Source organism: Tateyamaria sp. 7Alg 36 (genome assembly GCF_059882455.1).
The window spans coordinates 1,414,138-1,470,352 of sequence record NZ_CM187613.1 but is presented as its reverse complement, the minus strand read 5'-3'; the positions used below and the strand labels follow the sequence as shown (position 1 = coordinate 1,470,352).

Below are 56,215 nucleotides of genomic sequence, written 5' to 3'. Positions count from 1 at the left end.
CTGAAACGGGCGCTGCGCAAGACCGGACGCCGCCTGCCACGCCGCTTGCGCAAGGATGCGCGCCAACTGGTCGATGCGCAGGCCCTTGGTGGTCATCCCAAGCTGATGCGCCAGATCGACAGCAAGGCATTGGCCGCAGCAGAGGAGCGTCTGATCCTCTGGCTGGACACGGTGGACCGCGCAGATGCGCGCAAGGGCTACTGGATCTGGGTGGGGGCAATGATCGGCTTCAACCTGCTGATTGTGACCACTGCTGTCATCACATGGATGTGGTGGACCGGACGCCTTTAGAAGCCCGCGGAACAGCCCCAGTTCGCAGTCGCAGAAAAAATGTTGAAAAGCCCCCTCGCGATGGAACGAAGTGCAACAGCGCGCGTTAGACCGTGAATGCAACTTCGGAAACGAGGAGAAACACCATGAGCAAGACAGCGCTAGTTCTGCTGACATCGCACAACACCCTGGGCGACACCGGCAAGGCGACCGGCTTCCACTGGGTTGAAATGGCCACCCCATATTACGCCCTGAAAGACGCCGGTTATGACGTGACCCTGTCGAGCGTTGTGGGCGGTCGTCCCCCGTCTGACCCAAGCTCCGCCGATCCCGAAGAACGCGCCGATGATGTGACGCGTTTCCTGAAAGACACGGACGCGATGGAGGCGCTCGAGATGACGACGCCACTGGCTGACATCACTGCGACCGATTATGACATCGTCTATATCCCCGGCGGCCACGGCACCATGTGGGATCTGGCCCAGACCAAGGCAGTGGGCGAAAAGATCGCTGCCGCTTACGAGGCCGGTGCGGTTGTCGGATCGGTCTGCCACGGACCTGCGGCACTGACAGAATGCTACCTCAGCGATGGCACACCACTGGTGCAGGGCAAAAAGGTCAACAGCTTCACCGACTCTGAAGAACGCACAGTCGGTCTGGAAGATGTCGTACCGTACCTGCTTGAAAGCCGCCTGCGTGAACGCGGCGCAGTGTTTGAGAAGAACGATGAAGATTTCGGATCACATGTGGCACAGGACGGTCGCCTAATCACAGGCCAGAACCCGACCTCTGTCCCAGACCTTGCCAAGGCGCTGATTGCCGCCGCGCAAGAAGAAAAGAAAGCGGCTTAATACCTCGTGTCGCTTTCTCTAATGGAAAAGGCAGGCCTCGCGCCTGCCTTTTCTGTTTTCTATACGGGGTCTGATTACAGGTTCGGGTAAAGCGGGAACCGCGCGCACAGTTCGGCGACTTCGGCCTTCACCGCGTCCTCGACGGCACCGTTGCCGTCTTCGCCATTGGCGGCCAGACCGTCCACAACGCGGTTGATCCAGTCACCGATCTGGCGGAACTCGACCTCACCAAAGCCACGTGTCGTCCCAGCGGGCGAACCAAGGCGGATACCGGATGTGATCATCGGCTTTTCATCATCAAACGGCACACCGTTCTTGTTGCAGGTGATGTGTGCACGGCCCAGTGCCTTTTCGGTCGCGTTACCCTTCACGCCTTTGGGGCGCAGGTCGACCAGCATAACGTGTGTGTCGGTGCCATGTGTGACCGTGTCCAACCCGCCCTTGTGCAGTTGATCCGCCAGCGCTTGGGCGTTCTTGATCACCTGCTGCTGGTAGGTTTTGAACGATGGCTGCAGCGCCTCGCCAAAGGCAACCGCCTTGGCTGCGATCACATGCATCAACGGACCACCCTGAATACCGGGGAAGATGGCTGAGTTGAACTTCTTGGCCAGCGCCTCGTCATTGGTCAGGATCATGCCGCCGCGTGGACCGCGCAGCGTCTTGTGCGTGGTGGTGGTGGCCACGTGCACATGCGGGAACGGGTCAGGATATTCACCCGCCGCGATCAGGCCGGCAAAGTGCGCCACATCGGCCAGAACCCATGCGCCTACCTTGTCCGCAATCTCGCGGATGCGTGCAAAGTCGATGGCCCGCGGAATGGCAGACCCACCTGCGATGATCATCTGGGGCTTGTGCTCAAGCGCCAGCGCTTCGATCTGGTCATAGTCGACATCCAGCGTATCACGGCGCACGCCGTATTGAATGGCGTTGAACCACTTGCCCGACTGGTTGGGCTTGGCGCCGTGCGTCAGGTGGCCACCGGCATCCAACGACATACCAAGGATCGTATCACCCGGTTGCAGCAGCGCCTGAAACACACCCTGGTTCGCCTGAGAGCCCGAGTTCGGCTGCACATTGGCGAATTCACAACCGAACAGCTGCTTGGCGCGCTCGATGGCAAGGTTCTCGGCCACGTCCACATATTGGCACCCGCCGTAATAACGACGCCCTGGATAACCTTCGGCATATTTGTTGGTCATCACGCTGCCCTGCGCTTGCAGAACGGCGGCGGAAACGATGTTCTCGGACGCGATCAATTCGATCTCGTCGCGCTGGCGGCCCAGCTCGTCGGTGATCGAGCCGAACAGCTCGGGATCGCTATCTGCAAGGGATTTGGTGAAAAAGCCGTCGGTTCGGTGGGGCGCGTTCATGACACTCTCCTATCAGTCGAGTCGGGGTGGATTTGGACCGTTTCCTATCGGAAACCGGAGCGGGCGCAAAGGTTGTAAAGCGCAGAATGTGTGATTGCGGGCCGCAATGCTGGTAAGGGGCGAAAATATATGGTTCTTTCGGCGCACCCGCGCCACCATAGGAAACTTTCCATGCCGCTGAAAATTGCCTTTGCTGCCAGTCGCGCCCCCGTGGCGCAGACGGCGCGCGCTGCGCTTGTCACCCGTTACGGCGATGTGGCGCCGGAAAAGGCGGATGTGATCGTGGCCTTGGGCGGGGACGGTTTCATGCTGCAAACCCTGCACGGCGCACAGGATCTCAGCGCGCCGGTCTACGGAATGAACCGTGGCACAATCGGCTTTCTGATGAACGAATATGCCGAAAGCAATCTTGAAGAACGCCTTCAAGCCGCCGAAGAGGCGCTGTTGAACCCGCTCAGCATGACCGCCACGGACGCGCATGGCCGCGCCCACAAGGCGCTGGCGATCAACGAAGTATCGCTGCTGCGCGCCGGCCCCCAAGCGGCCAAACTGCGCATCACGGTGGATGGTCGTTTGCGCATGGCCGAACTTGTCTGCGACGGTGCGCTGGTCGCAACGCCAGCGGGATCGACCGCTTACAACTATTCCGCCCACGGCCCCGTGCTGCCGATCCGCTCGGACGTGTTGGCCCTGACGGCTGTCGCCGCCTTCCGCCCGCGCCGCTGGCGGGGCGCATTGCTGCCCAAAATGGCCCATGTGCGCTTTGACGTTCTGGAAACCGAAAAACGCCCCGTCATGGCCGAGGCGGACTCGCGCTCGTTCCGCGATGTGGTCTCTGTCGAAATCCGTTCCGAACCCGCCGTCGAACACCGCATCCTCTTTGATCCCGGCCACGGGCTCGAGGAACGCCTGATCTCTGAACAATTCAACTAGGGAAATAACGCCTCGCGTCTTTGGGTCAGAAATACCTCGGGGGAAGCCGCAGGCCGGGGGCAGCGCCCCCAAACCCCGCCGGATCCCGCACACACCACACAGAATGGCACCCGCGCAACGGCTTGGCCCCCCGCAGGTCGCGTGCTAGAATCACCGGCAAAAGCCTGCAAGGCCCGAGCAACCAACCCATTCCGACCAGCCCCGCTTAGGGGGCGCAACAGAACAGGCGCTGATTAACGGCATGACGGCACTCAGCAAATATGACCGCCTCGAAGCAACGGGCCTCTGGCGTAGCGGACCGGACGCTCAAAAGCGCGAGGTCATCGTGTCGATCGGGGATGCGACGCTGGTAATCTCGGACCTGCGCGACCGCGCGCTGACCCACTGGTCGATTGCCGCCATCGAACGCGCTGCGGATGTGGATGGGCGGGCCGTGTTCCACCCCGACGGTGATCCGGCGGAAACGCTGGAATTCCCTGCGGATGAGACGGAAATGGTGGCGGCGATTGATACGTTGCGGCTTGCCGTGGCCCGTACCCGCCCCAAACCCGGACGGTTGCGCTGGCTCGGCGCGGCGCTTTCCGCCGGCGCAGTCGCGGCAGTCGCGGTTATCTGGTTGCCCGGTGCGCTGGTCGATCACGCCTTGCGCGTCGTCCCACCGGTGAAAGAGGCTGAAATCGGCGCCGCCCTGCTGGTGCGGATCGAACGCGTCTCCGGCCCGCGCTGCCGCAGCGCCGAGGCGCGCGATGCCCTTGCTGCACTCGCCGCGCGTGCGGGTGTAGATCGCATTGTCATCGTCCCCGGCGGCGTCCGCGAGGCGCTGATCCTGCCAGGGGGGACGGTCCTGCTGAACCGCGCACTGGTCGAAGATTACGAAGAACCCGATGTCGCCGCAGGTTTTGCCCTTGTCGAACGGGTGCGCAGCCTTTCCCAACCACCGCTGCGTAGCTTGCTGGAACACGCTGGTCCGCGCGCCTCTGCCACGCTGCTGACCACGGGGGCTGTCCCTGCCTCGGCGCTGGACTCATTCACTGAGGCGCAGCTTTCCCGCTTCGCGCCAACCTTGCCTGCAGACGCGGTTCTGCCCGCTTTCGCCGACTCTTCCCTGCGCAGCACGCCCTACGCCCGTGCGCGGGATATCTCAGGTGAACAAACGCTTGAACTGATCGAGGCAGATCCGATGGCCGCACGCGGCACTGACCCGATCATGCCCGACCGCGACTGGCTGCGCTTGCAATCGATTTGCGAAAGCTGACCCGCAGCCACAAAAAAGGGCGGATCGAAATCCGCCCCGTTTCCGAATTCAATGTTGCCTGCCTAGCGGACGAAGGCGTCGCCAAACCCGGCGGCACGGCTGGTGCGCAACCCTTGGCCCAACGTGGCCGAAGAGTTGAATGGACCGGCCAGCACCACCTGATAGGACTTGCCGCCCCGCGTCAGCTTGCCGATCCGAGCAGGCAGTCCGGCGCGGATAAGACGTTGCGCTGCCGCTTGTGCATTGGACGGTTGGCCATAGGTGCCGACCTGAACATAGCGTCCCTTGGCCGAGGCTTGCGGCTGCGGCGCTTTGGCCTTCGCCTTCACGCTGTCACGCGGCGCCTGTTTGACCACGGGGGCAGGGGCCGAGCGTGTGGATACGGTCGGCGCACGCGCCTTGACCCTGTTGCGCACAATCCGCTTTTGCAATTGTCCGTCACGGCGCACCAAAGTCACAGTGCCCAGATCACGCTGCTGCGTCGCCATGTCCGTGTAGGGATAGACTAGCGCCACTTTGCTGGTGACATCGCGCCCTGTCGACTTGTCGATCAAGCGGCGCGGCACGGTCTGTGTCCAGATCAGGCGTGACTGCGCCACCCCATTGAGGGTCTGCTCGGCGCGATGGCGGTTCAGGCGGTCATCTTCCCAAACACTACGATAGCCCTCTGGCACGGTGATGTTGCCCTGCGCGCGACGCGCATCATAGACCTGACGCGGCACAACACGGGTCGAACCGTTAACCGCACCAGTGACAGGGGCGGAATAGGTCGTCACGCGCTTGTAGGTTGTCGGCGCAGGCGCTGCCGCACGCGGTGCAACCTGCGTTGCAACAGAGCGCGTTGGTGCTGGTGCGACCACACGTGGCGCGCCAGTGGCAGGATGCGTCGCCTGTGGACCGCAACGCACAGGGGCCCGCGCGCCCGAGTTGATATAGCGCGAACTGATCGGCGAGGCGCCCTGACAGGCGGGCTGGCGCGGCGTGACCGAGGCGGTCCGCACCGGTGCGGGGACCGGTTTCGGCGCAGTCACGACCCGTGGCATCGGGGCGGGCGCTGGCGCTGGTGCGAGGACTGGCGCTTGACGTCTGACCGTCACACGCGGCTCGGGCTTGGCTGCCGATGGTTTCGGCACCGTAACCGTGCGCACTGGCGCCGGTTTCGGTGCTGGCTTGGCAACGCGCACAGGGGCCGCAGGTTTCGCTGCAGGCTTGGGCGCGGGCTGTGCCGCGACTGCCGCCGTGCGCGCCGCTGGTTTCTGTGCAGGCGGTGCCACGGTGATCTGCTCGACCCGTCCGGCTGTCGCCGCCCGTGGTGCCGTGCGCGCCGACTGGGCCGCCGCAGCACTCAGGCTGGGCGTCTGCCCACAGATCAGTTTGCGCGACCGGTTGACCCGAGGCACCCATGTGACATTGCCGTCAATGCCGGCGCGGATGAACACACATCCGTTGCTGTCAATATACTGCGCGCCCCGAAAGGAAGACGGCGGATATTCGGCAGGTTCTTGCCCGCTCCGCAGGTTCTGGGCATGCAATGCCCCGACACAAACACTCGCGCCAATGACCGCCAGTGCAACAATTCTCGTTATTTTCATCATATCCCCCACAAGATATAGAGGAAACGATGCCTGAAACCCGAGTCAGAGTAAAGCGGCGCTTGCGCTATTTCGTGCCAAACATGCGATCACCCGCATCCCCGAGACCCGGAATGATGTAACCGGACTCGTTCAGACGCGCATCCTGCGACGCAGTGACAATCGGCACGTCCGGATGGGCCTCTTTCATGCGCGCAATGCCCTCGGGCGCGGCGAGCAGGCAGAGGAAGCGGATATTGGTCGCACCCGCCTTTTTCAGCAGATCAATCGCCGCCACTGAAGAGTTCCCAGTGGCCAGCATCGGATCAACCGCAATCACCAACCGGTCATCCAGCGCCTCGGGCACTTTGAAATAATACTGCACCGGCTGCAGGGTTTCCTCATCGCGGTACAGGCCGACAAACCCGACCCGCGCCGAAGGGATCAACTCCAGAACCCCGTCCATCAAACCGTTGCCTGCCCGCAGGATCGAGATCAGCGCCAGTTTCTTGCCCGCCAGCACAGGCGCGTCCATCTCCATCATGGGCGTTTCGATCCGCTTGGTGGTCATTTCCAGCCCGCGCGTCACCTCATAGGCCAACAACTGGCTGATCTCACGCAGCAACTGACGGAAAACAGCTGTGGGCGTCTCCTTGTCGCGCATGATGGTAAGTTTGTGCTGGACAAGAGGATGATCGACGACGGTCAGATGTTCGGACATGGGGCAGGCTCCTTGAATACCCCGTCTTACTGCCGCGTCAGCCCCGCCAAAACAATCCCCCTTCTTTTCGTTAAAAATACTCCGGGGGAGCCGCGCAGCGGCGGGGGCAGCGCCCCCAAAACCACGTCACCAGCACAGAAAAGGCCTATGGCACCGCCACCCCAAGATGCTTTGCAACCAGTGCCGCCACATCGGTAAATCCAATCAGCCCCAGCGGCGGGCCGGAGTAGCCATGCACCAGAACAGGCACCCGCTCACGCGTGTGATCTGTGCCGACCCAAGTGGGGTCATTGCCGTGATCAGCCGTCAGCACCAGAAGGTCGTCAGATCGCAACCGCGCACGCAGCGCGGCAATCCGGCTGTCAAACCACTCCAGATGACGGGCATAGCCTGACACATCACGCCGATGCCCGTACACACTGTCGAATTCGACAAAGTTGGCAAAGGTCAGGCTGCCATCCACGCCCGTGTCGACCAAACGATCCAGATGATCCATCAGCGCCGCATCGGTGCCTTTGTGCATCTCGTCAAATCCCTGTTGCGAGAATATGTCACCAACCTTGCCCACACCATAGACACGCGCCCCGCTGTCCTGCACCCAATTGGTCAGGATCGGCGCAGGCGGCGTAATCGCGAAATCGCGGCGGTTCGACGTGCGGGTATAGGCCCCTTCCTCGCCAATAAATGGGCGGGCGATGACGCGGCCCACGCGCATCTCGTGCAGCATCGGCGCGACAGCGGCGCAGAGGTCCAGCAGCCGGTCCAGACCAAAATGCTCTTCATGCGCGGCAATCTGGAAAACGCTGTCCGCCGACGTGTAACAGATCGGCCAGCCGGAACGCACATGCTCCGCCCCGTGGGTGCGGATAATGTCAGTGCCAGAGGCATGGCAATTGCCCAGAATGCCGTCCGTTCCTGCCGCCTCGCACACAGCCGCCACAACCGCGTCCGGAAACGCGGGGGAGGCGTCGGGGAAATAATGCCACTCCCACGGCACAGGCACACCGGCCAGTTCCCAATGCCCCGACGGCGTATCCTTGCCCTGTGACACCTCGGTCGCGGCGCCTGACAAGGTGGCACCCGCCGCGCCGCCATTGGCCAGCGCCATCACATCGAACAATCCCATCTCGGCCAGTGTCGGCACGTGCAACGGGCCACTGCGTTCAACTTCCGCCCGACCAGCGGCACAGGCTTCCTGAATATGGCCAACTGTATTCGCGCCCGTATCCGGCACATCGCCGTTGAAGTAGGCATGCGCATCCGGCGCCCCGCCGATCCCGACGGAATCCATCACCACAAGAAATGCACGCGCCATCAGCCGATCCGATCCAGTATCAGGTCCCGCTTTGCAGGGGCTTTGGCGGCGATGGTCACGGCAGCCTTCAACGCAGCCTCGGCGCGGTCTGCATCAACGGCGCGCGCGGCATGCACCACAGCCAGCGGCGTCCCGCGCCCGACCTTCTGGCCCAGCCGCACCATATCCGAAAAGCCGACAGCAAGGTTCAGCTCGTCACTCTCGACCTTGCGCCCGCCGCCCAGATCAACCACGGCAAGGCCAAGCGCCTCTCCGTCAATCGCACTGACATAGCCCGCCTGTGGGGCCGTGACCTCGCGGATCACCGTTGCTTCGGGCAGGAAGCGCGACCAGTTGTCGACAAAGCGCACAGGCCCACCCATGGCCGATACCATCGTGCCGAACCGCTCGGCCGCGCGCCCGTCGGTGATGGCATCGGTGATCGCATCCGCGCCCGCCTGCACATCCTCGGCCAGTCCGGCATTGGCCAGCAACACGCCGCCAAGGCTCGCGCAAATCTCGAACAAGGGGCCCTTGCGCAACCCTGTCAGCACGCGCATCGACTCCGCCACTTCCAGCGCGTTGCCAAGGGATGGCGCGACGGGCTGGTTCATATCTGTGATCAGGGCCGTGGTCTTGCATCCGGCGGCATTGGCCGTCTTGACCAGCGCATCCGCCAGCGCGCGCGCATCCTCGATATCCTTCATGAACGCGCCCGAGCCGACCTTGACGTCCAGCACCAGACCATCCAGCCCTGCCGCCAGTTTCTTGGACAGGATCGACGCGGTGATCAGGTCCAGACTCTCGACCGTGGCCGTCACATCCCGCACCGCGTACAGGCGTTTATCCGCAGGGGCGATATCAGCACTGGCGCTGACAATGGCACAGCCTGCCTGCACCACCACATCGCGCATCCGCTCGGGCGTCAGGCTAGTCGACACACCGGGAATGGCGCTCAACTTGTCCAGCGTACCGCCCGTATGTCCCAACCCGCGGCCCGAAATCATCGGCACAAACGCACCACACGCCGCCAGCGCCGGGGCCAGAACAAGGCTCACACAATCGCCCACACCGCCAGTCGAATGCTTGTCCAGCACCGGCCCCGCCAGATCCCATTCCAGCACGCGACCCGACTCGCGCATGGCCATGGTCAGCGCCACGCGCCCTACATCGCCCAAGCCGTTCAGACACACCGCCATGGCAAAGGCACCTGCCTGCGCGTCCGTCACATTGTGATCGGCAAGGCCCTGCGCAAACCAGTTCAACTCGTCCCGCGACGGGGTCTGGCGCTTACGCAGCTTGGCAATGATGGCGCGGGCATCTGTCATGCCGAATTGTCCATATGGGCCACACCGAACGCACCGGGCAGCAACTCTGCCATGCGCATCGTCTGCTCAACGCCGCCGGTGGTGGCCATTGTTACCGTCATGTCGCCATGCGCAAACTCCGCCAGTTTCTGACGGCACCCGCCACAGGGCGTCACGGGCATCTCGCTGCCTGCCACCACATAGGCTTCGGCAATCTCGCGCTCGCCCGCGGCCACCATCGCGGCAATCGCACCGGCCTCGGCGCAGGTGCCCTCGGGATAGGCGACATTTTCAACGTTGCAGCCCACATAGATCGCACCCGAGGTTGACCGGATCGCCGCCCCCACCAGAAAGTTCGAATAAGGGGCGTGTGCGTTCTGGCGCACCCGCAGCGCGGCATCCTTCAGTTCCGTCATGGCGTGTCCTCACCTGTCTACAGCGCGCGTTTCAAAAACACCCGGCAATGATACTTCCAGCAGTTCCAGATCCTCCGAAGGATCACCGTAGCGCACTGCCATCCCGGGTGGAATAACAAAGGCATCCCCGGGCTCAAGGGGGAAAGCGGGCTGTCCTTCCCCCTCAAGCGTCATGATGCCTTCCATCACAAAGGTGAACAATATGCCGCAATCATGCGCGCTCCACGGAGTCGGTCCATCACTACGGCGGGCAACCTGCACGCCCGCGACGCCTTCGGTGCCCTCGCTGATGCCGGTGTCGCGCGCCTCGAAACCGGCCATGCGGAACGGCCCCCAAACTGCGTCCTCGACCTTGTGATGCACAAAGCGCTGGCCCTGAAACCGGCGCAGCGGATTGGGCTGGCCATTGGGCAGGGTCATCTCGTGGTCAATGGTGGTGATATGTTCGGCAGGCACACCGATCTCGATCACCTCGATATTGTCCGAGGCAAAGAGCACCTGATGCCGGATTTCCGGCGGCTGGATCACGCAACATCCTGCATGCAGGCGGAACGGCTCCCCCTGATCCTCATAGACCAGATCGACCCAGCCCTTGTAACAAAAGATCAACTGGAACCCGACCGTGTGGTAATGCACGCTGTCCGGCACGGGACCACCATCGGGAATGCGGATATGGCTGGCAATGATCGACCCGCCAAGCCGGTCGGGGATGAGATCGCGATAGTGCATGCCGGCCCGCCCGATGACCCAAGGGGCCTGATCCCGCAGACGGCGCACCACAAAACTCTGCGCAGGCTCAGGCAGGACCAGCGGCGGATGCAATGGTTCAATCACAACCTCGCTTCCGCCCGGGGCGGTCAGATGGCGTGCACCGTTCGCAAAACCGTCCGGATCATCGGTCTGTATGAAAATCTGCCCCACGGCTGCATCAAGGCCCTGATCAAGCCGCAGGCGCAATCCATGCCCCGAAAACACTGCCATTGCCGGATCATCCGCCGGATAGATCATGTCCATCCGCATCCCCAGATCACGCGTGAAAAACCCGATGTCGCCCCGAAGATCGGACGTAGGCAACCGCATCTCTGCGCGTATTTCGACCATCCTGCTGTCCCCCTTCTTTTCGTCAAATAAACTCCGGGGACATGGCGGATGCAATCCGCCATGGGGGCAGAGCCCCTGATAAATGGCGTGGGCGCAGCCCGCATTGGTCCTGATTTGGGCAAGGCTTTGCCAAGAGGTCAATTGTTGCGCATCGACAAATGGTTTAACGCTAAACCACATTCACCTTCCGGAGGACACATGTCAGACCAACCGAACCTGCGCCAAGCCGCGCTGGACTATCATGAATTCCCCAAACCCGGAAAACTGGAAATCCGTGCGACCAAGCCGATGGCGAACGGGCGCGATCTGGCCCGCGCCTATTCCCCTGGCGTAGCCGAAGCCTGCCTTGAGATCAAAGAGGACGCCGCCAACGCCTCGCGCTTTACCTCGCGCGGCAATCTGGTGGGGGTGGTGACCAACGGCACTGCGGTGCTGGGCCTCGGCAATATCGGCGCGCTGGCCTCCAAGCCGGTGATGGAAGGCAAGGCGGTCCTGTTCAAGAAATTCGCAGGCATCGATTGTTTCGATGTCGAACTTGACGAAAGCGACCCCGAAAAACTGGCCGAGATCGTCTGTGCGCTGGAACCGACTTTCGGGGCGATCAACCTTGAAGACATCAAGGCACCCGATTGCTTTATCGTAGAAAAAATCTGCCGCGAGCGGATGAACATCCCCGTCTTCCACGACGACCAGCATGGCACTGCCATCGTGGTCGGGGCTGCTGCCAAAAATGCGCTGCATGTGGCCGGAAAGGCGTTCGAGGACATCAAGATCGTCTCGACCGGCGGCGGGGCGGCTGGCATTGCCTGCCTCAACATGCTGATCAAGCTGGGCGTGAAGCGCGAGAATATCTGGCTGTGCGATATCCATGGCCTTGTCTACGAAGGCCGCGAGGTCGACATGAATCCGGCCAAGGCCGCCTTTGCCCAGAACAGTGACAAGCGCACCCTTGATGACGTGATCGAAGGCGCGGACCTGTTCCTAGGCCTGTCCGGGCCCGGTGTGCTCAGCCCCGACAACATCCGGAAAATGACAAAAAAGCCGATCATTTTCGCGCTGGCCAACCCGACGCCGGAAATCCTGCCCGATCTTGCCCGCGAAGTTGCGCCCGACGCGATCATCGCCACGGGGCGGTCGGATTTCCCCAATCAGGTCAATAACGTGTTGTGTTTCCCGTTCATCTTCCGCGGCGCGTTGGATGTGGGTGCGACGACCATCAACGACGAAATGCAACTTGCCTGCATCGACGGCATCGCCGCCCTTGCCCGCGCTACCACCAGTGCCGAGGCAGCAGCGGCCTATCAGGGGGAACAACTGACCTTCGGGCCTGACTACCTGATCCCCAAGCCATTTGACCCCCGCCTTGTGGGCATCGTCAGCTCGGCAGTTGCCAAGGCCGCCATGGAAACTGGCGTTGCGACCCGACCCATCGAGGATATCGAGGCCTATAAAACCAAGCTCGACGGCTCGGTCTTCAAATCCGCGCTGTTGATGCGCCCCGTGTTCGAGGCGGCGCGCGCCAAGTCCCGCCGCATCGTCTTTGCCGAGGGCGAGGACGAGCGCGTGCTCCGCGCCGCACAGGCAATGATCGAGGAAACCACAGAACGCCCGATCCTGATCGGTCGCCCCGAAGTCATCGAGGCACGGATCGAACGTGCCGGCCTGAACCTGCGCCTTGGCGATAACTGCGACAGCGTGAACCCCGAAAATGACCCGCGTTATCGCGACTATTGGGAAACCTATCACGAGTTGATGTGTCGCCGTGGGGTGTCGCCTGATATCGCGCGCGCCGTGATGCGCACCAACACCACTGCCATCGGTGCGGTAATGGTGCATCGCGACGAAGCCGACAGCCTGATCTGCGGCACCTTCGGCGAATTCCGCTGGCATCTGAACTACATCACCCAAGTGCTGGGTCGTGGCGGGCATCATCCGGTCGGGGCGCTGTCGATGATGATCCTAGAGGACGGACCGCTTTTCGTGGCCGACACTCAGGTGCACTTGCATCCCGAACCGCACGAGATTGTCGAAATTGCCGTGGGCGCGGCGCGCCATGTGCGCCGTTTCGGTATCGAGCCGAAGATCGCGCTGTGTTCGCAATCGCAATTCGGCAATCAGGGCGACGGGTCCGGTTGGCGCATGCGCGAGGCGATACGCCTGCTGGATCAGGGCGAACATGATTTCTGCTATGAGGGCGAGATGAACGTCGACACTGCGCTGGACGCGGACCTGCGCGCGCGCCTGTTGCCGGGCAACCGGATGGAGGGCAGCGCCAATGTGTTGCTGTTCGCCCATGCAGATGCGGCATCCGGCGTGCGCAACATCTTGAAAATGAAAGGCGGCGGGCTTGAGGTTGGCCCGATCCTGATGGGTATGGGCAACCGCGCCCATATCGTCAGCCCGTCGATCACCACCCGCGGTATTCTGAACATGTCCGCTGTGGCGGGAACACCGGTGTCTGTGTACGGCTAGGGCATTCCTTTCGGCGTGCGGGCGACGAAAGGGGGGCCAGCCCCCCGTCGCTTGCGCGCCACCCCCCGGGATTTTTCTGGAACAGAGAAGGGGGGGCGGCCGGTCCTATCCGGTTGGTATTTTGCCGCAGATCGATATCTTTTGCGTGCTGTTGGCGCTCACAGCCCTTGCCCAATGTGTAATACCCCGCGTACCCCTTTTGCCGGAGGGTAAGAGGAGGAACACCCATGGGCTATCGCAGTGAATATGACAGCTGGAAGGCGGATCCCGAAGCATGGTGGATGAACGCCGCGCAGTCGATTGACTGGGTCACACCGCCAAGCCGCGCGCTGTTTGACCGTGGGGATCACCTGTATGAGTGGTTTACCGATGCCGAGGTAAACACGTGCTGGAATGCCGTGGACCGCCATGTGGAGGCGGGCAACGGCGACCGCGTGGCGATCATCTATGACAGTCCGATCACCGGTGCGAAGTCTAAAACCACCTATAGCGCGTTGCGCGATCAGGTTGCCGCTTTTGCCGGTGGGTTGGCCGCCAAGGGCGTTGAGAAGGGCGACCGTGTCATCATCTATATGCCGATGATCCCCGAGGCCTTGGTTGCGATGCTGGCCTGTGCGCGTCTGGGCGCAATCCATTCGGTGGTGTTTGGCGGATTTGCTGCCAATGAACTCGCGGTGCGTATTGATGACTGCGCGCCCAAAGCAATTATTGCGGCGTCCTGCGGGATCGAGCCGGGGCGCGTGGTGGCCTACAAACCGCTGCTTGATGGCGCGATTGATCTGGCCGAGCATGCGCCTGACTTCTGTGTGGTCCTGCAACGCGGGCAGGGCGGTTGCGATCTAGGCCCGCGCGATGTGGACTGGCATGCCTTTCAAAAGGGCACGACCCCTGCCGACTGCGTGCCCGTGCGCGGCGATCATCCGGCCTATATCCTCTATACCTCCGGCACCACCGGGGCACCGAAAGGTGTCGTGCGCCCCACGGCGGGGCATCTGGTGGCGCTGAACTGGACGATGAAGAACATCTATCAGGTCGACCCGGGCGAGGTGTTCTGGGCCGCGTCCGACGTGGGCTGGGTCGTCGGGCACTCGTACATCTGCTATGCGCCCCTGATCCACGGCAACACCACGGTGGTGTTCGAGGGCAAGCCTATCGGCACGCCCGATGCCGGCACTTTCTGGCGCGTCATCGAAGAGCACAACGTCAAAAGCTTTTTCACCGCGCCAACCGCCATCCGCGCCGTGCGCCGTGAAGACCCCGAGGGCAAGGAGCGGGCCAAATACGACCTGTCCTGCCTGCGCGCCCTCTACCTTGCGGGCGAACGCGCCGATCCGGACACGATCGAATGGGCGGGCGCATTGCTGGGCGCGCCTGTCTATGACCACTGGTGGCAGACGGAAACCGGCTGGACCATCGCGGGCAACCCTGCGGGGCTTGAGGCGCTGCCGGTCAAGATCGGATCGCCCACGGTCGCCATGCCGGGTTATGACGTGCAAATCCTCGACGATGCGGGCCATCCGGTGGCCGCGAATACGCTTGGCGCGATTGCGATCAAACTGCCCCTGCCGCCCGGCACCCTGCCGACACTTTGGAATGCCGAAGCGCGGTTCAAGTCCTCTTACCTCAACGCCTTTCCGGGCTATTACGAGACCGGCGATGCGGGGATGATGGACGAGGACGGATACCTGTACATCATGGCGCGCACGGATGACGTGATCAACGTGGCGGGCCACCGCCTGTCCACGGGCGCGATGGAGGAGGTTCTGGCCGGACATCCTGACGTGGCCGAATGCGCCGTTGTGGGCGTGTCGGACGCGCTGAAAGGGCAGGCCCCGCTGGGCTTGTTGTGCCTGAGCAAAGGCGTGAACCGCCCCCATGGCGAAATCATTGCCGAATGCGTCCAACGGGTGCGTGACCAGATCGGCCCCGTGGCGGCATTCAAGCTGGCGCTGGTGGTGGAACGTTTACCCAAGACACGCTCGGGCAAGATCCTGCGCGCCACGGTGGTGAAAATCGCGGACAATCAGGAGTTCAAGATGCCGGCCACCATCGACGATCCCGCCATTCTGGACGAGATCAAGGCGGCGCTGCAAACCATCGGCCTTGCCAAAGGGTAGGCGAGGCGCAGGGCGCGCGGTGCAAACCGGCTGCGCGCCCGTTACATCTCCTTTGCCAGCGCCCGCAGCGCGAATTTCTGGATCTTACCGGTCGAGGTTTTGGGCAACTCCTGAAACACAACTTTCTTTGGTGCTTTGAACCCCGCAAGACTTTCGCGGGCAAAGGCGATCATGTCTGCCTCGCTCGGCTGCGCGCCGGCTTTCAACTCGACAAAGGCGCATGGCACCTCGCCCCATTTCTCGTCCGGCTTGGCAACCACGGCTGCGAGATTAACGTCAGGATGCCCCATCAGCACGCCCTCGACCTCGACCGAGCTGATATTCTCGCCCCCTGAGATGATGATATCCTTGGCGCGATCCGAAATCTGGATGTAGCCGTCAGGGTGCTGGACGGCCAGATCGCCCGAGTGGAAATAGCCGCCCGCAAACGCTTCTGCCGTGGCGGTCGGGTTCTTGTAATACCCTTTCATCACCGAATTGCCGCGGATCATGATCTCGCCCTGCACACTGGCATCCATCGGCACCTGCGCCATAGCCGTGTCCATCACCGTGATATGCTCCATCATGGGAAAGGCAACGCCTTGGCGGGCCTTGATTGCGGCCTTCTCGCTTTGCGCAAGCCCATCCCATTCGGCGCCGCGCCACACGCATTCGGTGACATGGCCATAGGTTTCGGTCAGCCCGTAAACCTGCGTGACGTTGAACCCCAACGCCTCGATCTTGGCGAGGGTGGCGGGGGCAGGGGGCGCACCGGCGGTGAACACTTCGACCACTCTGTCAAAGGCCCGGCGCTCGCCCTCGGGCGCGTTCACCAACATGTTCAGCACAATGGGCGCCCCGCCGAAATGCGTCACACCCTCGTCTGCGATCGCGTCATAGATCGCGCTGGCCGTGATGTCGCGACAGCACACTAGCGTCCCGCCCAACAGGGGCATCATCCATGTGTGGTTCCAACCATTGCAGTGAAACAGCGGCACAATGGCCATGAACACGGGGTTCAACTGCATCCGCCACGAAATCACCGTACCCATGGTCATGAGATACGCGCCGCGATGGTGATACACGACGCCCTTCGGCTTGCCCGTGGTGCCGGACGTATAGTTGAGTGCAAGGCTCTCCCACTCATCCTCGGGCATCACCCAATCAAACTGCGGATCACCCTGTGCCAGCAGATCCTCGTATTCCACATAGTTACCCGTGGCGGGAAACCCGTGGGCGGCATCCGCCACTTCGATGATCTCGGGCGCATCCCCTTGCATGGCGTCCACCGCAGCCTCGGCCAGCGACAGGAATTGCGTGTCGACCAGCACGACCTTGGCCCCGCCATGTTCGAAAATATAAGTGACCGTGTTCACATCCAGTCGCGTGTTGATCGTGTTCAACACCGCGCCACAGGCAGGCACACCGAAATGCGCCTCGGCCTGCGCGGGCAGGTTGGGGATCAACGTGGCCACTACATCACCCCCGCCAACGCCACGCGCACTCAACGCAGAGGCAAGCCGCGAACAGCGCGCATAATACTCGGCATAGCTGACGCGGTGATCGCCATAGATCACGGCGGTATGGCCCGCAAACACCTGCGCCGCACGGCGCAAATGCGACAAGGGTGACAACGCGACATAGTTCGCGGCGCACTTCTCTAGGCCCGTCTCGTCTGCCATCCACCCCATCACACGTCCCCCTCGTTTGTCCTGATGCGATGAAAACTATGGCCCCGCGCAGACCGGATGAAAAGACGCGATGCACAACTGTTCACACTGCCCGCTCCCATCATTGTTCTTCAAATATGCACTTGTGCCATGGACGCCCCCGCGCAAAGCCCTAATCATAGTGCCATGATCCTCAGCACCGGCCGCAACTACGTTTTTATCCACGCCCCCAAAACGGGCGGCACCGCCATGGCGCTTGCGCTGGAAGGCCGCGCGATGAAGGACGACATCATGCTCGGCGACACGCCCAAAGCGGTCCGGCGCCGCCACCGCGTGAAAGACATGCAAACCCGTGGGCGTCTGTGGAAGCACGCGACACTGGCGGATATCGACGGGTTGGTGCCGACTCTGGACGGGCTGTTCGCCTTTACGCTAGTGCGCAACCCGTGGGACAGGATGGTCAGCTACTACCACTGGCTTCAGGACCAGCGCTTTGATCACCCCGCTGTGGCGCTGGCGCAGCAGATGCCGTTCTGCGACTTCGCGTGCAGCCATCAGGTCCGTGCCTCGATGCAGGCCAGCCCCGCGCGTATCTACATGACAGATGCGCAAGGGGTTGAGCGGTGCGACCTTTATATCCGGCTGGAGGCGCTGGAAACCGACGCCGCACCGCTATGGGATCACCTCGGCTTCACGCTCGACATCCCCCATGTGAACGCCTCGGCGCGCGATGCGGACTACCGGACCTATTACACCGATGCGGCGCGACAGGCCGTGGCCGAGGCCTGTGCCGAAGACATCGAGCGCTTCGCCTACCGCTTTGACTGAACCGGCTGGCAGGGCAGGCACCACCCATTGTCCCGCCGATGCGACAAGTTCTGGTTAATGCCACAGGATTACCTTCAAAAGCACGAACAATGCCCGATTTGCGCCCAAATCGCGGCCCTTCTATGCCCCGAGAATCACTCCAACTGATCCCAACAACGCCACTCGGCGCCGCACAGCGCCACCACGACAGGGATCGAAAATATGTTCGGATGGAAGTCGAAAACCGCACCACGCTACATGGCCGAAACCTCGGCTGCCTGCGATGGTGCCGCGCTGACCACACGCGGTCTGCTGGATGGCAGCCTTGTCGCAACGGCCATGGGCTGGCGTCCTGTCGAGGCACTGGCCATAGGCGATCTGGTGATGACCTTTGACAATGGTCTGCAACCGCTTGTCGATCTGCGTCGGGAAACCTTTTACACCGACAGCATGATGGCCCCCGAGGCCTATCGCTCGGTGCTGGTGCCTGCGGGGGCCTTGGGCAATGCGGAAGACCTCGAACTGCTGCCCGACCAAGGTGTCCTGATCGAATCCGATGCGGCATGTGACGCGCATGGCGATCCCTTTGCCGTGATCGCCGCCAAAAATCTGGAAGGCTATCGCGGCATCACGCGGATCGCGCCCCGCACGCGGATCGAGGTCATCACACTGGTCTTCGCCGAGGAACAGGTGATCTATACTGGCGGCGGCGTGTTGCTGCATTGCCCCCGCCCGCATATCAGCCTCACCGATCTGGGGTGCATCGCGCAAGGCTACGAAGTGGTGCCTGCGGACGCGGCGCGGGTTCTGCTCGACTACATGATCGCCGAGGATGCGCAGGCCTGCGCCGCCTGACCTACTTGCGAAACGGATCGACCAGCAGTGATCCAAGCCGTTTTGAATGGCGCCATTCATCCGTGCCAAGCCCGAAGCTGATGCGCATATCCAGATCACGCTCGCGCACATAGGTGCCGAACATCCGGTCCCAGATGGTAAACACCAACCCCAGATTTGCGGTGTAATGCGCTTCCTCTGTGCTGTGATGTACGCGGTGCAGATCGGGGGTGAAGATCACCGTGCCCAACGCATACTGACCCGGAAAATTGGCGACATTGGTGTGAAGCCAGATGTTGAACAGGAACTGCACAAAGCCGAAGGCAAGGACACCTTCGCCCTGCAACCCCAAGAAGGGGATAATCAGAAAACCCGATACATTCAGCAACAGCGCCTCGAACGGATGGTGCAGCAGGCCGGTGCTGGCCGAAATCACGGTGTCCGAATGATGCACCCGATGCGCCCGCCAGAAAATGCGGATGCGGTGCATGGCCAGATGCGACAGGAAAATCAGAAAGTCGAGGATGAGGAATGTCAGAACCGCCCTGACCCAGACCGGCATGTCGATCCAGAACAATAGCCCCCCTTGGGTCATCTCACTCCACTTTGCGACGGCATAGCCGACCATGGGCATCACCACGGCCAGCATCGGCACCGTGATGATATGCAGCACGACCGAATTGACCCATCGGCTGACTGGCACGGCGTCGTCACGGCGCGGGAACTGCCATTCAAGATAGGTGGCAATGGCGCCGACGATGGCCACAGGCAGGATAAAGGCCAGCGGCGCGGTCAGATCGGAAAGCTGCTCCAACGGGCGTATCCTTTGGTCGGCATCATCAATGCGGTTCGGGTTCAATATCCCGACAGTTTGAAAGCTGGGGCGTGCAGGGTCAATGGGGCTGTCAGGCGCAGAGCGGCGGGGGGGGCGGAAACGAAAAAGGCCCCGCCAAAGCGGGGCCTGTTCTGTCGTTTGATGCCGAGGCGCGATTACGCGGCGGCGGCCTCTTTCGGACCAAAGCGGCCATAGAAGCTCTGGTTTTTTTCGGCCATCTCGCGCAGCAGGTCGGGGCAGGCAAACCGCTCGCCATATTTGGCCGCCAGTTGGTCGCAACGCTCGGCCGCATAGGGCGCGCCGATAATGTCGAGCCATGACAGCGGGCCACCGGACCATGGCGCAAAGCCCCAGCCAAGGATCGCGCCAACGTCACCTTCGCGGATGTCCATCAGCACACCTTCTTCCAGTGCGCGCACCGCTTCGAGGACTTGGCTGAACAGCAGGCGATGCTGTACTTCGACCACTTCGGGTTGGTCTTCGGCCAGCGGGTACTTTTCGTTCAGACCTTTCCACAGGCCAACGCGTTTGCCCTTTTCGTCATACTCGTAAAAGCCTGCATTGGCCTTGCGCCCAAGGCGGCCTTCTTCCTCAAGCCAGAAGATCAGGTCGTCGGCACCGGATTTGGGATAGGCATCGCCCATCGCCGCCATGGTCGCCCGCGCAATCTTGGCGCCGAGGTCGATGGCGGTTTCATCGGTCAACTGCAGCGGACCAAGTGGCATCCCCACCAGTTTCGCCGCGTTTTCGATCAGGGCCGGTTCAACCCCTTCGGTGACCATCCGCGCACCTTCATTCACATAGGGGATGATGCAGCGGTTGGCATAGAAGAAGCGCGCGTCATTCACCACGATCGGTGTCTTGCGGATCTGACGCACATAGTCGAGCGCCTTGGCCACCGCACGATCACCTGTCTGCTTGCCCTTGATGATCTCGACCAGCAGCATCTTTTCCACCGGAGAGAAGAAGTGGATGCCAATGAACTGATCCTGATTTTTGCTGGCCTTCGCCAGATCAGAGATCGGCAGGGTCGATGTGTTGGAGGCAAAGATGCAGTCGTCCGAAATGATCGCCTCGACCTTCTGGGTGATCTCGGCCTTGACCTTGGGGTCTTCGAACACGGCTTCGATAATCAGATCGCAGCCTGCCAATTGCTCAAGATCGGGCGTGGGCGTGATGCGCGCCAGCAGCGCGTCGGCTTTTTCCTGCGTGGTCTTGCCGCGTTTCAGGCCGCCATCGGTGTACTTCTTGGCATAGGCCTTGCCCTTGTCGGCCGCTTCCTGATCGCGGTCGATCAACACAACCTCGATCCCCGCTTGGGCGGAAACAAGCGCAATGCCTGCGCCCATCAGGCCCGCGCCCAGCACGCCTAGCTTTTTCACCCGCTGGTCCGGCACGCCTTCGGGGCGCACCGCACCTTTTTCCAACGCTTCCTTGTTCAGGAACAGCGACCGGATCATCGCGCCAGAGGAGGGATTCATCAGGATGTTGGTGAACCAGCGCGCCTCGATCTTGAGGGCGGTGTCGAAGGGCACCAGCGCGCCCTCATACACGGCGGACAGCAATGCCTTGGCTGCGGGATAGACGCCTTGGGTCTTGCCATTCACCATGGCCGCTGCACCGACAAAGGTCATGAAACCGGCAGGGTGATAAGGCGCACCGCCGGGCATCTTATAGCCCTTGGCGTCCCATGGTTTCAGGATGTCGGCGTCGGTCGCGGACAGCACCCATTCACGGGCAGCGGCAACCGGATCGGCAACGACTTCGTCCACCAGCGTGCCTTTGGCAGCGGCGGGGCCGACCATCTTACCTTCCAGCAGGAAGGGCGATGCGCCCATCGCGCCCAGCTTGCGCACAAGGCGGGTTGTCCCGCCCGCACCTGGGAAGATGCCAACCATGATTTCGGGCAGGCCGACTTTTGCCTTTGGATTGTCGGCAAGGAAAATGCGGTGCGTCGCCAGCGGCAGTTCCAGACCAATACCGGCCGCGGTGCCAGGCAAGGCAGCGGCAATCGGTTTGCCGCCTTTGTTGGTCTTGGGGTCCATGCCCGCGCGTTCGATTTTGCGCAGCAGGGCGTGCATTTGCATCGTGCCCTCGAACAGGCCTTTGGCCGGATCGTCGCCCGCGTCGTCCTTCATCTTGGCCAGCAGGTTCAGGTCCATCCCACCTGCGAACGTGTCCTTGCCCGAGGTGATCACGATGCCTTTGACCGCATCATCGGCCAGCGCGTCGTCGATATGGTCGCTGAGTTGCTGGAGCCCTTCAAAGGACATCACGTTCATGGATTTATCGGCCACGTCCCACGTGATCGTCGCGATACCTTCGGCATCTTTCTTAAGTGTAAAGTCCGTCATTTTACTCTCCTATCGGGTGGGCCATTGCCTACTTTAACGCAGTCATGGCACCTATTGTTGGTGCGAAATCGGACTGTGGCGTAATCTCGTATTGACCCAAGGTCCACGCGATATGCCCCGCAAGGCTCTCGATCTGGAAAATACGCCAGTCATTGTCGACCTGACGCATCGAGAACAAAGAGGTGAAGGGGCGCACAAGCCGTTCCGCATGATGTAGTATGTTCATTTCGCACGTGACCACCGCGACATCGGGATCGCCCGGCGTGTTCTCGATACTCAGAACCCGACGGTAAATGTCCGTTACCTGTCGGGCCGAAACCGAGATGTGGTACAGTTCGAAATCGGTTTTCAACGAAGCTTCATCAGTCAGGTCAATCACCTCGGCACCGCGCGGAATGACGCGCATGGGCAGGTCCATTACGCTGCGGTAAAGGTCGAAGTCACCGGTGATCAAAGATTTGGTCAGGCGGTTTCCCAACTGCTGAAACTTGAAATTATTCATACTATACTCGTTCGATAATTGTCGCAGCCCCCATGCCAGATGCGATGCACAATGTGGCCAGTCCGACCTCTTTGTCCGAGCGCTCAAGCTCGTCCAGCAACGTGCCGATAATCATCGCGCCCGTCGCCCCCAAGGGGTGCCCCATTGCAATCGCCCCGCCATTCACATTGACCTTGTCATGATCGACATCGAAAGCTTGCATAAAACGTAGCACCACGCTGGCAAATGCTTCGTTAACTTCGCACAGGTCGATGTCGCCAATATTCATACCATTGTCTTTAAGGATCTTCTCGGTCACGGGCACCGGACCGGTCAGCATGATGGTCGGATCGGTGCCGATTTTTGCCGTGGCACGGATGCGCGCGCGTGGCTTCAGGCCCCACTTTTCGCCGAATTCCTTGTTGCCGATCAGCACAGCAGCGGCCCCATCCACGATGCCAGACGAGTTACCGGCGTGGTGGATGTGGTTGATACGCTCAAGATGAGGGTATTTCATCAGCGCGACCTTGTCGAAGCCGGGCATGACTTCACCCATCGCCTGAAAGGCGGGGTTGAGCGATCCGAGCGACTGCATGTCCGTCTGCGGGCGCATGTATTCGTCGTGATCCAGAATGGTCAAACCGTTAATATCGGTGATTTTGATAACCGAATTGTCAAAGCGCCCGTCGTCCCAAGCAGCCTTGGCACGCTGCTGGCTGGCAACTGCCAGTTGGTCGGCGTCGTCACGGGTGAACCCGTATTCGGTGGCAATGATGTCGGCGCTGATGCCTTGGGGAACAAAGTAGCTGTCCATGGCCAACGACGGGTCAACCGCAATCGCGGCGCCGTCGGACCCCATGGCCACACGGCCCATCATCTCGACCCCGCCCGCGATATAGGCCGAGCCCGCACCGCCGCGCACTTGGTTGGCGGCAAGGTTCACGGCTTCCATGCCCGAGGCACAGAACCGGTTGATCGACAGACCCGGAATGCGTTGATCCAGATCGGAGGCCAGAACCGCAGAGCGCGCAAGGCAGCCCCCCTGTTCCATCACCTGCGTGACGTTGCCCCAGATCACATCCTCGACCGCGTGGCCGTCAAAGTTGTTACGCTCCTTGAGTGCGTTCATGGTTTGCGCGGACAGGCGCAGCGCAGTCACCTCGTGCAGGCTGCCGTCCTTGCGGCCCTTGCCGCGCGGGGTGCGGATGGCGTCATAGATATAGGCTTCGGTCATGATATTTCGTCCTTTTGCCAGTGGCGTCGTGTCTGTTTCATAGGTGGGGGGTGCCCGTTGGTCTTATCAAGCGTGACGTCGCGGCGTGTGCCGCAAACGGCAATCACGCGCGATCAGCGGGCGATCCGGGCATGAGGTCATAGGGTGCTTTCCAGCCTTCAAGCCCTTGGATATTCGTAAGCCATCGGTCGATATTGGGCCATTCCGCGCGCGCGAACCCGAAAGGTTCGGGATAGAAAAGATAGCCGCAGCAACTCAGGTCCGCGTTCGTGACGCTGTTCCCGACGATCCAGTCCCGCCCTGCAAGATGCGCATCCAGAACGCCATAGGCCGCCTTGAGCCGCCCGTGATTGAACGCGATCACTTCCTGAGGGCGCTTGTCCTCGGGCAGGAAGTTCATCAGGAAGCGGGTCATGCCGCACATCGAGGACAGCTTGTGATTGTCCCAAAGGACCCACCGCAGCACCTCGTAACGGTCATCGCCATCACCGCCGAATTTGCCGGTTTTGTCGGAAATGTACTGCTGGATAACGCCAGACTGGCTGAGGCGCAGATCGCCATCCACAAGCACCGGCGCCTCGCCCATCGGGTTCAGCGCGCGGTATTCATCAGACCGCGCCGCGCCGCCAAAAAAGTTGACAAAAACCGGCTCCCACTCAAGTTCCGAGAGCTGGAGCGCAAGGGCCGCTTTGTAGGAGTTGCCGCTTTCACCGAAACAGTGGAGTTGCATTGTCATGGTCATAAACCTCTCTGGCCGGAAAAATTGGTGAAGGCAGAACCGGGGAGTTTCACACCTCCCGGACCCCCCGTGGAGTATTTTTGACGAAAATAAGCGCGAAGGGGCGGGCGCATTAGCGTTCTGTTTACTACCTTCGGCTTAGCCTCGGGGCGCGGTACAGGCTGGAGAGCCGATGGCCGTACGAGGAGAAGCCCCACCGCCCCGTTCGCTATGTGTGTTCCGGGTGGAGGGGTGGACCGTCCCCTTGCTTCTTCTCGTGCCAAATACTCAAAATCATCTGCGGGTGGCAGAAGGCGCAGTGGTGTGGACATCACAATGCCCTCGCGATCAATTCCTTCATGATCTCGTTCGTGCCACCATAGATGCGTTGCACCCGCGCATCGGTCCACATGCCGCCGATATCGTAGTCCTGCGTAAATCCGTACCCGCCGTACAATTGCAGGCATTCATCCAGTACCCAAGCCTGCGCCTCGGTGGTCCAGTATTTGCACATCGCCGCTTTGTCGGCGGTGAGCGCGCCGCGCAGGTGTTCTGCCATGCATTCGTCAAAGAACGCGCGGCTGACGGCGGTTTTGGTCTTGGCCTCAGCCAGTTTGAAGCGGGTGTTCTGGAATTGCATGATCGGGCCGCCGAACGCCTCGCGTTCGCGGGCATAGGCGATCGTGCGTTCCACCGCGCCTTCCATAGCGCCAATGGCCGCGCAAGCGATCACGAGCCGTTCCTGCGGAAGTTGTTGCATCAGTTGATAGAAGCCCTGACCGACGGTGTCGCCGAGGATGTTCTCTGGCGGGATTTCGATATTGTCGAAGAACAGTTCGGAAGTGTCGGATGCGTGCATCCCGATCTTGTCGAGGTTGCGCCCGCGCTGGAAACCTTGCGCGCCGTCGGTTTCAAGCGCGACTAACGAAATGCCTTTGGAGCCAAGCGACGGGTCCGTTTTGGCCGCGACCACGATCAGGTTGGCGTGCTGGCCGTTGGTGATGAAGGTCTTGGAACCGGTCAGGCGGTAGGCGTTGCCCTCCTTCACCGCGCGGGTCTTGATCGCCTGCACGTCTGATCCGGTGGAGGGTTCGGTCATCGCCAGCGCGCCGACCAGTTCGCCGCTGACCATCTTGGGCAGCCATCGCGCCTTTTGGTCGTCGGTTCCGTAGTTCAGGATATAGTGCGCGACTATGGCAGAGTGGATACCATGCCCCCAAGAGGCCAGATTGGCGCGGGAGGCTTCGATTAGGATGGCAGCCTCGTGGCCGAAATCGCCACCGGCGCCGCCGTATTCTTCGGGGATGGACGGGCAGAGCAGGCCGAGCTCGCCCGCTTGCGCCCATGTGGTGCGGTCCATCTCGCCTTGTTTGCGCCAGCGGTCGAAATGGGGAGCCCATTCGGTGGTGATGAACTGCGCCGTCATGTCGGCGATCATCTGGTGTTCATCGCTCATCCAGCCTGTCGGCCCGTGCTCCAGATCCTTCATGTCTTTTCCTCCCCGGCAAAGATGTGATCAGCGTTTGCGTGCGTCGAGTTCCGCGTTGAACAGGCGCAGCCGCGCTGTCAGGTTTTCCTCGTTCATCACGCTGTCGAAATTTTCGAACAGAAACGAGAGCGCCTCGCCTTCGTCCAGTCCGGCGTCAGACGCGAACTTTTTGAGGCGGCGATAGCCGTCATCCGTCATGGCGGTCGGAAAACGACGGGTCAGGCGAAAGCGTTTGGGCATTGTACCACCTCGGACGGAAACAGGCGGGGAAGGCCCCGCCTGTCTGTGTTTTAGAAGTTTGCCGCTTCGAGCGCCATCACCGTGTCGGCACCGGACTGGATACGGGTCAGGTGCAGCGCGGTGGCCGGAAGCTGGCGCGCCATGTAATAGCGCCCCGTGGCGAGCTTGGTTTCGTGGAACTCGGTGTCCGAGGTGCCAGCCGCCAGTGCCGCGCGCGATGCTTTGCCCATCCGCGCCCACATCAGGCCAAGGCAGACATGGCCGAACATGTGCATGAAGTCGTAAGACCCCGACAGTGCGTTGTTCGGATTGGTCATGCCGTTCTGCATGAAATACATGCCCGCAGCTTGCAGATCCTTGGAAGCCGCTTTCAGCGGTTCGAGGAACTCTTTGTCATAAGCTTCGTCCTGACCGGCATTGTCCTTGATGAAGGATTTCACCAGATCGAAGAAGGCCATGACATGCTTGCCGCCGTCCTGCGCCAGCTTGCGACCCACGAGGTCAAGCGCTTGCACGCCGTTGGCCCCTTCGTAGATCATCGCGATACGGGCGTCGCGGGTATATTGCGACATGCCCCATTCCTCGATGTAGCCGTGACCGCCATAGACCTGCTGCGCCTTGACCGTGCAGTCATAGCCCACATCGGTCAGGAACCCTTTGATCACGGGGGTGAGCAGGGACACGATGCCGTCGGCGTCCTTGTCACCTGCGCGGTGTGCGGCGTCGATCATGGTCGCGCCCCACAGAATGAACGCACGCGCGCCTTCGACAAAGGATTTCTGATCCAACAGCGAGCGGCGGATATCCGGATGCACAATCAGCGGATCGGCCGGACCGTCGGGGTTCTTCACGCCGGTCACATCACGCCCTTGCAGGCGGTCATGGGCATAGGCCACCGCGTTCTGATAGGCGACCTCTGCTTGGGACAGACCCTGCATGCCGACGCCCAGACGGGCCTCGTTCATCATAGTGAACATGGCGCGCATGCCTTTGTGTTCCTGACCGAGCAGGTAGCCGGTTGCGCCGTCATAGTTCATCACGCAGGTGGAGTTGCCGTGGATGCCCATCTTTTCTTCGATGCTGCCGACAGAAACCCCATTGCGTGCACCAAGGGAGCCATCGTCGTTCACGCATATTTTTGGAACAATGAAGAGCGACACGCCCTTGATGCCCTCGGGGCCGCCTTCGATCTTGGCCAGCACCAGATGGATGATGTTGTCGGACATGTCGTGTTCGCCAGCGGAGATAAAGATTTTCTGGCCGGTGATCTTGTAGCTGCCATCGTCCTGCGGGACCGCTTTGGTGCGCATCAGGCCCAGATCGGTGCCGCAATGCGGTTCGGTCAGGTTCATGGTGCCGGTCCATTCACAGGACACCATCTTGGGCAGGTAGGTTTCTTTCTGTGCTTGCGAGCCATGGGCCAGAATGGCGCTTGCCGCGCCATGGGTCAGACCCTGATACATGGTGAAGGCCATGTTGGCGCTGCTGAACATTTCACCCACGGCAGAGCCCATCACGACGGGCATGTTCTGGCCGCCGAATTCCTCGGGCATGTCCAGACCGGTCCAGCCGCCTTCCTTGACCTGTTCGAATGCTGCCTTGAACCCTGCGGGTGTGTAGACAACGCCGTTTTCGAGGCGGCAGCCTTCCTTGTCGCCTACAACGTTTAGCGGTGCCAGAACGTCGGCGGTCAGCTTGCCTGCTTCTTCGAGGATGGCACCGGTAAAGTCGGCTTCAAGTTCGTCGTAGCCCGGAATACCTGAGTCGGTGACATTCAGCACATCGTGCAGGATGAATTGCATGTCTTTGGTGGGGGGCGTGTAGCTGGGCATATGTATCTCTCCCTAAGATCGCATGTCGCTTATTCAGCGGCCTTTTTCGTGGTATTCATCGAGGCGAGCATTTTCTCGCCCCATTTCAACTGGTTCTGCAGATCGGTGATCGCTTCGTTCAACTCGTCACGTTGCGCAACCATGTCGGCCAGCCGGTCGCTGGCGATGTCATAGGTGCGCGCAAGTTGGGTCTGTTGCTGGTCGCCCATGTCATAGAGGTCCAGCAACTGGCGGATTTCTTCGAGGCTGAAGCCGAAGCGTTTGCCGCGCAGGATCAGTTTCAGGCGGGCGCGGTCCCGTTTCGTAAACAGGCGCTTTTGGCCCTCGCGCACGGGAAACAGAAGCTCTTTGGCCTCATAGAACCGCAATGTCCGCGGTGTGACGTCGAAGGCGGCACACATCTCGCGGATGGTCATGGTTTTATCGCTCATTTGATCACTCGCATAAACTGTTCTGTCCCCGACATGGGGGAGGCGTGGATTCGATGCAACCGGACAGTGACGTTTACGTAAGCTGTACGTTGCGTCACTTGGTAAGTTGACGCAGGGCGTCGTTGCGTCAAGCAATATGATGCATATTCAGGGGGCCATTTTGCGCGGTTTACGCAGGGCAAAGGGTGCGCATGCCAAAGCCTGCCGCCCGCAAAACGGTTCAGGTCACTACAGTGATGTGCCGGATCAGGAGAGGCCGAGTTCCGTCGCCACGCTGTCGCGCAGATCCTGAAGTTCCTGTCGCGCCTCGTCCAGTTGACGGCGCTGTTCGTCCAGTTCGGAAAGCTGGCCATCGGCCATTTCGATCCATGCGCGCATCTGGGCCTCGTTGCCCTCATGCTCGTAAATCATCAGCCATTGGCGGATATCTTCGAGTTGAAAGCCGAATTTCCGGCCCCGCAGGATCAGTTTCATCCGCGCGCGTTCGCGCGGGCCGTAGAACCGCGAGCGCCCTTCGCGGTCAGGAGAGAGCAGTTCGATATATTCGTAATAGCGCAAGGTGCGCGGCGTCACGTCGAACTGCGCGCACATTTCCTTAAAGCTCAAACGGTCTTCTGCCATGGATGGTCTATCTCCCTCCGGGAAACTTAGGGCGGGTTTGAGCCAAGAGCAACAGGTGCCTTGCCCTGATGCGGGCCGCGCCCCATAACTTGGTGAAACGATGGCAACGCCAAGAGGGTTCATGTCCGACAAGCTGAAACGCGCCCGCCAGTTCATCGAGGCGATCCCGCATTCCCGTGATCTGGGGATGGAGTTGACCGAGATCGATGACGGGGTGGCGGTGATCACCATGCCCTATGATCTGCGTCTGGTCGGTGATCCGGAAACCGGCGTGATCAGCGGCGGGGCGGTGTCGGCGGTGATGGACACGTGTTGCGGGGCCGCAGTGATGAGCCATCCGTCCAACAAGGGCGGCACGGCGACGCTGGATTTGCGCATTGACTATATGCGTGCGGCAACGCCGGGGCAGGCGATCACCACCCGCGCGCACTGTTATCACGTGACGCGGTCGGTTGCATTCGTGCGCGCCACGGCGTGGGACGACGATACCGAAAATGCTGTCGCCACGGCCACGGGCGCCTTTACCGTGGAGGGCCGCAAATGAAACGCCCTGAACCTGTCCAGATCATCAAGCACCGCCGCGATGGTGCGCTGTCTGCGCTGGTCGATGCGGTGCCCTATATCGGCTATCTCGGCGTGCGGTTTGACCGGCGCGGGGATGAGCTGACCGCGATCCTGCCCTTTGATGAAAAGCTGATCGGCAACCCGTTGCTGCCAGCGCTGCATGGCGGGGTGACGGCGGCGTTTCTTGAGGTAACGGCGGTGATCACGCTGAGCTGGTCCTATCTGTGGGATGATATCGAAAGCGGGGTGCTGGATTTCGACATCTCGGACACGCCGCGCCTGCCGCGCCTGCCGAAGACAGTCGATTTCTCGGTGGACTACCTGCGCTCGGGCCTGCCGCGCGATGCCTATGCGCGCGCGCGCATCAACCGGTCGGGGCGGCGCTATGCCTCGGTGCATGTAGAGGCGTGGCAGGACAATCGCGACCGGCTGTTCGCTCAAGGCACGGGACATTTCGTGATGCCGCAGCGTCGATGACGCCACCGGTCGCGCCGACAGCGCCACCAGCGCCGCTGACCCACCGTCGCGTGTTGCGGATTGCCCTGCCGATTGTGCTGTCCAACGCCACGGTGCCGATCCTTGGCGCGGTTGATGTGGGCGTTGTCGGCCAGTTGGGCGAGGCCGCACCCATCGGGGCAGTGGCCATGGGCGCGATCATCCTGACAACGGTGTTCTGGGTTTTCGGTTTCCTCCGCATGGGCACAGTCGGCCTTGTCGGGCAAGCGGCGGGGGCAGGGGATGCGGACGAAGTGTCGGCGTGGCTGACGCGCGCATTGCTGGTGGCGGTTGTCGGCGGGTTGGCGTTGATCGCGATACAGGGACCGATCTTTCGCGGTGCGTTCTGGCTATCACCGGCCAGCGCCGAGGTGGAGGCGCTGGCCCGCACCTACCTGTCGATCCGCATCTGGACCGCGCCTGCGGCAATCGCCGTCTATGCGCTGACCGGATGGCTGATCGCCCAAGAGCGCACGGGCGCGGTGTTCTGGGTGCAACTGGGCATGAACGGGATCAACATCGCGTTGAACTTTGTCTTTGTGCTGGGCTTTGGCTGGGGCGTGGCGGGCGTGGCCCTGTCGACGGTGATCGCAGAGGTTTTCGGCGCGGCCCTTGGCCTGTGGTTCTGTCGCGCCGCTTTTACGCGGCCCGCATGGCGTGACCGCGCGCGGGTATTGGAGCGGTCCAAGCTGGTGCGCATGGCGTTGCTGAACACGGATATCCTGCTGCGGTCGGTCATGTTGATGATCATCTTTTCCAGCTTTGTTTTTATCGGGGCGCGGTTCGGGGATGTGACGCTGGCCGCGAACGAGGTCTTGATCCAGTTCATGTATATCACCGCCCATGCGATGGACGGGTTTGCCTTTGCTGCCGAGACGCTGATTGCGCGGGCCTATGGGCGCAGCGATCCGGCCCGCTTGCGACGCTCGGCGCTGATGACGGGGTTCTGGGGAATGATAGTGTGCGTGACCAGCGCCATCGGGTTCTATCTCGCGGGGCCGTGGCTGATTGATCTGATGGCCAAGGACGTGGATGTGCAGGGCGAGGCGCGCGTCTATCTGGGGTGGATGATCGCGGCACCCTTGGTCGGCTGTGCAGCATGGATGCTGGACGGGATTTTCATCGGGGCTGCACGGGGGCGGGACATGCGCAATATGATGGCGGTGTCCTTTGCGATCTACTGGGGCGCGATCCTGCTGCTGTTGCCGGTATTGGGCAATCACGGCCTGTGGGCGGCGCTTTTGATCTCGTTCCTAGCGCGGGGGATCACGCTGGGCGCGCGATACCCTGCGCTGGAGCGTGCGGCGGGGGGATGACTGGGGCGCCGCCCCAGACCCCGGCATATTTTGTGGAACAATGAGGGGTTACAGCCAGTCTTCGGTTTTGCTGCCCACTGCGTCGCTGACGGAGGCGAAGCCGTCGCGTTCTAGCAGGGCGTCCAGACCGCTGGCGATCCGTGCGCCAAGGCTGAGCCCGCCATAGACGAGACCGGTGTAGATCTGCAGGGCAGAGGCACCAGCGCAGATTTTGGCATAGGCGTCTTCGGCGCTGGAAATGCCGCCAACGCCGATCAGCGGGATGTCTGTCAGCTTGTGCAGTTTGGCCAGAACGCGGGTTGATTTGGTAAAAAGCGGCGCGCCGGACAGACCGCCGGTTTCGGCGGCATGGGGGCCATGCAATCCGGTGCGGTCCAGCGTGGTGTTCGTGGCGATAATGGCGGCGACGCCTGCGTCCTGTGCGACCTTGGCGATATCGGCGAGGTCTTGGTCTGTGAGGTCCGGCGCGATCTTCAGGAAAACAGGTGTGTTCGCGCGCACCTGCATCACCCCGTCGAGCAGCGCGGCAAGCGCCATTGGCCCTTGCAGGTCGCGCAGTTTCTCGGTGTTCGGGCTGGAGACATTCACGGTCGCAAAGTCGATAAGAGCGGCGCAATGGGCCAGCACGCGGGCAAAATCCTCGGCGCGGTTGGCACTGTTCTTGTTGGCCCCGAGGTTGAGGCCGACGGGGATGCCCTTGGGCCGTTTGGCCAGCCGTGCGCCAATGGCTTCCATCCCGTCATTGTTAAAGCCGAAGCGATTGATCGCGGCCCTGTCTTCGGTCAGCCGAAACAGGCGCGGGCGCGGGTTGCCAGGCTGGGCGATGGGGGTGGCGGCGCCAACCTCGATCCAGCCGAACCCTGCGCGGGACAAAGGCGCGATGGCGGTGGCGTTCTTGTCAAAACCGGCGGCAAGACCGACGGGGTTGGGCAGGGTCAGACCGGCGATGCGGGTACGCAAACGGTCGCTTTGCACCGGTCCGGGCAGCGCGGCGAGCGGGGTGTGCACGGCGCGCAGGGCCAACCCGTGCGCGGTTTCCGGATCAAGGCGGCGCAGTGCTGCCATGCCCAACTGTTCGATCTTGTGCTTCATCCGAATGTGGTTCCTGTGTCGGCGGGTTTGGTGCGGATCAGGCGCGAGGTGGCGACGGCCGCTTGCCTGTGCACAACCGCCTTTTGGTAGTCGGGGTCGGTGACCATGGCCAGAAAGGCGTGCGCGGTGGGATAGGCCGCGATGAACATGGCATCCCATGCCTCGCCCTCTGGGCCGATCAGCGTCGTCTCGAACGCACCACGCCACAAGATGCTGCCGCCCACCTTGCGCAGCACCGGCCCTGAATACTTGCCGTACAGCGCATAGGCTTCGGCCCCTGTCAGCCCGTCGCGGGCGAGATCATGGGTGCCGGGATAGTTGGCCAGATCGCGGAACCGCACGAGGTTAAGCATCTGCACCGGCTGGTCCCTGTCGAAACCTTTAAACGCCTCGAACTGGGCGCGGGTCGGGTCGATATGGCCCTCGGCGTCCATCACTCGAAACCGGCCCCCGCAGGAAAAACATGCGCGCCATTTTCAAGTGGCAGCGGCTGGGCCCAATGCACATCGGCTATCCTGAGTTCGCGGTAGAGATGCGGAAACAGCGCGTCATTGCGCGACACTTCCCACTTTAGGTCATTGCCAAGGCTGTCCGCCTCGACCGCGACAAGGAACAGGTCGTCGACGCCCGCAAAATGCTTGGCTGCTGTCTCGGCCGCCTGTTCGGCGGTCGAAAAGTGGATGTAGCCATCGGTGATGTCGATGGGCGCGCCAGCGGTGGTGCCGTTCTGGCGCAGATCGGCCCATTCGGGGCCTCGAAAAATCTTGTATATCAGCATGGGCCCCCTGATGCCCGTCGCCTAGCAAACAATCAAGAGTGCGCGGCGCGCCCTGCGTTGCGTCAACCACGCAGGATCGGGTTTGACTCGGGCTGCGGCTTGATGTCTCGTACTGCCATAACCAATACAGGGAGACCTCCTATGACCCGATTTCTGATGGGCACTGCCGCGCTGGCGCTGAGTGCCGGAACCGCGATGGCGGATTACACGCTGACCATCCTGCACACGAACGATTTTCACGCCCGATTCGAACCGATCAGCAAGTATGACAGCGGTTGCGGCGAAGAAGACAACGCCGAGGGCAAATGCTTTGGCGGGTCGGCGCGTCTGATCACAGCCATCACCGACGCGCGCGCACGGTCCAACAACTCCATTCTCGTGGATGGCGGCGACCAGTTCCAGGGCACGTTGTTTTACACCTATTACAAAGGTGCGCTTGCCGCCGAGATGATGAACCAGATGGGCTATGACGGGATGACTGTCGGCAACCACGAATTCGACGACGGGCCGGAAGTGCTGCGCGGGTTCATGGATGCGGTCGAATTCCCCATCCTGATGAGCAACGCCGACGTTTCGGCCGAACCGCTGCTGGCCGATAAGTTGCAGAAATCCACCGTGATCGAACGCGGCGGCGAAAAGATCGGCCTGATCGGCCTGACGCCCGAAGATACTCATGAACTTGCCAGCCCCGGTGACAACATCACCTTCTCTGATCCGGTTGCTGCCGTTCAGGGCGAAGTCGATCTGCTGACCGCGCAAGGCGTCAACAAGATCATCGTGCTAAGCCACTCGGGCTATGGCGTGGACCAGAAAGTCGCGGCGGAAACCACCGGCGTTGACGTGATCGTGGGCGGACACTCCAACACATTGCTGGGCGATATGGAGAACGCTGAAGGCCCCTATCCGACCATGGTGGGCGATACGGCCATCGTTCAGGCCTATGCCTACGGCAAGTTCCTTGGCGAGTTGAACGTGACCTTCAATGACGCGGGCGAGATTGTCGAGACTTCGGGCCAGCCGCTGATCGTTGACGGATCGGTTGCGGAAGACGAAGGCGTCAAGGCGCGCATCGCCGAAGCCGCGAAACCGCTGGACGAGATCCGCAACAAGGTCGTAGCCGAGGCCGCAGATGCTATCGGTGGCGACCGCGACGTCTGCCGTGCGATGGAATGTTCCATGGGCTCTCTGATTGCCGATGCGATGCTGGCCCGCGTGGCCGACCAAGGTGTCCAGATCGCGATCCAGAACGGTGGCGGCATCCGTGCCTCGATCGACGCGGGCCCTGTCACCATGGGCGAAGTGCTGACCGTGCTGCCGTTCCAGAATACGCTGTCGACTTTCCAAGTCACCGGCGCGACCATGATCGAAGCGCTGGAAAACGGCGTGAGCCAAGTCGAGGAAGGCGCGGGCCGCTTCCCGCAGATTGCGGGCATCAGCTTTGCCTTTGACGCATCCAAACCAGCCGGAGAGCGCGTGAGCGACGTAATGGTGGGTGGTGCGCCAATTGAAGCGGACAAGCTGTATGGCGTTGTGTCCAACAACTACGTGCGCAACGGCGGCGACGGCTATGCGATGTTTAAAACCGCGCAGAACGCCTACGACTACGGCCCCGATCTGGCGGACGTCACTGCCGAATATCTGGCCGCACAAGGTCCGTTCACACCTTACACCGACGGGCGTATCACGGTGAAATAAGCCTACGCCCTGCGGGGCAGGATCAGGGGCGGGGCAACCCGTTTCCACATGAAAGGGCGTCGAGTTTATCGGCGCCCTTTTGTGTTTGATGGTACCTCGGCAGCTCGTGCCACAAATGTCGCCCCCCAGCCGTAACATCCACTTTGCGCTGCTGTGCGGCTTTGGCTAGGCTTGCGGGCATGTGCGGACGTTTCTCTATCACTTTGCCAACGGATGCGATGGCCCAATTGTTCGGGGCCGCGCCTGATAACGCGCTGCCGGAAGTGCCGAACTATAACGTCTGCCCGACAAACGATGTGCATGTGATCAACACGCCCGAGGGTGGGCAGCGCCGGTTGGGCGCGATGCGGTGGGGGTTTATCCCGCATTGGTACAAGGCCCCGAATGACGGCCCGTTGCTGATCAATGCGCGCGCCGAAACCGTGGCGGAAAAGCCAGCCTTTCGCAGTGCCTGCCGCGAACGCCGTGCCGTGGTGGTTGCCAGCGGGTTTTACGAATGGACGCGGGACGGGGATGTAAAATTGCCGTGGTATATCACACGACGCGATGGCGCGCCGCTTGCCTTTGCCGCAGTTTGGCAGTCATGGACACCCAAGGGGCAAGAGGGGGACGCCATGCGCACAGTGGCGATTGTCACTACGGGCGCCAATGACGCAATGAGTGCGATCCACCACCGCATGCCAGTGATCCTTGAACCCGACGATCTGGGCCTTTGGTTGGGCGAAAAAGGAAAAGGGGCCGCCACGCTGATGCGGGCCGCCCCTGAAGATACGTTGCACTGGCACCGCGTCGATACAGCGGTCAATTCAAACCGCGCCACGGGGCCGCAGTTGATCGAACCGCTGGGTGTCGCGCGCTGAGTTACTGCAGCGGTGCGGTCGAAAAGGTCATGCGTCCTTCGATGGCATATTCGCCTTCGGGGGTCTTGTTATCAGCGTCATAGAACGTCTTTTGCACGCCCTCGATGATCTCCATGGTGACTTCCTGCTGGTCCTGAATCGGGCCAAGTTCCCACGAGCCATTCTTGGAAATGATGTTCTTTGAACCACCTGACACGTTGACGAAACGTACGGTGTCACCGGATTCAAGATAGGTTACTTGCGGAAAATAGGCGTCCGGCAGGATCAGGATCGTGTGTTCTGCCGCAGCCGCCGCAGAGGCGGTCAGAACGGCGACGGATGTCGCCAAAATCGAAATCGCGCGTTTCATGGCTGCGCTCCTTTTGGTTGGATGCCCCGATCACGGGACGGAATCGTCTGAGGCTGCTTGTAGGGGAGGTGTTGGGCGGAATTACGGCAGGCTTGGGTCAGCCTTGCGACAATTGCTGCGAAATCCACCGTTGGAATGATCGTAGGCTCGGCGGCGCAGGGCGGTCGGCGGGCCAGACAAGGTAGTAATCCCCGACGCTGTTTTCGGACCCTTCGGTCAGGGTGACCAAGGCACCGCTATCCAGATGCGGCGCGGCCACAAAGGTCGGCAACAGCGCCACGCCAAGCCCGTGGATCGCTGCCTGTGCCATGGTGGAAAATTGGTCAAACACCATGCCGGTCTGCGACGGCGCGGCGAGCCCGTGCGCGGCAAACCACCGTGCCCATGCGCGCGGTCGCGTGTCCAGATGCAGCAGGGTCATGGATTGCAACGCCTCCGGCCCTGCATTCTGGGGCACCTGATCCGGCGCGCCCACCGCAATGACCGTTTCCGGCATCAGCGGCAGATAAGCGGTCCCCGTCCAGTCCTTGCGCCCGAAATGGATCGCCGCGTCAAAGTTGCTGCCGCGAAAGTCGAACGGGGCGAGCCGTGTTGACAGGTTCACCGTGACCTCGGGATGGGCATGGGCGAAATCCGCCAGACGCGGCGCCAGCCAGTGCAGCCCGAAGGCGGGCAGGATCGCAAGGTTCAACGCGCCGCCCTGCGGGTTTGCCCCCGCCGCGACCGAGGCGGATCCCAACCGGTTTAGCACATCGCGCACCTGCGCCACATATGTGCGTCCGATGGGCGTCAGCACCAGACTGCGCCCCTGTTTAGCAAACAGGGCGACGCCGATCTGATCCTCCAGCGTTCTGATCTGGCGGCTGATCGCGCTTTGCGTCAGGGACAGTTCATGCGCGGCGGCGGTGGCCGATCCCAACCGCGCTGCCGCTTCGAATGCCAGCAGGGCAGAGACTGATGGCAGATAGCGGCGCGGCACGAACATATGCGTTTTTCTCATGGATTGCAGGATTAGCCATCGTTAGAACTTTGCCGCGATCTCTGCAATACTGCGCACCAGCCGCCATCCTTTGAGGAGAACCAAGATGACTGCAGAAGGCAAAATCCTGAAAGCCAAAGACGCCCCCGATCTGGGCAGCTTTGACTGGGCCGATCCGTTCCGCCTGTCCCAACAGCTCAGCGAGGACGAACGCATGATCCAAAGCTCGGCCGCTGCCTATGCCGCCGAGAAGCTGGCTCCCCGCATCGTGGACGCCTTTGCCCGCGAAACCACAGACCCCGAGATTTTCCGCGAGATGGGCGAGATGGGGCTGCTCGGCGTGACCCTGCCCGAGGAATATGGCGGGCTTGGCGGCTCTTACGTGTCCTACGGTCTGGTCGCGCGTGAGGTCGAGCGGATTGACTCGGGCTACCGGTCGATGATGTCGGTTCAATCCAGCCTCGTGATCTATCCGATCTATGCCTATGGCTCCGAAGCGCAGCGGCGCAAATACCTGCCCAAACTGGCCAGCGGCGAATGGATCGGCTGTTTCGGCTTGACCGAACCGGATGCCGGTTCCGACCCTGCGGGCATGAAAACCACTGCGCGCAAAACCGATGGGGGCTATGTGCTGAACGGGGCCAAGATGTGGATCTCGAACGCGCCGATTGCTGATGTGTTTGTGGTCTGGGCCAAGTCCGAGGCACATGGCGGCAAGATCAGGGGCTTTGTCCTTGAAAAGGGCATGACCGGCCTGTCCGCGCCCAAGATCGAACAAAAGCTGTCCTTGCGCGCCTCGATCACGGGAGAGATCGTGATGAAGGATGTCGAGGTCGGCGAGGACGCGCTGCTGCCGGATGTGCAGGGGCTGAAAGGGCCGTTTGGCTGCCTCAACCGCGCGCGCTATGGCATCAGTTGGGGCGCGATGGGCGCGGCCGAATTCTGCTGGCACGCTGCCCGCCAATACGGACTGGACCGCAAACAGTTCGACAAGCCGCTGGCACAGACACAGCTGTTCCAGAAAAAGCTTGCCGATATGCAGACCGAAATTGCCCTTGGCCTTCAGGCCTCCTTGCAGGTCGGGCGGCTGATGGACGCGGCAGAGGCCGCGCCTGAAATGATCTCGATCGTCAAACGCAACAACTGCGGCAAGGCGCTCGATATCGCGCGCCAAGCCCGCGACATGCACGGAGGCAACGGTATTTCCGGCGAATTTCAGGTGATGCGTCACCTGATGAACCTCGAAACCGTAAACACGTACGAAGGCACCCATGACGTTCACGCCCTGATCCTCGGGCGCGCGCAGACCGGATTGCAGGCCTTTTTCTGAGTGCAGGACCGGTGGGCTGTCTGCCCCCCGGACCCCCCGACAGTATTTCGGGCCAAAAGAGGCGGTAGGGGTTTCTTTTGGCCGAAAATACTGCCGCCGGAGGCATTAAATCTTTTTCTCGACAGAGGTCGCCATGGATCGCGTTTCAATCGTTCACGAAAGTTTCCTGCGCCGCATTGCGCAGGGCGATGTGCCGGAGGTTGCACCGCATGGGCTTGATCTGGCAGCGTCGCAACGGCTGTTCGAGCATCAGTGTCTGACCCGCGCCTTGGACATTGTCAGCCGCGAGATGCAAAAAGCGGGGCAGGGGTTTTACACGATCGGGTCATCCGGTCACGAGGGGATGGCCGCAGTGGCGCATGCGCTGCGCCCCGACGACATCAGTTTCCTGCACTACAGGGACGGTGCCTTTCAAGTCGCGCGGGCGGCACAGAAGGGGCAGGATATGTGCCGCGACATGCTGCTCAGCTATGCCTGCGCGGCGGACGATCCGACCAGTGGTGGGCGGCATAAGGTGCTGGGCAGCCGCGATCTTTTTATTCCGCCGCAAACCTCGACCATTGCCAGCCATCTGCCAAAGGCTGTCGGGGCGGCCTACGGGATCGGGCTGGCGCGGCGTAACCGGCCCGAGGGGGCGATCTTGCCTGCGGACAGCATTGCGGTGGCCAGTTTCGGAGATGCGTCGCTGAACCATTCGACGGCCCAAGGCGCGATCAATGCCGCCGGATGGACCAGCGTGCAGGGCGTGCCTTTGCCTTTGCTGTTCATTTGCGAGGATAACGGCATCGGCATTTCGACCAAGACCCCTGTGGGTTGGGTCGGGGCCAGCCTGTCGCATCGTCCGGGTGTCACCTATTTCCACGGCGACGGGTGTGATCTGTGGGATGCCTATCGTGCAGCGTCCGAGGCGGCGGCTTTTGTGCGCAAGCATCGCAAACCAGCGGTTCTGCATTTGCGGACCGTGCGTCTTTATGGTCATGCGGGCGCGGATATCGCCACCAGCTATCTGCCCCGCGCCGAGGTCGAGGCGGACGAGGCGCGCGATCCGCTGATCTTTACCGCGTCTGGTCTGATGGCCCTTGGTGTGCCCGCCGATGACATCCTGTCGACCTATCAAAGCGCACTCGAACGAACCCGCGAGGAAGCGGCCCGTGTGGCGGATGCGCCCCCGTTGCGCGGTGCAGAAGCGGTGATGTCCGCCATCGTTCCGCCCGCCCGCGCGCACCGGCAGGTCAATGGCCCGTCCGAGGCCGACCGCGCCGCCGCCTTTGGCAGTGACATGGCGCAGATGGACGCGCCCCAGCCCATGTCCAAACTGATCAACTGGGCGCTGACGGATCTGATGCTGGCTCATCCCGAAACCGTTCTGATGGGCGAGGATATCGGCCGCAAGGGCGGGGTCTATGGCGTCACGCAAAAGCTGCATGCGCGCTTTGGCCCATCGCGGGTAATCGACACGTTGCTGGATGAACAATCGATCCTCGGGCTGGCCATTGGCATGGCGCATAACGGGTTCATCCCGATGCCCGAAATCCAGTTCCTTGCCTATCTGCACAATGCCGAAGACCAGATCAGGGGCGAAGCGGCGACCTTGCCGTTCTTCTCGGATGGGCAATGGGCGAACCCGATGGTGCTGCGGATTGCAGGGCTCGGTTATCAGAAGGGCTTTGGCGGGCATTTCCACAATGACAACGCGCTGGCCGTGCTGCGCGATATTCCGGGGCTGATCCTTGCCTGTCCGTCCGACGGGGCCGACGCGGTGCAGATGCTGCGCGAATGCCATCGCCTTGCCCGCGAGGAAAACCGTCTGTGCGTGTTTGTCGAACCGATTGCCCTTTATCCGATGCGTGATGCAACGGCGGGCGACGGCGCTTGGATGCGCACCTACCCCCAGCCGGACAAGCGGATCGGTCGGGGCGAGGTCGGCTGCGAAGGGGACGGCCCGCTTGCCATCGTGACCTTTGGCAACGGGCGCTATCTGGCGGCTCAAGCGCAAGTCCCTGACGCCCGCGTGGTGGACCTGCGCTGGCTCGCGCCGCTGCCGCTGGACGGTCTGATGCGGGCCGTTGAGGGCTGCGCGCAGGTGCTGGTGGTGGATGAAACCCGTGCTTCGGGTGGCGTGGCCGAGGGGGTGATGACCGCCTTGTACGAAGCAGGCCATCGCAAGATTGCCCGCTACACCGCGCAGGACAGTTTCATTCCCACGGGGCGGGCCTATGCCGATACGCTGCCCTCTGCCCAAGGGATCGCGCAGGCTGCCGAGGCGTTGCGCAATAGCTCTTGATCCATGCGGGCGGCAGGTCGCTGCGCCTTGCCTTTGGCCGCGATAGATGGTGGTCTGCCGCTGAACTGCAGGCAGAGGACGGGACATTTGCATATGGATCAAGGATGTAGCGCAGCGACTGCTATGCCAGAGGGTGCCGTATGACCGCGCTGCCCTCGACACCTTCGCTTGAGCTGTCGGGCAAGCGGGCCTTGGTCACGGGCGCGTCCTCGGGCATCGGTTTGGGCTGTGCCGTGGCGCTGGCCGAGGCGGGCGCGCATGTGGTTTGCGCCGCACGTCGGGCGGACGTGTTGCAGGATGCCGTCGGCGCGATGCGCGACGCAGGTTTCAGCGCCGAGGCGTTACAGCTTGATCAGACGGACATTGCGGGCATCGACAAGGCGTTCGAAACCCCTTTCGACGTTGTCGTGAATTCGGCAGGGCTGGCACGCCACAGCGCCGCCGTCGACACCACGCCCGAGGATTACGATGCGGTCTTCGACATCAACGTGAAGGGAGCGTATTTCCTGTCTTCGACCGCTGCGCGCACGCTGATGCGTGCAGGGCGCGGCGGGTCGATCATCCATATCTCGTCGCAGATGGGCCATGTGGGCGGGGTCGATCGCGCGGTCTATTGCGCCAGCAAACATGCGGTCGAGGGGATGGTCAAAGCCATGGCCATCGAATGGGGCAAGGCAGGCATCCGCATCAACACGATTTGCCCGACCTTTATTCGCACGCCGCTCAGCCAGCCGACCTTTGACGATCCCGAACGGTTCGCGTGGATCATGGAGAAGATCAAGCTACCCCGCGTGGGCGAGGTCAGTGACATCATGGGAGCGGTGCAGTTTCTGGCCAGCGATGCCTCGGCCATGGTGACGGGGACGCATATGATTATCGACGGGGGCTGGACCGCCGGTTGACGGGGCAGGCCCCCGCCGGTCGACCAGAATTGTGCGCCACCCCACTGGCGCGGCACGGATCATCCATTATAGAGCGGCCCTAAGCCATTTGCAGGCGACGCGCATAACCATTCTTGAGGGCACATCATGACCGACACCCAAGCCTCGGCGCAGGACACGCAACAGATCTATGAACGTCAGGCCGCTGCTTATGACGCCAAACGCTCGCGCGTGCTGTTCGAGGCGCGCTGGCTGGCGCGCTTTGCGGCAAGCCTGCCTGCGGGGGCGCATGTGCTGGACCTTGGCTGTGGTACGGGCGATCCGATTGCGCGCTGGTTCATCGCCGAAGGGTTCAAGGTCACAGGCGTTGATTTCGCGCAACCCATGCTCGACATCGCCAAGGGTCGCTGGCCCGAAGGTGATTGGCGACTGGGGGATATGCGCGCCCTTGATCTGGATGGCATGTTTGATGGCATCATCGCGTGGAACAGCTTTTTCCACCTGCAACCCGACGAACAGCGCCAGTGCATCGCCGATATGGCGCGTCACCTCAAGGTTGGCGGGCCCTTGATGCTGACGGTTGGCGACAGCGCGGGCGAGGTGAGCGGCACGGTAGGGGGCGAGGCGCTTTATCATGCGTCACTTTCGCCTGCGGATTATGCCGCCTGTCTTGAGGAAAACGGCCTGCGCCTGACCGGTTTTCTGGCCGAAGACCCCGAAACCGCGCAGCATACCGTGCTGATGGCGCGCAAGCTTGGCTAACTGCCAAAGGGCGTCCGCGCCGATTGATCGCGCGCCCACTTGGCAAATCGCGTCCTCCCGCTAGGTCCATACCGGAATAAGCAGGAGAACAAGGTGCAGCTTTCGCCGGACTGGGAATATGTCGCCGACACCGTGATGGGGGGCGTGTCGAAAGGACAGGCGCGGCGCGAAGAGGTCGCAGGCCACAGCGCCATGCGCCTTACGGGGCAGGTATCGCTGGAAAACAACGGCGGCTTTGTTCAGATCGCCTTTGACCTTGATAACGGCGCACCGTTCGATGCCGGCGGCTATGACGGCATCGTGCTTGAGGTTTTTGGCAACGGCGCGCGCTATGATCTAAGGGTTCGAACCTCGGCGCTTGCGCGGCCATGGCAATCCTTTCGCGCCGATTTTCTGGCCCCCGCGACATGGACACGTGTGGTCATTCCCTTTGCCAATCTGGAACCGCAAAAGACCGACGCGGCCTTTGACCCCGCCGAACTGCGCCGCATCGGTATTCTGGCCATCGGCGCAGAGATGGAGGCCGACATCGCCGTCAGTGCCGTCCACCTGCACCGCGCCTGAAGCGGAAACAAACATGCATGTACCGCCCATCGGATACGGCTGCGCCTGTGCGCGATCGCTCTACCCTCTTTATTTTTGGTCGATTATCGCGCTAGATACGTGGGTAACATTACTTAAAGTCAGTATATTCCAGTCGGGTTCGGAAATAGGTCTTTCGCAAGAAAGGATTGAAGGTTTGGGGGTTGCAGTACGATGAGGGTCGAACGCGCCATTTTGCTGGCTGACGTTTCCGGCAGTACTGCGCTTTATCGGACCCATGGCGACGAACGCGCCAGCAAGCTGGTGTTCGAATGCGTCGAAGGCATGCAGAAAATCGCGACCATCCATGGCGGCGAATTCGTCCGGTCCAAAGGCGACGATGTGTTGTGCCTGTTTGAGTCCGCCGATGCGGCGGTGCAGGCGGCTGGGGATATGATGACCCATGGCGCACGGGGCGAGGTGTCGTTGCACGCGGGTCTGCACTGGGGGCTTGTCGTTTATCGCGGCACTGAACTGTTCGGCGATGCGATCAACGTGGCCGCCCGCCTGTCCAGCCAGGCCAAGGAAAACGAGGTGCTGATGAGCCGCACCTTGGTCAGCCATACCAAGTCAATCGACCGCAGCACGCTTCGGTCAATTGGTGAACACACGTTGCGCGGCATCAATATGCCGACCGAGATTTTCGCCCTTATGGCAGGCGGCGATGAGGACGGCGGCGTGACCAGTTTTGCCGCACAGCCCACCATGTTTCAGGTCCAGCGCAAGGCGCAGGTGGCCAAGACAACCGTGCGCCTGTCGTGGATGAACTGGGCGCAGGACATTCCCGAAGGCAGCCAGATCACCATCGGACGCTCCGAAGCCTGCGGGCTGGTCGTGCCCGAAGCATGGGTGTCGCGGGTGCACGCCGCGATCTCGGTGCGCGGCGGGATTGTGGAGTTCAAGGACAGCTCCTCGGCTGGCACGACGCTGGTCATCGGCAATGCACCCGAATTCTACATCTGTCGGCAGACAGTCGCCCTGACCGGCAGCGGCACGATTGCACTGGGCGGTGTGGCATCAGGCGACGCCCCGCGCATCAGCTATCAAGTGATCCAGAGCGCCTAGTCCGCCGCGCGCGGTGCGGGCGCGCCGCCTTCGAAATTATTGCCATTCTGATAGTCGCAAGGCGCTTCCTGCATCTGCAAATGCAACCCGTCGCCCGTGTAAGGGTGCGCACGGGCCAGCGCCTCGTCCACTTCGATCCCCAGGCCCGGTGCATCCGGCGGCGTGATGAAACCGTCTTCGACGCGGATGCTGCCCTTGATCAGCTGGTCATGGAAAGGGGTTTCGATACACTCGCACATCAGGATGTTCGGGATAGACGCGGCAAGCTGGATATTGGCCGCCCATTCAATCGGTCCAGCATAAAGATGCGGCGCCATCTGCGCGTTATAAACCTCGGCCATGGCGGCGATTTTCTTCGTCTCCCAAATTCCGCCCGCACGGCCCAGTGCCGGTTGCAGGATACTCGCCGCGCCACTGCGCAGGATCGGCGCAAATTCGGCCTTGGTGGTCAGCCGCTCGCCCGTGGCCACCGGAATGGACACGGCGCGCGCCACCTGCGCCATCTGCTCGACCGCATCGGGGGGCACGGGCTCTTCGAACCACAGTGGTTGATAGGGTTCGATCGCGCGGCCCAACCGGATCGCACCTGCCGTTGTGAATTGCCCATGGGTGCCAAACAGCAGATCGGCACGATCCCCGACCGCCTCGCGGATCGCCTTGCAAAAGGCCACCGACTGGCTGATGTCGCGCATCCCCGGCATGTGTCCGCCCCGCAGCGTATAGGGGCCCGCGGGGTCGAACTTCACCGCGGTATAGCCGCGTTCGACACAGTCGAGCGCGGACTCCGCCGCCATCTGCGGCGAGGTCCAGAACAGGTCCAGACCGTGATGCTCAAGCGGATACAGATAGGTGTAAGCGCGGATGCGGTCATTCATACGCCCGCCCAACAGGGCATGCACCGGACGACCGCGTGCCTTGCCCAGAATATCCCAGCACGCAATCTCCAAGCCCGAGAATGCGCCAATCACGGTCAGGTCGGGGCGCTGCGTAAACCCCGACGAATAGGCGCGGCGGAACATCAACTCGATGTTCTCGGGGTTCTCGCCGGCCATGTGACGCGCGAACACGTCCTCGATCACAACGCGCATCGCCTCTGGCCCGACCGAAGAGGCATAGCATTCGCCCCATCCCACAATGCCGTCATCGGTGGTGACTTTGACCAGTATCCAGTACCGCCCGCCCCATCCCGGGGCAGGGGGCGCGCATATGATGATGTCGAGGTCCTGCAACTTCACAGCGGCTGTCCTTCTCTGTTCCAAAAAATCCCGGGGAGTCCCGAAGGGACGGGGCAGAGCCCCAAGCTCAGCGGTCGAACATGATCACATTGCGGCGGGCCTTGCCGGATTTGGTATCCGCAATCGCCTCGTTGATTTGGTCCAGCGACCAGCGCCCCGAGATCAGGCTGTCCAGTTGCAACCGCCCCTGCAGATAAAGGTCCACCATCCACGGAATATCCCGCTGGATCACCACATCGCCCATTTTGGATCCGACCATGCCTTGGCCGAGGGCGGCGAGGATCACAGGCTCATAGGATGCCATCGCGCCGGAATGCGGCATGCCCACCATCACGACCTTGCCGCCCGCGCCCAGATAGCGCGGTGCCTGCTCATAGGCGGGGATCGCGCCGACCGTGACAATCACCGCATCGGCCCCTTTGCCGCCCAGTGCTTTGTACGCGGCACGCCAGGGGGATTTGCCGGTCGCTAGCACGCCATGGGTTGCGCCAAAGGCTTTGGCGTCGTCGAGCTTTTCCTCGGTCATGTCGACAGCCACAATCCGGCGCGCGCCTGCGATCCGTGCGCCCTGAATGGCGTTAAGGCCAACGCCGCCCGCGCCAATTACCACCACATCCTGACCCGCGCGCAGGTTGGCTGCGTTCACCACGGCCCCGACGCCAGTGATCACCCCGCAGGCGATCAGGCAGGCCGCGTCCTTGGGAATATCGGCCGAGATTTTGACCAATTGTTTTTGATCGACCACCACCTTTTCAGCAAAGGCACCACAGGCCATGGCCTGATGCAGTTTGCCGTCTTCCATCGTGCGGATCGGTCCGTGATCGCCATCGTAAGGTGTTTCACAATTGGTCGGTTTGCCCCCCGCGCAAGACGGGCACGTGCCGCAGGACCGGATCAACGTCACGACAACGCTGTCGCCTACGGCCACGCCTACAACATGCGGTCCTACGGCGCTGACCACGCCCGCAGCCTCGTGACCATAGACCGCAGGCAGGCTGCCGCCCCATGCGCCACTGGCATAGGTGATGTCGGAATGGCAAATCGCCACCGCGTCCAGCGTCACCTCGACCTCGCCCATTTCGGGCGCGCGGAGGCGGATATCCTCGACGACAAGATCGGCACCGAATTCATGGGCCACTGCGGCTTTTATGGTTTGCATATCGGTCCTTTGCTGCGCCGCGCCTGCACGCGATTGACGTTTCCCTGTATCGAAAGCGTCGCGCAGGTCGGTGCCGCCTGCAAGAGCGAAACCGACAGGTTTTGTCGTCTTTGCCGTGTGGTCAGGGTCGCGGAACGCGTCCAATCACAGATCCGTACTGATGAGTATGTTCGCCGCGTTACCGGATTTTTACCTGTTGCGAAGCGGTCAGCAGATCACAAACGCCTAAGTGGCTGGTCCAGCTGCCCATAACCATATGTCCGGTACGCACGTCGATATCGAACATCACCCAAGGGTCGAAATCCTTGTTCGATCCGCGATTGCGCACACGGTTCAGCGACACGTCCACCTCGCAAGTGTGCAGGTTAGGCATCTTCAACGAGTTGATGAAAATGCGGATTTCGGGCACTTCCCATGCGCTGTCGATTTTGCAGGCCTCGGGAATGCCACCGGGCTTGTTATTGGACATGCCTTTGACCTTCTGGCCTGCCTTGTAGGACACGCCGATATTGATCTCGTAGACGCCTTCGGGTTGCTTGATTTTCAGGACGCCTCGGCCATTGCCGCTCCACGTATTGTTGTATTTGCAGTTTTTAAGCATCGCGTTCTTGTGGAAAATCCCTTTGTACAAGGCGGTTTTGGCTTTCTTGCCGTTCTTGGCAATCAAGATCTTCTTTTTCGGCTCTTTCCAGGCACCCATGAAACAATTCCCTTCACTCTATCAATACGCTTCCAAGAAGCAGAAAAATTGCCGGTCGATGTGGCTGGTGCGGCTGGGTGCGGGTTCCGGAAAACGCCGTATCCTAGGTGCGCAATAGGCAGCTTATACATCGACAAGCGGTTCAATATGTTGCGCGGATACCATCCTGCGGAAATGCGCAGGGTCAGGGCAGGGCGGTGCCGCACCTTGAAATACTAGCCGTTGGATCGTCGCAGGGTCGAGTAAGCTATCGCGCACTTGACAGATGCGCCGCTCATCGTTCTCATGCGCGCTGCTTTGCGTGGATCATGCGTTGTCGCGCTACTCAGCTGTGTTGAACCGCCCTGCGCGGAGAAACACCATCAAGCCGACTGCCATAAGAATTGCGGACAGAAAGAACGACGCCCCGGGCAAGTACACGGGCGCATCCGGCGCGGTAAAGGAATAGAATACATATGTCATGATCATCGGCGACAGGATCATGGCAAGGGCCGACACAGAGGTCAGCGCGCCCTGCAATTCGCCCTGCTGGTTGTCGTTTACTGCCTTGGACAGAATGCCCTGCAGCGCGGGGATGATGACGGCGGGCAGGGCGGCGAGGGGCGTCAATATCATCAGCCACGTGCCGGAACTGACAAAGCCGATCATCATGAACACGCCGACATCACCGATATGCCCGTAGATGACCGATGCGCGCTCTCCCCAGCGGCGCAGGATGGGGCGGATCAGCCCGCCTTGTACCACGGCCATCGAGATCCCGAAAAGACCCAGCGACAACCCCCGCATGCCTGGCGACCAGTCAAAGCGTTCCAGCGTATAAAAGCTCCAGATCGCGGGATAGACCGAGAACGCGACCTGATAGATGAAGAACACCACCAGCAACGGCCCGATCCCCGGTAGCCGCGCGAGATAGCGGAACACGCCCAAGGGGTTCGCACGCCGCCATTCAAAGCTGCGGCGGATGCGGTCATCGACGGTTTCTTTCAGCACGAAATACCCGAACACCATATTGGCGGCGGCCAGTCCGGCGGCGGCATAGAACGGGGCGCGCGTGCCATATTCGGCCAGCACCCCGCCCACCATGGGCCCGAACACGAACCCCATCCCGAAGGCCGCGCCGATCAGTCCGAAATTTGCCGCCTTGTCCGCCGGTTTCGAGATGTCGGCCATATAGGCGTTGGCCGTGGATTGCGTTGCCGCCGTGATCCCGCCGACAACCCGCCCGATCAACAGCAGCCAGATTGATCCCGCCAGCGCCATCACCAGATAATCGGCGGCCATCACGCCAAGCGAGGTCAACAGCACAACCTTGCGCCCGAAGCGGTCGGACAAGGCCCCGATCATCGGGCCGAACAGGAACTGCATGGCCGCGAATGTGGTGGACAACACGCCGCCCCACAGGGCCGCCGATCCGATGTCCGCGCCGCGTACTTCCTGAATAAGGTCGGGCATGACCGGAATGATCAGCCCGATCCCCATCGCATCCAGCATGACCGTCAGCAGGATAAAGACGACCCCCAGCTTCAAAGGGAGGACACCCGTTCTGCAAAGGCGCGTGCGTCGGACGGGGCGAGGCCCATCTGCGTGTCAGCCGTGAACAGGTCGGCGGACAGGTTTGGATAGGCGGCAAGCGCCACCTGCGCCAGTGGCACATCCTGCGCGACCGCTTCGGCCACCAGTTCCTTGACCCGTTTCTGTGCATCGGGCCGCGACATGGTGGAACACAGGGCAAAGGACAGCGCCTCGGCATGGACAAGGCCCAGACCGCCCACATGGGCGCGCATGGCGTCCGCATCGGTGGCGAGGTTCTCGCTCAGCTTTTCCAGCGTGTCGAGGGCGGCGGCAGTGCACAGGGCGATCTGGGGCAGGGTCATCCATTCGGTGAACCATGCCGCGCCGTCGCGTTGGTATTGATGGGCCGACGCCGCCTGAAGGCTGGCGCGCAGGCCCGTCATCTGGTGGTTCAGCGCCACCAGAACCGAGGGCGCAACGGGATTCTGTTTCTGCGGCATGGTCGAGGATGCGCCCGCACCGCCCAAGCGTACCTCGCCCGTGTCCGACCCGACCAGCCCGATCAGGGTTTGCCCCAATGCCGCGCAGGTCGCCACCACTTCGGCCATCCATTGCGCGATGCGCAGGACGGGGCCGCGATCTGTGTGCCAGCTGCGTTTGGGATCGTTGAGGTTCAGCGCCTCGGCCAGTTTCGCGCGCGTTTCTGCCGCCTCGGGGCCAAGGGCGGAAGCAGTGCCCGCCGCGCCGCTCAGGCTGACAAACAGCGATGTGTCGCGCAGGGTTTCCAAACGCTCCAACGCGTCGGCAAGGGGTTGGCCCCATTGCGCCAGCATCGCCCCCCACGAGGTGACGGTGGCGTGCTGACCGTAGGTGCGCGCCGCCATGGACGTTTCGGCATGGGTGCTGGCACCGTCAGCCATACGTTTAAGTGTGGTGCGCAGGGTGGTTTCCTGTGCCGCCAGTGTCTGGCGCAGCCGCAGCATCAAAGCGGTGTCGATGATATCCTGACTGGTCGCGCCCCAATGGGCATATTGGGCGTGTTCCGGTGCCTCCATCGCGCTGCGGAAGGCGGCGACAAGTGCGGGCACGCACACGCCGTTGGTGGCCGTCGCATCGGCCAATCCGGCAGGGTCGATCTGCACCTCCATGCTGGAGCGATGGATGAACGCGGCGCTGAGGTCGGGGATGATGCCCTGCGCGCCCTGCACCTTGGCAAGCGCGCCCTCGACCAGCAGCATGGCGCGGATGTCGGCACTGTCGGACCACAGGCGCCCGACCTCTCCGGTATTGAACAGACGACCCAGAAGGGGGGATGCGAAAACACTGGCTGCCATGGATCAGATATGCCCCGTTGCACGCATGAAATCGCCAAGCACGCGGGCGAATTCATCGGGTTTCTCGACACAGGGCAGGTGGCCCGCACGGCGGATCAGGTGGAACTTGCTGCCTGGTACCAGATCGGTGGTTTCGCGCACAAGGTCGGGGGGCGTCGCGCCATCCTCGTCCCCTGCGATGCCCAAGGTGGGCAGGCGCAAGCTGGCCGTGGTGGCAAGGAAATCCGTGCCAGCAATGGCGGCGCAGCATCCGGCATAACCCGCATCGGGCTGGCGCGAGAGCATGTTGCGCCACAACTCGACATCCGTACTGGCGCAGAACGCCTTGGAGAACCAGCGTTCCATCACCCCATCGGCCAGTGCTTCGACGCCGTCTTCTTGTACGCTTGCGATGCGGTCGTCCCACATCTGCTTGGTGCCGATCTTGGCCGCCGTGTTCGACAAAACCACGGCCCGCACGAGATCAAGCCGCTTGACGGCCAACCCTTGGGCGATCAACCCGCCAATTGACAGGCCGACAAACAGCGCGTCGTTGAACCCGTGCATATCCATCAGCTTTTCCGCATCACTGACCAGCGCGCCCATCGCATAAGGCCCCGTCGGGCAACTGGACAGGCCGTGGCCCCGCTTGTCATAGCGCAGCACGCGCAACCCCGCAGGCAGCAACGGCATGATCGGATCCCACAGCCGCAAATCGGTGCCAAGCGAGTTGGCAAACACCACCGGCGCACCGTCTTCGGGTCCGTCGATACAATAGTGCAGGCGAACGTCGCCCAGATCGGCCATGTGCATGATATCTTAGTCCTTTAGTCGCATATGGGCGATGATTTGCCCGTGGTCTGACGCCAGCTTGTTATAGGGGGCTTCGGGGTGGCTGCCATCCGTCAAATGGTCGTTCAGCACACTAAAGTAATCCATCTGCCCGATACTGTCCGGCGTGTTTTCGATGAAATGGCGGGACATGTAAATCTGGTCGATGCTTTCGTAATTGCCTCCAAAAGCCGCCGTGTAAACCATGTCGCGCGCCGATTTGCGCACGAACTGCCGTTCGGCGGAATGCAGACGCACGGCCTCGATATTCTCGCGGATCTGGATGTCCTCGGCCTCGCTATACCGGTCGCGCGGGGTTTCGGCGTCGTGGCGCAGCATCCATGCGTAGTTCTTGAACGGGTGTTCACCGCTGATGATCTCGGAACTGACCGCATGTTCGCCGTCATTGAAATCCCCCATCGCCATGACGGGCCGCCCCTGTCGCAACTCGCCCACAATGGCGCGGCGCAGCACCCATGCCTCGGTCATGCGGCGCAGGGAGGCGCGCAAGCCGCCAAGGGTGCGCCCTACGGGGTCGTATTGCGTCAGGTCGACCTCGGGCGGCAGGCCGCCATCTGCGGGGCGCACATATTCGCCCAGCTTGGACTTCAGATGGCAGTTAAACACGCTGACCACATGGCCCCCGACCGGCACACGCGCCATCAGGATCGGCCGGCTCAGACGGGTCAGGCGGAACGACCCGCCGCCTTCGGGGCCCATCGGACCAAAGTCGATGTCGATGGGTTCGGGCAGGTCCTGAATGACCACGGGCGTCCCGACAAAGCCAAAGCGCGACAGGATCGCAACACCCGGTCTGCGCTGTCCTGCGGGACCGTCATTCACATTGGGTGCAAAGGCAAGGGCCGCGTCCGTGTAGGGGCGATAAGCCAGTTTGCGAAAGATCGCCTTGCGCCGATAGCGCTTGGTCGGGCCGGGGATATGGGCGGCGTTCGCCTCAATCCCTTCGGCGTCGGCCTGCGCAATGACCTCTCGCAGGGCGCTTTCCTCGAAAATCTCTTGGAAGCCGACAATGTCCGCATCCATGGTCTGGATCTGTTCGGCCAGCCAGTCGGCTTTCCACGCGTATTCCTCGGGCGTGTAGTTTTGAAAGCGGTAGTATTCGCGATCCGCTCCGATCAGGTTTTTGACGTTGAAACTGGCGATAGAAAATTCGGTCATGTCAGCCCCTTCAGGCACGCGGCGAACTGCGCGGGATCAACGTTCCCGCCCGAGATTGTGACAATCACGTCGTCGCCTTCGATCTCGTCACCGCGACACAGGGCCGCCGCCAGCGCCACCGCACCACCGGGTTCTGCAACCAGTTTCAGCCGCAGGAAAGCCTGCGCCATGGCGTACAGCGCCTCGTCCTCGGACACGACAAGGCCCGCGCCGCACAGCCGCTGCATGATCGGGAATGTTATCTGCCCCGGTTCGGGTGTGATGATCGCGTCGCAGATATTGCCCGACAGTTGCGCGTTGCGCGTAATCTTGCCCGCGCGCAGGGATCTGGCCACATCGTCAAAGCCTTCCGGTTCGACCGGATGGACGCGCATGTTTGGCGCGTCGGCTTCCAGCGCGAGGGCGATGCCGCTGGTCAGCCCCCCACCGCCGCAACAGACCAGCACCTGTGCGCTCTCTATGCCATGTTCGGCGGCTTGTGCAGCAATCTCCAGACCTATCGTCCCTTGGCCCGCGATCACCTGCGGTTCGTCAAAGGGCTTGATCAAGGTCAGGCCGCGTTCTTGCGCCGTTTGTGCGCCGATGGCATCGCGATCCTCGGTCGCGCGGTCGTACAGTACGACCTCGGCCCCGAGGGCGCGGGTATTGGCGATCTTCAGGGCGGGTGCGTCCGAGGGCATGATGATGACGGCAGGCAACCCGTGCTGGCGCGCCGCATAGGCGACGCCTTGGGCGTGGTTGCCGCTGGAAAACGCGATCACGCCCTTGCTGCGCGCCTCGGGGTCCAGCGCCGAGATTGCCGACCATCCACCACGGAATTTGAAACTGCCCGTGTGTTGCAGGCATTCGGGTTTCACCCAAACGCGCCGCCCCGCGATCTCGTCCAGAAAGGGCGAATTCAAAAGCGGCGTGCGCCGCGCGTGTCCCTTTAGCCGCTGTGCTGCGGCGCGGATCATGTCGATATTCATGCCATGGCCTCCATCCATTTGTGCAGGACCGCCACGGCCTCGGGTTCATCCAGAAACGGGATATGGCCGCGATCAGGAACGCGGGCATAGATCATGTCGGGGCGGCGGTCGCGCATTTTTTGCGCCGTTTGTGCGCTCAGAAGGTCGGACCCTGCGCCGTGGATCAGGCAGGTTGGCTTGCCCGCCAGCGCGTCAAAGAAGGGCCAGAGGTCGGGCAGGGTGCCGCCCGCCTCGACCGCATCGCGCAGGTGTGGGTCATAGGTGATGTCCAGCCCGTCAGGCGTTTGGGTGAAATGGGTTTGCGCCTCTTGCAGCCACCGCTCTAGCGGGACATCGGCGAACCCTTGCAGCACCAGCGGCAGGGCCGCGGCAGCCTCTTTATGAGTGCGGGCGGCGGGTTTTCGGCCCAGATAGGTCATGATGCCACCCAGTCCGGCAGGGTCGAGTTCCGGCCCTACATCGTTCAGCGCCGCCCCGATCAGACGCTCCGGCGCGATGCTGGCAAGGCCCATGGCGTTCAGCCCCCCGCGCGAGGTGCCGAGGATCGCGACGGATGCTAGCGACAGATGGTCCATCAACTCCATCACGTCGCGGATTTCCACCGGCAGGGTATAGTTCTGCCAGTTCGGGTCAAAATCGGACTGTCCACGCCCGCGATAGTCCATCTTGATCAGTCGGCACGGGGGCAGGTGCGGGGTCACATACTGGAAATCCGCGCTGGTGCGGGTCAGGCCCGCGAGGCACAGCAACGGTAGGCCTTCGCCTTCGTCGCTGTAGTAAAGCTGCAAACCGTCAGAAGTGGTGAACTGCGCCATTACAGACCCGCCAATGCCGGAATGCCCGTCAGGTCGGGCAGGATCGTGTCGGGTGTCCATGGCAGGCGGTCCACCGGTTCGCTTGCGCGGTTCACCCACGCGGTGCGAAACCCATATCCTGCCGCCGCCGCCACGTCCCACCCGTTGGAGGACACAAACAGCACCTCGTCCTTGGCGCAGCCGAAACGCTGACCAACAAGGTCGTAGACGCGGGCATCGGGTTTGAAAATACCCACCGACTGGACCGACAGGCTGTCATCTAGCACGTCTTCGATCCCGGCAGAGCGGACGGCGCCGGCCAGCATTTCGGGCGATCCGTTGGACAGGATGGCTGTGTTCAGTCCGGCGGCTTTCAGGTCATGCAGCATCTGCGGCACTTCGGCATAGGCCTGTAGTTCCCAGTAAAGCGCCAGCAACCTTTCGCGCAGCGCGGGGTCGCCATCATGACCCGTTTTCTCCAGTGCCCAGTCGAGCGCGTTCTGCGTTACCTCCCAGAAATCGGTATGGGCACCAGTGATCGCGCGTAGCCAAGAATAGCCAAGCTGCTTGGCGCGCCAAAGCTCGGCAACGGCGGGCCAACTGTCTTTGATGGCGGCGAAATCAGGTTCAGCCGCCGCTTGGCGCGCGGCGGCGGCCACATCGAAAAGGGTGCCGTATGCGTCGAAGATGCATGTGGTGACGGGCATGGGCGTGTTCCTTTTTGCGTGCAGAGTGGCACGGGCGCGCGGTGACGAAAAGGGGGGCAGGTGGGGTTTACCCATCGGCGCTGAACAGGCAGGGTGCCCCCCGAATGAAAAGGAGTATAAGACATGGCCGAAATCAAGGACGGAGATACGGTACGTATCCACTACACAGGTACGCTGACCGACGGGACGACCTTTGACAGTTCGCAAGGGCGCGAGCCGCTGGAATTTGTGGTCGGGTCGGGCCAGATCATCAAAGGGCTGGATGTCGCCCTGCCGGGTATGGAAGCCGGAGAGAAAAAGACAGTCACCATCGACAGCCTCGACGCCTATGGCCCGATCAATCCTGAAATGCATCAGGCGGTCCCGCGCGAGGCGATCCCTGACGAAATCCAGCTTGAGGTCGGCATGCAGTTGCAGATGCAGACCCCGCAGGGTCAGCCGATGCCGGTCACAGTGACCGCGCTGGACGAGGAAAAGGTGACGCTGGACGCGAACCACCCGCTGGCGGGCCGCGATCTGGTGTTTGAATTCGAAGTAGTGTCTTTCGACGCGGCGTGATGCCGTCCTGCGGCGGTGTGCGCGGCGCAAATACGCGCCGCCCTCCGTCCTGAACACTTAGGAAATGCTGGCTTCGCCTAGGGCGAGGTCAGCACTCAAGTGCCTTGATCATGTCCACGCGTGTGGCGTGACGCCCGCCTTCGAACTCGGCAGACAGGAACGCATCCACAACATCCAGCGCAAGCCCTTCGCCGATCACGCGCACGCCCATCGACAGCATGTTGGCATCGTTGTGCTGACGGATCATGCGGGCGGAAAACGTGTCGTGACAGGTGCCACAGCGGATGCCGTTCACCTTGTTCGCGGCCATCATGATGCCCTGACCGGTCCCGCACAGGATGATACCAAAGCGGCAGTCACCTGACGCCACGCGGGCGGCAGCCGCCGCGCCGTGTTCGGGATAGTGCGTGCTTTCGGTGGTGGTGGGGCCGATGTCCACGACCTCCCATCCCTTGGACTGGATGTGCGCGGCGATGGCCTGGCGTGTGTCAATCGCGGCGTGGTCGCTCGACAGTACGATACGTTTGTTCGTCGTCATGAATGTGATCCTGTTGAGGCAGCTGGGGCGGTCTGCGGCGCATTGATCCGCGCCACAGCCGAGGCCCATCAAAGGTGGTCGGGTTGTGGCATGCCCAGTACGTGAAAGCCGCCGTCGACGCGGATGATTTCTCCGGTCGTGCAGGCCCCCGCATCCGAGCACAGGTAGACAGCCGTGCCGCCCACTGCTTCGAGCGTGGCATTGGCGCGCAGCGGGGCGTTCTGGTCGGTGTGCTTGTAGGTCTTGCGTGCGCCGCCGATGGCCGCGCCCGCGAGCGTTTTCATTGGGCCGGGCGAGATGGCGTTGACGCGGATGCCTTCGGGGCCAAGGTCGTTGGCCAGATAGCGCGTTGCGGATTCCAGCGCCGCCTTGGCAACGCCCATCACGTTGTAATTCGGCACAACGCGGTTGGACCCCTGATAGGTCAGCGTCAGCAGCGTTCCGCCATTGTCGACCATCAGCGGATGGGCGCGGCGGGCCACTTCG

The 56,215-nt window shown here is 61.9% G+C and carries 55 protein-coding genes (2 of these 55 running past the window's edge); 20 read left to right on the top strand and 35 right to left on the bottom strand.

The annotated features are described in order from the left end of the window. On the top strand, positions 1-291 hold the 3' portion of the coding sequence (locus AC6GQJ_RS07120; protein WP_500773175.1) for a hypothetical protein. The gene continues 84 nt to the left of window position 1, outside the view; 291 of the gene's 375 nt are visible here — the last part of the coding sequence; its start codon lies beyond the left edge, outside the window; it ends in the stop codon at positions 289-291. A gap of 125 nt (positions 292-416) precedes the next feature. Then, positions 417-1,121, top strand: a complete 705-nt coding sequence (locus tag AC6GQJ_RS07115) for a type 1 glutamine amidotransferase domain-containing protein (RefSeq protein ID WP_500773173.1) — start codon at positions 417-419, stop codon at positions 1,119-1,121. A gap of 74 nt (positions 1,122-1,195) precedes the next feature. Here AC6GQJ_RS07115 and glyA read toward each other — a convergent pair whose 3' ends face one another. After that, complete coding sequence (glyA, locus tag AC6GQJ_RS07110) at positions 1,196-2,491, bottom strand: serine hydroxymethyltransferase (protein ID WP_500773171.1); 1,296 nt, start codon at positions 2,489-2,491, stop codon at positions 1,196-1,198. 171 nt (positions 2,492-2,662) lie between these two features. On the opposite strand from glyA, the gene AC6GQJ_RS07105 reads away from it, so the two are divergent. Beyond that, positions 2,663-3,424 carry an NAD kinase gene (locus tag AC6GQJ_RS07105; protein WP_500773169.1) on the top strand — a complete coding sequence of 254 codons (762 nt, stop codon included), beginning with the start codon at positions 2,663-2,665 and terminating at the stop codon, positions 3,422-3,424. Between the two features lie 241 nt (positions 3,425-3,665). Continuing rightward, positions 3,666-4,679, top strand: a complete 1,014-nt coding sequence (locus AC6GQJ_RS07100; RefSeq protein ID WP_500773166.1) for a hypothetical protein — start codon at positions 3,666-3,668, stop codon at positions 4,677-4,679. A gap of 62 nt (positions 4,680-4,741) precedes the next feature. Here AC6GQJ_RS07100 and AC6GQJ_RS07095 read toward each other — a convergent pair whose 3' ends face one another. From AC6GQJ_RS07095 to AC6GQJ_RS07070, 6 genes are all read right to left on the bottom strand, one after another. Continuing rightward, the gene (locus AC6GQJ_RS07095) at positions 4,742-6,118 is read right to left on the bottom strand and encodes an SPOR domain-containing protein (protein WP_500773164.1); all 1,377 of its coding nucleotides are present in this window, start codon (positions 6,116-6,118) and stop codon (positions 4,742-4,744) included. A gap of 220 nt (positions 6,119-6,338) precedes the next feature. Beyond that, positions 6,339-6,971, bottom strand: a complete 633-nt coding sequence (gene upp, locus AC6GQJ_RS07090; RefSeq protein ID WP_500773162.1) for a uracil phosphoribosyltransferase — start codon at positions 6,969-6,971, stop codon at positions 6,339-6,341. A gap of 145 nt (positions 6,972-7,116) precedes the next feature. Then, on the bottom strand, positions 7,117-8,286 hold the full coding sequence (locus AC6GQJ_RS07085; RefSeq protein ID WP_500773160.1) for a phosphopentomutase: 1,170 nt from the start codon (positions 8,284-8,286) through the stop codon (positions 7,117-7,119). After that, on the bottom strand, positions 8,286-9,593 hold the full coding sequence (locus AC6GQJ_RS07080) for a thymidine phosphorylase (protein WP_500773158.1): 1,308 nt from the start codon (positions 9,591-9,593) through the stop codon (positions 8,286-8,288). The genes AC6GQJ_RS07085 and AC6GQJ_RS07080 overlap by 1 nt, the downstream gene beginning before the upstream one ends. Next, the gene (locus AC6GQJ_RS07075; protein ID WP_500773156.1) at positions 9,590-9,988 is read right to left on the bottom strand and encodes a cytidine deaminase; all 399 of its coding nucleotides are present in this window, start codon (positions 9,986-9,988) and stop codon (positions 9,590-9,592) included. The genes AC6GQJ_RS07080 and AC6GQJ_RS07075 overlap by 4 nt, the downstream gene beginning before the upstream one ends. A 9-nt stretch (positions 9,989-9,997) precedes the next feature. Further along, positions 9,998-11,089, bottom strand: coding sequence for a cupin domain-containing protein (locus AC6GQJ_RS07070; protein WP_500773154.1), 1,092 nt, complete (start codon positions 11,087-11,089; stop codon positions 9,998-10,000). A 198-nt stretch (positions 11,090-11,287) separates the two neighbouring features. Here AC6GQJ_RS07070 and AC6GQJ_RS07065 point away from each other — a divergent pair, with 198 nt between their 5' ends. Then, positions 11,288-13,561: an NADP-dependent malic enzyme gene (locus AC6GQJ_RS07065; RefSeq protein ID WP_500773152.1), complete on the top strand. Its 2,274-nt coding sequence runs from the start codon at positions 11,288-11,290 to the stop codon at positions 13,559-13,561. A gap of 227 nt (positions 13,562-13,788) precedes the next feature. Then, complete coding sequence (locus tag AC6GQJ_RS07060) at positions 13,789-15,678, top strand: AMP-binding protein (RefSeq protein ID WP_500773150.1); 1,890 nt, start codon at positions 13,789-13,791, stop codon at positions 15,676-15,678. Between the two features lie 41 nt (positions 15,679-15,719). Here AC6GQJ_RS07060 and AC6GQJ_RS07055 read toward each other — a convergent pair whose 3' ends face one another. Further along, a complete protein-coding gene (locus AC6GQJ_RS07055) occupies positions 15,720-17,348 on the bottom strand; it encodes an AMP-binding protein (RefSeq protein ID WP_500773148.1) in 1,629 nt (542 codons plus the stop codon). 165 nt (positions 17,349-17,513) lie between these two features. On the opposite strand from AC6GQJ_RS07055, the gene AC6GQJ_RS07050 reads away from it, so the two are divergent. Together AC6GQJ_RS07050 and AC6GQJ_RS07045 are read left to right on the top strand one after the other, a co-directional pair. Next, a complete protein-coding gene (locus tag AC6GQJ_RS07050) occupies positions 17,514-18,155 on the top strand; it encodes a sulfotransferase family 2 domain-containing protein (protein ID WP_500773146.1) in 642 nt (213 codons plus the stop codon). Positions 18,156-18,356: 201 nt separating this feature from the next. Further along, positions 18,357-18,989 carry a Hint domain-containing protein gene (locus AC6GQJ_RS07045; RefSeq protein WP_500773144.1) on the top strand — a complete coding sequence of 211 codons (633 nt, stop codon included), beginning with the start codon at positions 18,357-18,359 and terminating at the stop codon, positions 18,987-18,989. A 1-nt stretch (position 18,990) separates the two neighbouring features. Here AC6GQJ_RS07045 and AC6GQJ_RS07040 read toward each other — a convergent pair whose 3' ends face one another. From AC6GQJ_RS07040 to AC6GQJ_RS06995, 10 genes are all read right to left on the bottom strand, one after another. Then, positions 18,991-19,782 carry a sterol desaturase family protein gene (locus tag AC6GQJ_RS07040; RefSeq protein WP_500773142.1) on the bottom strand — a complete coding sequence of 264 codons (792 nt, stop codon included), beginning with the start codon at positions 19,780-19,782 and terminating at the stop codon, positions 18,991-18,993. A gap of 176 nt (positions 19,783-19,958) precedes the next feature. Beyond that, positions 19,959-22,157, bottom strand: a complete 2,199-nt coding sequence (locus AC6GQJ_RS07035; RefSeq protein ID WP_500773140.1) for a 3-hydroxyacyl-CoA dehydrogenase NAD-binding domain-containing protein — start codon at positions 22,155-22,157, stop codon at positions 19,959-19,961. A gap of 28 nt (positions 22,158-22,185) precedes the next feature. Next, positions 22,186-22,659, bottom strand: a complete 474-nt coding sequence (locus AC6GQJ_RS07030) for a hypothetical protein (protein ID WP_500773138.1) — start codon at positions 22,657-22,659, stop codon at positions 22,186-22,188. Position 22,660: 1 nt separating this feature from the next. Next, positions 22,661-23,872, bottom strand: a complete 1,212-nt coding sequence (locus AC6GQJ_RS07025; protein ID WP_500773136.1) for an acetyl-CoA C-acetyltransferase — start codon at positions 23,870-23,872, stop codon at positions 22,661-22,663. 103 nt (positions 23,873-23,975) lie between these two features. Next, positions 23,976-24,608 carry a glutathione S-transferase family protein gene (locus AC6GQJ_RS07020; RefSeq protein ID WP_500773134.1) on the bottom strand — a complete coding sequence of 211 codons (633 nt, stop codon included), beginning with the start codon at positions 24,606-24,608 and terminating at the stop codon, positions 23,976-23,978. A 313-nt stretch (positions 24,609-24,921) separates the two neighbouring features. Beyond that, complete coding sequence (locus AC6GQJ_RS07015; protein WP_500773132.1) at positions 24,922-26,079, bottom strand: acyl-CoA dehydrogenase family protein; 1,158 nt, start codon at positions 26,077-26,079, stop codon at positions 24,922-24,924. 27 nt (positions 26,080-26,106) lie between these two features. Beyond that, positions 26,107-26,319, bottom strand: a complete 213-nt coding sequence (locus AC6GQJ_RS07010) for a hypothetical protein (RefSeq protein ID WP_500773130.1) — start codon at positions 26,317-26,319, stop codon at positions 26,107-26,109. Between the two features lie 50 nt (positions 26,320-26,369). Further along, positions 26,370-28,151 carry an acyl-CoA dehydrogenase C-terminal domain-containing protein gene (locus AC6GQJ_RS07005; protein ID WP_500773128.1) on the bottom strand — a complete coding sequence of 594 codons (1,782 nt, stop codon included), beginning with the start codon at positions 28,149-28,151 and terminating at the stop codon, positions 26,370-26,372. Between the two features lie 29 nt (positions 28,152-28,180). Further along, entirely contained in the window at positions 28,181-28,582 is a 402-nt protein-coding gene (locus tag AC6GQJ_RS07000) for a MerR family transcriptional regulator (RefSeq protein ID WP_500773126.1), read from the bottom strand. A 246-nt stretch (positions 28,583-28,828) separates the two neighbouring features. After that, positions 28,829-29,203, bottom strand: a complete 375-nt coding sequence (locus AC6GQJ_RS06995) for a MerR family transcriptional regulator (protein ID WP_500773124.1) — start codon at positions 29,201-29,203, stop codon at positions 28,829-28,831. A gap of 121 nt (positions 29,204-29,324) precedes the next feature. On the opposite strand from AC6GQJ_RS06995, the gene AC6GQJ_RS06990 reads away from it, so the two are divergent. From AC6GQJ_RS06990 to AC6GQJ_RS06980, 3 genes are read left to right on the top strand one after another with little or no spacing between them, the layout of a single operon-like run. Then, on the top strand, positions 29,325-29,747 hold the full coding sequence (locus AC6GQJ_RS06990) for a PaaI family thioesterase (protein ID WP_500773841.1): 423 nt from the start codon (positions 29,325-29,327) through the stop codon (positions 29,745-29,747). Then, positions 29,744-30,244, top strand: a complete 501-nt coding sequence (locus tag AC6GQJ_RS06985; protein ID WP_500773122.1) for a PaaI family thioesterase — start codon at positions 29,744-29,746, stop codon at positions 30,242-30,244. The genes AC6GQJ_RS06990 and AC6GQJ_RS06985 overlap by 4 nt, the downstream gene beginning before the upstream one ends. After that, positions 30,241-31,578: an MATE family efflux transporter gene (locus AC6GQJ_RS06980; protein ID WP_500773120.1), complete on the top strand. Its 1,338-nt coding sequence runs from the start codon at positions 30,241-30,243 to the stop codon at positions 31,576-31,578. Before AC6GQJ_RS06985 ends, AC6GQJ_RS06980 begins: the two co-directional genes overlap by 4 nt. 48 nt (positions 31,579-31,626) lie before the next feature. Here AC6GQJ_RS06980 and AC6GQJ_RS06975 read toward each other — a convergent pair whose 3' ends face one another. The 3 genes from AC6GQJ_RS06975 to AC6GQJ_RS06965 are packed head-to-tail and all read right to left on the bottom strand — an operon-like array spanning position 31,627 to position 33,448. Beyond that, a complete protein-coding gene (locus tag AC6GQJ_RS06975) occupies positions 31,627-32,670 on the bottom strand; it encodes a quinone-dependent dihydroorotate dehydrogenase (protein ID WP_500773118.1) in 1,044 nt (347 codons plus the stop codon). Beyond that, positions 32,667-33,104 carry a DUF1330 domain-containing protein gene (locus AC6GQJ_RS06970; protein WP_500773839.1) on the bottom strand — a complete coding sequence of 146 codons (438 nt, stop codon included), beginning with the start codon at positions 33,102-33,104 and terminating at the stop codon, positions 32,667-32,669. Before AC6GQJ_RS06970 ends, AC6GQJ_RS06975 begins: the two co-directional genes overlap by 4 nt. Continuing rightward, positions 33,104-33,448 (bottom strand): DUF952 domain-containing protein, encoded by a 345-nt coding sequence (locus AC6GQJ_RS06965; RefSeq protein ID WP_500773116.1) that lies wholly within the window; start codon positions 33,446-33,448, stop codon positions 33,104-33,106. The genes AC6GQJ_RS06970 and AC6GQJ_RS06965 overlap by 1 nt, the downstream gene beginning before the upstream one ends. Before the next feature lie 141 nt (positions 33,449-33,589). On the opposite strand from AC6GQJ_RS06965, the gene AC6GQJ_RS06960 reads away from it, so the two are divergent. Together AC6GQJ_RS06960 and AC6GQJ_RS06955 are read left to right on the top strand one after the other, a co-directional pair. Further along, positions 33,590-35,143: a bifunctional metallophosphatase/5'-nucleotidase gene (locus AC6GQJ_RS06960; protein ID WP_500773114.1), complete on the top strand. Its 1,554-nt coding sequence runs from the start codon at positions 33,590-33,592 to the stop codon at positions 35,141-35,143. A gap of 179 nt (positions 35,144-35,322) precedes the next feature. Continuing rightward, a complete protein-coding gene (locus tag AC6GQJ_RS06955; protein WP_500773112.1) occupies positions 35,323-36,003 on the top strand; it encodes an SOS response-associated peptidase in 681 nt (226 codons plus the stop codon). A 1-nt stretch (position 36,004) separates the two neighbouring features. Here AC6GQJ_RS06955 and AC6GQJ_RS06950 read toward each other — a convergent pair whose 3' ends face one another. Both AC6GQJ_RS06950 and AC6GQJ_RS06945 read right to left on the bottom strand, forming a co-directional pair. Then, positions 36,005-36,352, bottom strand: a complete 348-nt coding sequence (locus tag AC6GQJ_RS06950; RefSeq protein ID WP_500773110.1) for a hypothetical protein — start codon at positions 36,350-36,352, stop codon at positions 36,005-36,007. 97 nt (positions 36,353-36,449) lie between these two features. After that, a complete protein-coding gene (locus AC6GQJ_RS06945) occupies positions 36,450-37,352 on the bottom strand; it encodes a LysR substrate-binding domain-containing protein (protein ID WP_500773108.1) in 903 nt (300 codons plus the stop codon). Positions 37,353-37,437: 85 nt separating this feature from the next. On the opposite strand from AC6GQJ_RS06945, the gene AC6GQJ_RS06940 reads away from it, so the two are divergent. The 6 genes from AC6GQJ_RS06940 to AC6GQJ_RS06915 all read left to right on the top strand — a co-directional run bounded on the left by AC6GQJ_RS06940 (position 37,438) and on the right by AC6GQJ_RS06915 (position 44,235). Then, positions 37,438-38,661: an acyl-CoA dehydrogenase gene (locus AC6GQJ_RS06940; protein ID WP_500773106.1), complete on the top strand. Its 1,224-nt coding sequence runs from the start codon at positions 37,438-37,440 to the stop codon at positions 38,659-38,661. 133 nt (positions 38,662-38,794) lie between these two features. Next, positions 38,795-40,945, top strand: coding sequence for a thiamine pyrophosphate-dependent enzyme (locus AC6GQJ_RS06935; RefSeq protein ID WP_500773104.1), 2,151 nt, complete (start codon positions 38,795-38,797; stop codon positions 40,943-40,945). 140 nt (positions 40,946-41,085) lie between these two features. Continuing rightward, the gene (locus AC6GQJ_RS06930) at positions 41,086-41,847 is read left to right on the top strand and encodes an SDR family NAD(P)-dependent oxidoreductase (protein ID WP_500773102.1); all 762 of its coding nucleotides are present in this window, start codon (positions 41,086-41,088) and stop codon (positions 41,845-41,847) included. A 126-nt stretch (positions 41,848-41,973) separates the two neighbouring features. After that, a complete protein-coding gene (locus tag AC6GQJ_RS06925; protein WP_500773100.1) occupies positions 41,974-42,588 on the top strand; it encodes a class I SAM-dependent DNA methyltransferase in 615 nt (204 codons plus the stop codon). A 93-nt stretch (positions 42,589-42,681) separates the two neighbouring features. Continuing rightward, on the top strand, positions 42,682-43,152 hold the full coding sequence (locus tag AC6GQJ_RS06920; RefSeq protein ID WP_500773098.1) for a CIA30 family protein: 471 nt from the start codon (positions 42,682-42,684) through the stop codon (positions 43,150-43,152). Between the two features lie 192 nt (positions 43,153-43,344). Further along, the gene (locus AC6GQJ_RS06915) at positions 43,345-44,235 is read left to right on the top strand and encodes an FHA domain-containing protein (RefSeq protein WP_500773096.1); all 891 of its coding nucleotides are present in this window, start codon (positions 43,345-43,347) and stop codon (positions 44,233-44,235) included. On the opposite strand, the gene AC6GQJ_RS06910 is transcribed toward AC6GQJ_RS06915, so the two are convergent. The 10 genes from AC6GQJ_RS06910 to AC6GQJ_RS06865 all read right to left on the bottom strand — a co-directional run bounded on the left by AC6GQJ_RS06910 (position 44,232) and on the right by AC6GQJ_RS06865 (position 54,633). Continuing rightward, the gene (locus AC6GQJ_RS06910; RefSeq protein WP_500773094.1) at positions 44,232-45,470 is read right to left on the bottom strand and encodes a mandelate racemase/muconate lactonizing enzyme family protein; all 1,239 of its coding nucleotides are present in this window, start codon (positions 45,468-45,470) and stop codon (positions 44,232-44,234) included. The two genes, AC6GQJ_RS06915 and AC6GQJ_RS06910, sit on opposite strands and share 4 nt — an antisense overlap. Positions 45,471-45,537: 67 nt before the next feature. After that, positions 45,538-46,629 (bottom strand): Zn-dependent alcohol dehydrogenase, encoded by a 1,092-nt coding sequence (locus AC6GQJ_RS06905; protein ID WP_500773092.1) that lies wholly within the window; start codon positions 46,627-46,629, stop codon positions 45,538-45,540. Between the two features lie 178 nt (positions 46,630-46,807). Continuing rightward, positions 46,808-47,329: a hypothetical protein gene (locus AC6GQJ_RS06900; RefSeq protein ID WP_500773090.1), complete on the bottom strand. Its 522-nt coding sequence runs from the start codon at positions 47,327-47,329 to the stop codon at positions 46,808-46,810. 321 nt (positions 47,330-47,650) lie between these two features. Continuing rightward, complete coding sequence (locus AC6GQJ_RS06895; protein ID WP_500773088.1) at positions 47,651-48,856, bottom strand: TCR/Tet family MFS transporter; 1,206 nt, start codon at positions 48,854-48,856, stop codon at positions 47,651-47,653. After that, positions 48,853-50,175 (bottom strand): lyase family protein, encoded by a 1,323-nt coding sequence (locus AC6GQJ_RS06890; RefSeq protein ID WP_500773086.1) that lies wholly within the window; start codon positions 50,173-50,175, stop codon positions 48,853-48,855. The genes AC6GQJ_RS06895 and AC6GQJ_RS06890 overlap by 4 nt, the downstream gene beginning before the upstream one ends. Positions 50,176-50,178: 3 nt before the next feature. Then, complete coding sequence (pcaD, locus tag AC6GQJ_RS06885) at positions 50,179-50,967, bottom strand: 3-oxoadipate enol-lactonase (RefSeq protein WP_500773084.1); 789 nt, start codon at positions 50,965-50,967, stop codon at positions 50,179-50,181. Positions 50,968-50,973: 6 nt separating this feature from the next. Further along, on the bottom strand, positions 50,974-52,164 hold the full coding sequence (locus AC6GQJ_RS06880) for an endonuclease/exonuclease/phosphatase family protein (protein WP_500773082.1): 1,191 nt from the start codon (positions 52,162-52,164) through the stop codon (positions 50,974-50,976). Further along, entirely contained in the window at positions 52,161-53,132 is a 972-nt protein-coding gene (locus tag AC6GQJ_RS06875; protein ID WP_500773080.1) for a threonine ammonia-lyase, read from the bottom strand. Before AC6GQJ_RS06875 ends, AC6GQJ_RS06880 begins: the two co-directional genes overlap by 4 nt. After that, entirely contained in the window at positions 53,129-53,947 is an 819-nt protein-coding gene (locus tag AC6GQJ_RS06870; RefSeq protein WP_500773837.1) for an alpha/beta fold hydrolase, read from the bottom strand. Before AC6GQJ_RS06870 ends, AC6GQJ_RS06875 begins: the two co-directional genes overlap by 4 nt. Further along, complete coding sequence (locus AC6GQJ_RS06865) at positions 53,947-54,633, bottom strand: haloacid dehalogenase type II (RefSeq protein WP_500773078.1); 687 nt, start codon at positions 54,631-54,633, stop codon at positions 53,947-53,949. Before AC6GQJ_RS06865 ends, AC6GQJ_RS06870 begins: the two co-directional genes overlap by 1 nt. 123 nt (positions 54,634-54,756) lie before the next feature. Between AC6GQJ_RS06865 and AC6GQJ_RS06860 the strand changes: the two genes are divergently transcribed. Then, positions 54,757-55,191 (top strand): FKBP-type peptidyl-prolyl cis-trans isomerase, encoded by a 435-nt coding sequence (locus tag AC6GQJ_RS06860; protein WP_500773076.1) that lies wholly within the window; start codon positions 54,757-54,759, stop codon positions 55,189-55,191. Between the two features lie 88 nt (positions 55,192-55,279). Here AC6GQJ_RS06860 and rpiB read toward each other — a convergent pair whose 3' ends face one another. Further along, positions 55,280-55,729 carry a ribose 5-phosphate isomerase B gene (rpiB, locus tag AC6GQJ_RS06855; RefSeq protein WP_500773074.1) on the bottom strand — a complete coding sequence of 150 codons (450 nt, stop codon included), beginning with the start codon at positions 55,727-55,729 and terminating at the stop codon, positions 55,280-55,282. Positions 55,730-55,797: 68 nt separating this feature from the next. Further along, a protein-coding gene (locus AC6GQJ_RS06850) for an enoyl-ACP reductase FabI (protein ID WP_500773072.1) crosses the window boundary here: on the bottom strand, positions 55,798-56,215 show its 3' portion. The gene runs 374 nt beyond the window's last position; only the last 418 of its 792 coding nucleotides appear in the window; its start codon lies off the right edge, out of view; it ends in the stop codon at positions 55,798-55,800.

Excerpts from the sequence above, each read along its gene's own strand:
- AC6GQJ_RS07115 (WP_500773173.1), top strand. The coding sequence starts at position 417 with ATGAGCAAGACAGCGCTAGTTCTGCTGACATCGCACAACACCCTGGGC.
- glyA (WP_500773171.1), bottom strand. The coding sequence starts at position 2,491 with ATGAACGCGCCCCACCGAACCGACGGCTTTTTCACCAAATCCCTTGCA.
- AC6GQJ_RS07105 (WP_500773169.1), top strand. The coding sequence starts at position 2,663 with ATGCCGCTGAAAATTGCCTTTGCTGCCAGTCGCGCCCCCGTGGCGCAG.
- AC6GQJ_RS07100 (WP_500773166.1), top strand. The coding sequence starts at position 3,666 with ATGACGGCACTCAGCAAATATGACCGCCTCGAAGCAACGGGCCTCTGG.
- upp (WP_500773162.1), bottom strand. The coding sequence starts at position 6,971 with ATGTCCGAACATCTGACCGTCGTCGATCATCCTCTTGTCCAGCACAAA.
- AC6GQJ_RS07085 (WP_500773160.1), bottom strand. The coding sequence starts at position 8,286 with ATGGCGCGTGCATTTCTTGTGGTGATGGATTCCGTCGGGATCGGCGGG.
- AC6GQJ_RS07080 (WP_500773158.1), bottom strand. The coding sequence starts at position 9,593 with ATGACAGATGCCCGCGCCATCATTGCCAAGCTGCGTAAGCGCCAGACC.
- AC6GQJ_RS07075 (WP_500773156.1), bottom strand. The coding sequence starts at position 9,988 with ATGACGGAACTGAAGGATGCCGCGCTGCGGGTGCGCCAGAACGCACAC.
- AC6GQJ_RS07070 (WP_500773154.1), bottom strand. The coding sequence starts at position 11,089 with ATGGTCGAAATACGCGCAGAGATGCGGTTGCCTACGTCCGATCTTCGG.
- AC6GQJ_RS07065 (WP_500773152.1), top strand. The coding sequence starts at position 11,288 with ATGTCAGACCAACCGAACCTGCGCCAAGCCGCGCTGGACTATCATGAA.
- AC6GQJ_RS07060 (WP_500773150.1), top strand. The coding sequence starts at position 13,789 with ATGGGCTATCGCAGTGAATATGACAGCTGGAAGGCGGATCCCGAAGCA.
- AC6GQJ_RS07055 (WP_500773148.1), bottom strand. The coding sequence starts at position 17,348 with ATGGGGTGGATGGCAGACGAGACGGGCCTAGAGAAGTGCGCCGCGAAC.
- AC6GQJ_RS07050 (WP_500773146.1), top strand. The coding sequence starts at position 17,514 with ATGATCCTCAGCACCGGCCGCAACTACGTTTTTATCCACGCCCCCAAA.
- AC6GQJ_RS07045 (WP_500773144.1), top strand. The coding sequence starts at position 18,357 with ATGTTCGGATGGAAGTCGAAAACCGCACCACGCTACATGGCCGAAACC.
- AC6GQJ_RS07035 (WP_500773140.1), bottom strand. The coding sequence starts at position 22,157 with ATGACGGACTTTACACTTAAGAAAGATGCCGAAGGTATCGCGACGATC.
- AC6GQJ_RS07030 (WP_500773138.1), bottom strand. The coding sequence starts at position 22,659 with ATGAATAATTTCAAGTTTCAGCAGTTGGGAAACCGCCTGACCAAATCT.
- AC6GQJ_RS07025 (WP_500773136.1), bottom strand. The coding sequence starts at position 23,872 with ATGACCGAAGCCTATATCTATGACGCCATCCGCACCCCGCGCGGCAAG.
- AC6GQJ_RS07020 (WP_500773134.1), bottom strand. The coding sequence starts at position 24,608 with ATGACAATGCAACTCCACTGTTTCGGTGAAAGCGGCAACTCCTACAAA.
- AC6GQJ_RS07015 (WP_500773132.1), bottom strand. The coding sequence starts at position 26,079 with ATGAAGGATCTGGAGCACGGGCCGACAGGCTGGATGAGCGATGAACAC.
- AC6GQJ_RS07010 (WP_500773130.1), bottom strand. The coding sequence starts at position 26,319 with ATGCCCAAACGCTTTCGCCTGACCCGTCGTTTTCCGACCGCCATGACG.
- AC6GQJ_RS07005 (WP_500773128.1), bottom strand. The coding sequence starts at position 28,151 with ATGCCCAGCTACACGCCCCCCACCAAAGACATGCAATTCATCCTGCAC.
- AC6GQJ_RS07000 (WP_500773126.1), bottom strand. The coding sequence starts at position 28,582 with ATGAGCGATAAAACCATGACCATCCGCGAGATGTGTGCCGCCTTCGAC.
- AC6GQJ_RS06995 (WP_500773124.1), bottom strand. The coding sequence starts at position 29,203 with ATGGCAGAAGACCGTTTGAGCTTTAAGGAAATGTGCGCGCAGTTCGAC.
- AC6GQJ_RS06990 (WP_500773841.1), top strand. The coding sequence starts at position 29,325 with ATGTCCGACAAGCTGAAACGCGCCCGCCAGTTCATCGAGGCGATCCCG.
- AC6GQJ_RS06985 (WP_500773122.1), top strand. The coding sequence starts at position 29,744 with ATGAAACGCCCTGAACCTGTCCAGATCATCAAGCACCGCCGCGATGGT.
- AC6GQJ_RS06980 (WP_500773120.1), top strand. The coding sequence starts at position 30,241 with ATGACGCCACCGGTCGCGCCGACAGCGCCACCAGCGCCGCTGACCCAC.
- AC6GQJ_RS06975 (WP_500773118.1), bottom strand. The coding sequence starts at position 32,670 with ATGAAGCACAAGATCGAACAGTTGGGCATGGCAGCACTGCGCCGCCTT.
- AC6GQJ_RS06970 (WP_500773839.1), bottom strand. The coding sequence starts at position 33,104 with ATGGACGCCGAGGGCCATATCGACCCGACCCGCGCCCAGTTCGAGGCG.
- AC6GQJ_RS06965 (WP_500773116.1), bottom strand. The coding sequence starts at position 33,448 with ATGCTGATATACAAGATTTTTCGAGGCCCCGAATGGGCCGATCTGCGC.
- AC6GQJ_RS06960 (WP_500773114.1), top strand. The coding sequence starts at position 33,590 with ATGACCCGATTTCTGATGGGCACTGCCGCGCTGGCGCTGAGTGCCGGA.
- AC6GQJ_RS06955 (WP_500773112.1), top strand. The coding sequence starts at position 35,323 with ATGTGCGGACGTTTCTCTATCACTTTGCCAACGGATGCGATGGCCCAA.
- AC6GQJ_RS06950 (WP_500773110.1), bottom strand. The coding sequence starts at position 36,352 with ATGAAACGCGCGATTTCGATTTTGGCGACATCCGTCGCCGTTCTGACC.
- AC6GQJ_RS06945 (WP_500773108.1), bottom strand. The coding sequence starts at position 37,352 with ATGAGAAAAACGCATATGTTCGTGCCGCGCCGCTATCTGCCATCAGTC.
- AC6GQJ_RS06940 (WP_500773106.1), top strand. The coding sequence starts at position 37,438 with ATGACTGCAGAAGGCAAAATCCTGAAAGCCAAAGACGCCCCCGATCTG.
- AC6GQJ_RS06935 (WP_500773104.1), top strand. The coding sequence starts at position 38,795 with ATGGATCGCGTTTCAATCGTTCACGAAAGTTTCCTGCGCCGCATTGCG.
- AC6GQJ_RS06930 (WP_500773102.1), top strand. The coding sequence starts at position 41,086 with ATGACCGCGCTGCCCTCGACACCTTCGCTTGAGCTGTCGGGCAAGCGG.
- AC6GQJ_RS06925 (WP_500773100.1), top strand. The coding sequence starts at position 41,974 with ATGACCGACACCCAAGCCTCGGCGCAGGACACGCAACAGATCTATGAA.
- AC6GQJ_RS06915 (WP_500773096.1), top strand. The coding sequence starts at position 43,345 with ATGAGGGTCGAACGCGCCATTTTGCTGGCTGACGTTTCCGGCAGTACT.
- AC6GQJ_RS06905 (WP_500773092.1), bottom strand. The coding sequence starts at position 46,629 with ATGCAAACCATAAAAGCCGCAGTGGCCCATGAATTCGGTGCCGATCTT.
- AC6GQJ_RS06900 (WP_500773090.1), bottom strand. The coding sequence starts at position 47,329 with ATGGGTGCCTGGAAAGAGCCGAAAAAGAAGATCTTGATTGCCAAGAAC.
- AC6GQJ_RS06890 (WP_500773086.1), bottom strand. The coding sequence starts at position 50,175 with ATGGCAGCCAGTGTTTTCGCATCCCCCCTTCTGGGTCGTCTGTTCAAT.
- pcaD (WP_500773084.1), bottom strand. The coding sequence starts at position 50,967 with ATGCACATGGCCGATCTGGGCGACGTTCGCCTGCACTATTGTATCGAC.
- AC6GQJ_RS06880 (WP_500773082.1), bottom strand. The coding sequence starts at position 52,164 with ATGACCGAATTTTCTATCGCCAGTTTCAACGTCAAAAACCTGATCGGA.
- AC6GQJ_RS06875 (WP_500773080.1), bottom strand. The coding sequence starts at position 53,132 with ATGAATATCGACATGATCCGCGCCGCAGCACAGCGGCTAAAGGGACAC.
- AC6GQJ_RS06870 (WP_500773837.1), bottom strand. The coding sequence starts at position 53,947 with ATGGCGCAGTTCACCACTTCTGACGGTTTGCAGCTTTACTACAGCGAC.
- AC6GQJ_RS06865 (WP_500773078.1), bottom strand. The coding sequence starts at position 54,633 with ATGCCCGTCACCACATGCATCTTCGACGCATACGGCACCCTTTTCGAT.
- AC6GQJ_RS06860 (WP_500773076.1), top strand. The coding sequence starts at position 54,757 with ATGGCCGAAATCAAGGACGGAGATACGGTACGTATCCACTACACAGGT.
- rpiB (WP_500773074.1), bottom strand. The coding sequence starts at position 55,729 with ATGACGACGAACAAACGTATCGTACTGTCGAGCGACCACGCCGCGATT.